Annotated in this window: 38 protein-coding genes and 3 pseudogenes; 20 read left to right on the forward strand and 21 right to left on the reverse strand. The window is 60.3% G+C overall.

Translation table 11 applies throughout. From position 1 onward, the window contains the following. Positions 1-70: 70 nt before the first annotated feature. From ACW9JE_RS07195 to pyk, 5 genes are all read right to left on the reverse strand, one after another. Positions 71-787 carry a TerC family protein gene (locus ACW9JE_RS07195; protein WP_224533021.1) on the reverse strand — a complete coding sequence of 239 codons (717 nt, stop codon included), beginning with the start codon at positions 785-787 and terminating at the stop codon, positions 71-73. A 73-nt stretch (positions 788-860) separates the two neighbouring features. Beyond that, positions 861-2,486, reverse strand: a complete 1,626-nt coding sequence (locus ACW9JE_RS07200; protein ID WP_457432334.1) for an NADP-dependent glyceraldehyde-3-phosphate dehydrogenase — start codon at positions 2,484-2,486, stop codon at positions 861-863. A 75-nt stretch (positions 2,487-2,561) separates the two neighbouring features. Next, positions 2,562-3,359 (reverse strand): triose-phosphate isomerase, encoded by a 798-nt coding sequence (gene tpiA / locus ACW9JE_RS07205; RefSeq protein WP_457432335.1) that lies wholly within the window; start codon positions 3,357-3,359, stop codon positions 2,562-2,564. A 3-nt stretch (positions 3,360-3,362) separates the two neighbouring features. Continuing rightward, the gene (gene eno / locus ACW9JE_RS07210; RefSeq protein WP_457432336.1) at positions 3,363-4,664 is read right to left on the reverse strand and encodes a phosphopyruvate hydratase; all 1,302 of its coding nucleotides are present in this window, start codon (positions 4,662-4,664) and stop codon (positions 3,363-3,365) included. Between the two features lie 74 nt (positions 4,665-4,738). Continuing rightward, positions 4,739-6,187 carry a pyruvate kinase gene (pyk, locus tag ACW9JE_RS07215; RefSeq protein ID WP_224533025.1) on the reverse strand — a complete coding sequence of 483 codons (1,449 nt, stop codon included), beginning with the start codon at positions 6,185-6,187 and terminating at the stop codon, positions 4,739-4,741. Positions 6,188-6,491: 304 nt separating this feature from the next. On the opposite strand from pyk, the pseudogene ACW9JE_RS07220 reads away from it, so the two are divergent. From ACW9JE_RS07220 to otnC, 4 genes and pseudogenes are all read left to right on the forward strand, one after another. After that, positions 6,492-7,253: pseudogene (locus ACW9JE_RS07220) on the forward strand (MCP four helix bundle domain-containing protein); the annotation flags it as partial. Continuing rightward, entirely contained in the window at positions 7,251-8,114 is an 864-nt protein-coding gene (locus ACW9JE_RS07225; RefSeq protein WP_457432351.1) for a methyl-accepting chemotaxis protein, read from the forward strand. The pseudogene ACW9JE_RS07220 and the gene ACW9JE_RS07225, both read left to right, overlap by 3 nt. Positions 8,115-8,263: 149 nt before the next feature. Then, a complete protein-coding gene (locus ACW9JE_RS07230) occupies positions 8,264-9,217 on the forward strand; it encodes a GntR family transcriptional regulator (protein WP_224533027.1) in 954 nt (317 codons plus the stop codon). Continuing rightward, entirely contained in the window at positions 9,214-9,852 is a 639-nt protein-coding gene (otnC, locus tag ACW9JE_RS07235) for a 3-oxo-tetronate 4-phosphate decarboxylase (protein WP_224533028.1), read from the forward strand. The genes ACW9JE_RS07230 and otnC overlap by 4 nt, the downstream gene beginning before the upstream one ends. A gap of 171 nt (positions 9,853-10,023) precedes the next feature. On the opposite strand, the gene ACW9JE_RS07240 is transcribed toward otnC, so the two are convergent. The 5 genes from ACW9JE_RS07240 to ACW9JE_RS07260 form a co-directional block, all read right to left on the reverse strand. Beyond that, positions 10,024-11,064: an AbrB family transcriptional regulator gene (locus tag ACW9JE_RS07240; RefSeq protein WP_224533029.1), complete on the reverse strand. Its 1,041-nt coding sequence runs from the start codon at positions 11,062-11,064 to the stop codon at positions 10,024-10,026. Beyond that, entirely contained in the window at positions 11,061-12,125 is a 1,065-nt protein-coding gene (locus ACW9JE_RS07245; protein WP_224533030.1) for a lactonase family protein, read from the reverse strand. The genes ACW9JE_RS07240 and ACW9JE_RS07245 overlap by 4 nt, the downstream gene beginning before the upstream one ends. A gap of 45 nt (positions 12,126-12,170) precedes the next feature. Next, positions 12,171-13,052 (reverse strand): LysR family transcriptional regulator, encoded by an 882-nt coding sequence (locus tag ACW9JE_RS07250; protein ID WP_224533031.1) that lies wholly within the window; start codon positions 13,050-13,052, stop codon positions 12,171-12,173. Then, positions 13,042-14,310, reverse strand: coding sequence for a 3-oxo-tetronate kinase (gene otnK / locus ACW9JE_RS07255; RefSeq protein WP_457432337.1), 1,269 nt, complete (start codon positions 14,308-14,310; stop codon positions 13,042-13,044). Before otnK ends, ACW9JE_RS07250 begins: the two co-directional genes overlap by 11 nt. Positions 14,311-14,428: 118 nt before the next feature. Beyond that, positions 14,429-15,499 (reverse strand): isocitrate/isopropylmalate dehydrogenase family protein, encoded by a 1,071-nt coding sequence (locus tag ACW9JE_RS07260; protein WP_224533033.1) that lies wholly within the window; start codon positions 15,497-15,499, stop codon positions 14,429-14,431. A 261-nt stretch (positions 15,500-15,760) separates the two neighbouring features. Here ACW9JE_RS07260 and rraA point away from each other — a divergent pair, with 261 nt between their 5' ends. Further along, positions 15,761-16,243, forward strand: coding sequence for a ribonuclease E activity regulator RraA (gene rraA / locus ACW9JE_RS07265; RefSeq protein WP_224533034.1), 483 nt, complete (start codon positions 15,761-15,763; stop codon positions 16,241-16,243). Here rraA and ACW9JE_RS07270 read toward each other — a convergent pair. Further along, positions 16,236-17,174 (reverse strand): GntR family transcriptional regulator, encoded by a 939-nt coding sequence (locus ACW9JE_RS07270; protein ID WP_224533035.1) that lies wholly within the window; start codon positions 17,172-17,174, stop codon positions 16,236-16,238. The two genes, rraA and ACW9JE_RS07270, sit on opposite strands and share 8 nt — an antisense overlap. 175 nt (positions 17,175-17,349) lie before the next feature. Between ACW9JE_RS07270 and ACW9JE_RS07275 the strand changes: the two genes are divergently transcribed. From ACW9JE_RS07275 to ACW9JE_RS07290, 4 genes are all read left to right on the forward strand, one after another. Further along, positions 17,350-18,009: an aspartate/glutamate racemase family protein gene (locus ACW9JE_RS07275; RefSeq protein ID WP_224533036.1), complete on the forward strand. Its 660-nt coding sequence runs from the start codon at positions 17,350-17,352 to the stop codon at positions 18,007-18,009. 29 nt (positions 18,010-18,038) lie between these two features. Beyond that, positions 18,039-18,827, forward strand: coding sequence for a hydroxypyruvate isomerase family protein (locus ACW9JE_RS07280; RefSeq protein ID WP_457432352.1), 789 nt, complete (start codon positions 18,039-18,041; stop codon positions 18,825-18,827). 133 nt (positions 18,828-18,960) lie between these two features. Next, the gene (phbB, locus tag ACW9JE_RS07285) at positions 18,961-19,704 is read left to right on the forward strand and encodes an acetoacetyl-CoA reductase (protein WP_224533038.1); all 744 of its coding nucleotides are present in this window, start codon (positions 18,961-18,963) and stop codon (positions 19,702-19,704) included. Positions 19,705-19,818: 114 nt separating this feature from the next. Next, positions 19,819-21,153: a CitMHS family transporter gene (locus ACW9JE_RS07290; RefSeq protein ID WP_224533039.1), complete on the forward strand. Its 1,335-nt coding sequence runs from the start codon at positions 19,819-19,821 to the stop codon at positions 21,151-21,153. 210 nt (positions 21,154-21,363) lie between these two features. Here ACW9JE_RS07290 and ACW9JE_RS07295 read toward each other — a convergent pair whose 3' ends face one another. After that, positions 21,364-22,053 carry a tRNA (adenine(22)-N(1))-methyltransferase gene (locus tag ACW9JE_RS07295; protein WP_318011737.1) on the reverse strand — a complete coding sequence of 230 codons (690 nt, stop codon included), beginning with the start codon at positions 22,051-22,053 and terminating at the stop codon, positions 21,364-21,366. Between the two features lie 432 nt (positions 22,054-22,485). On the opposite strand from ACW9JE_RS07295, the pseudogene ACW9JE_RS07300 reads away from it, so the two are divergent. The 6 genes and pseudogenes from ACW9JE_RS07300 to ACW9JE_RS07325 form a co-directional block, all read left to right on the forward strand. After that, positions 22,486-22,800 (forward strand): annotated as a pseudogene (locus ACW9JE_RS07300) (PAS domain-containing protein); the annotation flags it as partial. A gap of 276 nt (positions 22,801-23,076) precedes the next feature. Further along, positions 23,077-24,051 (forward strand): annotated as a pseudogene (locus ACW9JE_RS07305) (methyl-accepting chemotaxis protein); the annotation flags it as partial. A gap of 371 nt (positions 24,052-24,422) precedes the next feature. Next, complete coding sequence (locus tag ACW9JE_RS07310) at positions 24,423-25,745, forward strand: DUF1329 domain-containing protein (RefSeq protein ID WP_457432338.1); 1,323 nt, start codon at positions 24,423-24,425, stop codon at positions 25,743-25,745. A gap of 512 nt (positions 25,746-26,257) precedes the next feature. Further along, complete coding sequence (locus tag ACW9JE_RS07315; protein WP_224533043.1) at positions 26,258-27,040, forward strand: creatininase; 783 nt, start codon at positions 26,258-26,260, stop codon at positions 27,038-27,040. Between the two features lie 79 nt (positions 27,041-27,119). Beyond that, positions 27,120-28,514 (forward strand): GABA permease, encoded by a 1,395-nt coding sequence (gene gabP / locus ACW9JE_RS07320; protein ID WP_457432339.1) that lies wholly within the window; start codon positions 27,120-27,122, stop codon positions 28,512-28,514. 272 nt (positions 28,515-28,786) lie between these two features. Then, a complete protein-coding gene (locus ACW9JE_RS07325; protein ID WP_224533045.1) occupies positions 28,787-29,806 on the forward strand; it encodes a GlxA family transcriptional regulator in 1,020 nt (339 codons plus the stop codon). A gap of 127 nt (positions 29,807-29,933) precedes the next feature. Here ACW9JE_RS07325 and ACW9JE_RS07330 read toward each other — a convergent pair whose 3' ends face one another. The 4 genes from ACW9JE_RS07330 to ACW9JE_RS07345 form a co-directional block, all read right to left on the reverse strand. Then, positions 29,934-31,274: an MFS transporter gene (locus ACW9JE_RS07330; protein ID WP_224533046.1), complete on the reverse strand. Its 1,341-nt coding sequence runs from the start codon at positions 31,272-31,274 to the stop codon at positions 29,934-29,936. A 224-nt stretch (positions 31,275-31,498) separates the two neighbouring features. Continuing rightward, on the reverse strand, positions 31,499-32,710 hold the full coding sequence (locus ACW9JE_RS07335) for a M24 family metallopeptidase (protein ID WP_457432340.1): 1,212 nt from the start codon (positions 32,708-32,710) through the stop codon (positions 31,499-31,501). Positions 32,711-33,185: 475 nt separating this feature from the next. After that, the gene (locus ACW9JE_RS07340) at positions 33,186-33,368 is read right to left on the reverse strand and encodes a DUF1289 domain-containing protein (RefSeq protein ID WP_457432341.1); all 183 of its coding nucleotides are present in this window, start codon (positions 33,366-33,368) and stop codon (positions 33,186-33,188) included. Beyond that, positions 33,352-33,738, reverse strand: coding sequence for a hypothetical protein (locus tag ACW9JE_RS07345; RefSeq protein WP_457432342.1), 387 nt, complete (start codon positions 33,736-33,738; stop codon positions 33,352-33,354). Before ACW9JE_RS07345 ends, ACW9JE_RS07340 begins: the two co-directional genes overlap by 17 nt. Positions 33,739-34,038: 300 nt before the next feature. On the opposite strand from ACW9JE_RS07345, the gene ACW9JE_RS07350 reads away from it, so the two are divergent. From ACW9JE_RS07350 to gudD, 5 genes are all read left to right on the forward strand, one after another. Next, entirely contained in the window at positions 34,039-34,200 is a 162-nt protein-coding gene (locus ACW9JE_RS07350) for a DUF2986 domain-containing protein (protein ID WP_224533092.1), read from the forward strand. Positions 34,201-34,301: 101 nt separating this feature from the next. After that, positions 34,302-35,882 (forward strand): aldehyde dehydrogenase (NADP(+)), encoded by a 1,581-nt coding sequence (locus ACW9JE_RS07355; protein WP_457432343.1) that lies wholly within the window; start codon positions 34,302-34,304, stop codon positions 35,880-35,882. A 268-nt stretch (positions 35,883-36,150) separates the two neighbouring features. Next, positions 36,151-37,191, forward strand: coding sequence for a LacI family DNA-binding transcriptional regulator (locus ACW9JE_RS07360; RefSeq protein ID WP_457432344.1), 1,041 nt, complete (start codon positions 36,151-36,153; stop codon positions 37,189-37,191). Between the two features lie 156 nt (positions 37,192-37,347). Beyond that, a complete protein-coding gene (locus ACW9JE_RS07365; protein WP_457432345.1) occupies positions 37,348-38,721 on the forward strand; it encodes an MFS transporter in 1,374 nt (457 codons plus the stop codon). A gap of 4 nt (positions 38,722-38,725) precedes the next feature. Next, a complete protein-coding gene (gene gudD, locus ACW9JE_RS07370; RefSeq protein WP_457432346.1) occupies positions 38,726-40,075 on the forward strand; it encodes a glucarate dehydratase in 1,350 nt (449 codons plus the stop codon). A gap of 215 nt (positions 40,076-40,290) precedes the next feature. Here gudD and ACW9JE_RS07375 read toward each other — a convergent pair whose 3' ends face one another. The 5 genes from ACW9JE_RS07375 to ACW9JE_RS07395 all read right to left on the reverse strand — a co-directional run bounded on the left by ACW9JE_RS07375 (position 40,291) and on the right by ACW9JE_RS07395 (position 46,223). After that, positions 40,291-41,541 carry an OprD family outer membrane porin gene (locus ACW9JE_RS07375; protein WP_457432347.1) on the reverse strand — a complete coding sequence of 417 codons (1,251 nt, stop codon included), beginning with the start codon at positions 41,539-41,541 and terminating at the stop codon, positions 40,291-40,293. A gap of 67 nt (positions 41,542-41,608) precedes the next feature. Further along, positions 41,609-42,607, reverse strand: a complete 999-nt coding sequence (locus tag ACW9JE_RS07380) for a 3-hydroxybutyryl-CoA dehydrogenase (protein WP_457432348.1) — start codon at positions 42,605-42,607, stop codon at positions 41,609-41,611. Beyond that, positions 42,607-43,713 (reverse strand): NAD/NADP octopine/nopaline dehydrogenase family protein, encoded by a 1,107-nt coding sequence (locus ACW9JE_RS07385; RefSeq protein WP_457432349.1) that lies wholly within the window; start codon positions 43,711-43,713, stop codon positions 42,607-42,609. The genes ACW9JE_RS07380 and ACW9JE_RS07385 overlap by 1 nt, the downstream gene beginning before the upstream one ends. Positions 43,714-43,808: 95 nt before the next feature. Beyond that, positions 43,809-44,783 (reverse strand): AraC family transcriptional regulator, encoded by a 975-nt coding sequence (locus ACW9JE_RS07390; RefSeq protein WP_224533057.1) that lies wholly within the window; start codon positions 44,781-44,783, stop codon positions 43,809-43,811. Between the two features lie 84 nt (positions 44,784-44,867). Next, the gene (locus ACW9JE_RS07395; protein WP_457432350.1) at positions 44,868-46,223 is read right to left on the reverse strand and encodes a spinster family MFS transporter; all 1,356 of its coding nucleotides are present in this window, start codon (positions 46,221-46,223) and stop codon (positions 44,868-44,870) included. Positions 46,224-47,035: the final 812 nt, after the last annotated feature.

The following is a 47,035-nucleotide window of genomic DNA, read 5'->3' on the forward strand; positions in this document are numbered from 1 at the left end:
ACATCGATGTTGACTGTACGGGTGCTTTCGCGGGCAAGCCTTGCTCCTACGGGTTTGCGGGGGTGTTCCCTCACGCCGTTCTTGAAGTCCGGCACCGGATGTTCAATGCCTCCACCGCCAGCGAAAACGCCATGGCGAAATACACATACCCCTTGGGCACATGCTGCCCCATCGCATCGGCGATGAGCACCACCCCCACGACGATCAGAAAGGCCAGGGCCAGCATCTTCAGGCTGGGATGTTTATCGATGAAAGAACTGATAGCCCCGGCCGCCAGCATCATGATCAACACCGCCACCACGATGGCCGCGATCATCACCGGCACATGGGAGACCATGCCCACCGCCGTGATCACCGAGTCCAGCGAGAAAACGATATCGATGATCGCGATCTGAACAATGGTGCTCAGAAAGCCGGCGCCCTTTTTGCCGAACTCCGACTCACCCTCCTCCCCGCCTTCCAGCTCCTGGAAAATCTCGCTGCTGCTCTTCCACAACAGGAACAATCCACCGAAGAACAGGATCAGGTCACGGCCGGAAATCCCCTGCCCGAACACCTGAAACAGGTCGGCAGTCAGGCCCATGATCCAGGTGATGGAAAGCAGCAGGAGAATGCGTGTGACCATGGCCAATGCCAGGCCGAAGAAGCGCGTTTTCGGCTGCATGGCCCTGGGCATGCGACTGACCAGAATCGAAATCATGATGATGTTGTCGATACCCAGGACAATCTCCAGCGCTGTCAGGGTGAAAAACGCGATCCAGATTTCCGGATTGAGAAACCATTCCATAACGTCAAAAATTCTCGATTGCTCAAAAAGAGGCATTGCCCAAGGCAATGCCCGTGCGTCGTTATCGCTGCCTCTAGAAGATGTAATCGGTGGTCAGGAAGCTGGATTCACGGTTGTGGATGATGTCGCTGACCAGCGTCTTGTTGCTCTCCTGGAATTTGGTGGCGACCAGCGTGCGAATGGAGAACACTCGCAAGGCATCGTCCACCGACAGCGTGCCCTCGGCGGAGTTTTTACGTCCGTTGAAGGGAAAGCTGTCCGGCCCCCGCTGACACTGCGCATTGATGTTGATCCGTCCGACCTGGTTGGCAAAGGCATCGACCAGCCGTCCGACTTGCGCCGGATTGTTACCGAAGATGCTCAACTGCTGACCGAAATCCGAATCTAGCACGTAGTCGATCACCGTCTGCAGATCCCGGTAGACCACCACCGGCACAACCGGCCCGAACTGTTCTTCGTGGTACACGCGCATGTCGCTGGTGACCGGGTACAGCAAGGCCGGGTAGAAGAAGGTTTCGCAGACTCGGCCGCCACCCGGATTGACCACTTCGGCGCCTTTACTCACAGCATCGCTGACCAGGCCAGTGAGAAACTCCGTCTTGCCCGGCTCCGGCAATGGCGTCAATGCCACGCCGGCCTCCCATGGCATGCCCGGCTTGAGTCCCGCCAGTTTCTGCTGGAACTTGTCGAGGAAGGCACCCACGACGTTTTCATGAACGAAGAGGATTTTCAGTGCGGTGCAACGTTGTCCGTTGAACGACAGCGAGCCGGTCACCGCCTCGGCAACGGCGTTATCCAGATCGACATCCGGCAGGACAATGCCCGGGTTTTTCGCATCCAGCCCCAGCGCAGCACGCAGGCGGTGTGGCTTGGGGTGAAGTTTCTTGAGATCGCTGGCGGCCTTGTTGGTACCGATGAACGCGAAGACATCGATCTTGCCGCTGGCCATCAAGGCACTGACGGTTTCCCGACCGCTGCCGTAAATGATGTTGATGACCCCTGCCGGAAAGCTGTCCCGGAAGGCTTCCAGCAGCGGCCGGATCAGCAGCACCCCGAACTTGGCGGGTTTGAACACCACGGTGTTGCCCATGATCAGCGCCGGGATCAGCGTGGTGAACGTTTCGTTGAGCGGATAGTTGTAAGGCCCCATGCACAGCGTCACGCCCAGCGGCACGCGCCGAATCTGCCCCAGGGTGTCCTGTTCAAGCTCGAAACGGCTGGAACGACGATCCAGTTCCTTCAAGGCATTGATGGTGTCGACAATGTAGTCGCAGGTGCGGTCGAACTCCTTCTCGGAGTCCTTCAGGTTCTTGCCGATCTCCCACATCAGCAACGTCACCACCGCTTCGCGCTGTTCACGCATGCGCTTGAGGAACGCCTCGACGTGACGAATGCGTTCGACCACGCGCAGGGTGGGCCATGCGCCCTGACCGCGATCGTAAGCCTGCACGGCGGCATCCAGTGCGCTCATGGCAGTCGAAGCATCCAGCAACGGCGTGCTGCCCAGAATGACGGTCTCGAGTCCCGACTCCTTCTTCAGGCAAACAGGGCTGCGCACCGGAGCGAGCGGTCCCTCCCACAACCTCAGTTCGCCATTGACCAGATACTCGCGCTGCTCGATGGCCGGCCCCGGACGATAAGCGGCAGGGATCTCGTCAGCACTCGGAAAGAGTGCTTCCAGCGGATTGTTCAAACTCATTTTTCATACCTCAGCGCTAGCACTCGGTGCGGCCTGAATCGGTGACCCAGGCAGCACCTGCACGTTCAAAAGAATTCAGATCGCGATGGATTCGCTCGCAGGCTCGGTTTGAGCGGCCCGGCAAATGGCCGCGAAGGACTGGACATCCAGTGAGGCACCGCCAATCAGGCCGCCGTCGATATCCGGTTGTCCGAACAATTGTTCGGCGTTGTCGGCCTTCACACTGCCGCCGTACAAAATCCGGCATTGGGCAGCGGCTGTCCGGTCCCGGTCCGCCAACCACTGGCGTATGTGGCGATGCACCGCCTGCGCCTGCCCGGGCGTCGCCGTTTCCCCGGTGCCAATGGCCCAGACCGGTTCATAGGCGATGACGCCCCTGGCCAGATCCGTTATGCCGACAACCTTCAGCACAGCATTGAGTTGGGTGGTGACCAGCGCCCGGGTTTCGCCGCGCTGGCGCTGTTCAAGGGTTTCGCCAACGCACAAAACAGGGATCAGTCCGGCATGCAGTGCGGCTGCAAACTTGTTTGCGACGAGCTCGTCGTCCTCCGCGTAAAGGGTGCGCCGCTCCGAGTGACCGACCAACACGAAACGGCAGCCGACATCGTGGAGCATCGAAGCGCTGACTTCACCGGTACAGGCACCCGAGCGTTGCTCACTCAGATTCTGCGCACCAAGGCCAACGTCGGAGTTGTCCAGCAAATCGGCGACAGTTGTCAGGTAGGGAAACGGCGGACAAATCGCTACATCCACGCTTTCAAAGATCGAGATCAGCGGAAGTACGCCACGCAGCAATGAAGCATTGGCGGCGCTGCTGCCGTTCATTTTCCAGTTGCCGATCACCAGGGGTTTTCTGTTCGATTCGATCGGCATGACTCAAGCGCTCCGGTTCAAAAGCGCGGACGCGTTGTAAGGCGCCCGCTCCTGCAAGGCCTCCTCGATGCGCAGCAAGCGATTGTATTTACCGACGCGATCGGAGCGGCTCAGCGAGCCGGTCTTGATTTGTCCCGCACAGGTGGCCACGGCGAGGTCGGCGATCGTGGTGTCCTCGGTCTCGCCCGAGCGATGAGAAATGACGGCGGTGTAACCGGCATCCTGCGCCATGCGGATGGCGTCCAGGGTCTCGCTCAGCGTGCCGATCTGGTTGAACTTGATCAGGATCGAATTACCGATCCCCTTGCGAATGCCCTCGCGCAGAATGCTGGTGTTGGTCACGAACAGATCGTCGCCCACCAACTGCACATGACCGAGCTTTTGAGTCAGCCCTGCCCAGCCGTCCCAGTCACTTTCGTCCATGCCGTCCTCGATGGAGATGATCGGGTACTTGTCGCAGAGCATCGCCAGGTAATCGGCGAAACCTGCCGAGTTGAATGCCTGATCCTCGCCGGCGAGCACATACTGGCCGCCTTCGTAGAACTCGGACGCTGCGCAATCGAGTGCCAGCGTGATGTCCTTGCCCAGTTCGTAACCTGCCCGGCTCACCGCCTCCATGATCACAATCAGGGCTTCTTCATTGGACGCCAGCGAAGGCGCAAATCCACCCTCATCGCCAACCGCCGTGCTCAAGCCCCGTTGCGCCAGCACTTTCTTCAGGCAATGGAACACCTCGGCGCCCATGCGCAGGCCTTCGCGGAACGAAGTCGCACCGACGGGCTGGATCATGAATTCCTGGATATCGATGTTGTTATCGGCATGCTCGCCACCGTTGATGATGTTCATCATCGGCACCGGCATGCTGAATTTGCCCGGCGAGCCATACAACGCCGCCAGGTGCTCGTACAAGGGAATGTTCTGCACCTTGGCCGCAGCCTTGGCGGTCGCCAGGGACACGGCAAGAATCGCGTTGGCGCCCAGTATGCTCTTACTATCGGTGCCATCCAGGGCGATCATGACGTTGTCGATTTCGCGCTGGTTCAAGGCATCCAGTCCGACAAGGCATTCGCGGATCGGGTTGTTCACATTCTCGACCGCGCGCATCACGCCTTTGCCCATGTAGCGCGCGGCATTGTCACGCAATTCGAGCGCTTCACGTGAGCCTGTCGATGCACCAGAGGGAACGCTGGCGGTTGCGCTGATGCCACACGCGAGTGTCACGACAGCTTCGACCGTGGGATTGCCCCGAGAGTCCAGAATTTCCCGAGCGGCGATTTGTTGAATGAAGCTGTTTTTACTAAGCATGGATGGCTCCCTTCGGCTGGTTCTGCGGCGCCTGGTTATCTGTGAAACGGGTTTTGCTCATCAGTCTTGCTCCCTCAGCGAATGGTTTCACCGACGCACACGACACGAAGGGAGTTGGTGCCGCCCTGGGCGTTGGCGTAGTCGCCCTTGGTGATCAGCACGTGATCGCCGGCCTTGACCACGCCTCGTCGGGTCAACTCGGCAACGGCTTTCTCATTCACCTGTTCAGGGATGAAGTCGTCGCTGTCGAACGGAATGGTGGTGACGCCACGAAAAAGCGTGACCCGGTTCTGGGTCGCCCGGTTGCGAGAGAAGGCAAAGATGGGAAGGTGCGAGCGAATGCGCGACATCAGGCGCGGGGTGTCGCCACTCTCAGTCATGCAGATGATGGCTTTGACACCATGCAGATGGTTGGCGGCGTACATGGCCGACATCGCAATGGACTCGTCGATCTTGTGGAACACCTGGTCCACCCGATGCCTGGATCGATGGGATTGCGGGTGTTTCTCCGCGCCGATGATGACCCGGTGCATGGCTTCGACCGTCTCGACCGGATAGGCACCGGCGGCGGTTTCCGCGGAGAGCATCACCGCATCGGTGCCATCGAGCACGGCGTTGGCCACGTCGAACACTTCAGCGCGAGTCGGCATCGATTGAGTGATCATCGACTCCATCATCTGGGTCGCGGTAATCACCAAGCGATTGAGCGTGCGGGCGCGTTCGATAATCAGTTTCTGCACGGCGACCAGCTCCGCGTCGCCAATCTCGACGCCCAGGTCACCCCGGGCAACCATGACCCCTTCGCTGGCTTCGATAATCGCGTCGAGAACGCTCAGGTCATTGACGGTTTCCGCGCGCTCGATCTTGGCGATCAGGCCGGCCTGCCCGCCTGCCTCGTGGAGCATCCGGCGAGCCAGATGCATGTCTGCGGCATCCCGAGGGAACGACACGGCCAGGTAGTCCACCTGCATGTGCGCGGCCGTCCTGATATCGGCGAAATCTTTCTCGGTCAACGCCGATGCCGACAACCCACCGCCTTTGCGATTGATGCCCTTGTTGTTCGAAAGCGGCCCACTGACCAGCACTTCGCAGATCAATCGCGTCGCTTCGACTTGCAGGACCTTCAGCTCGATCCGGCCATCGTCGAGCAACAGAATGTCGTCAGGACGGCTATCGGTGATCAGCGCCTCGTAGTCGATACCGACGCGTTCCACATCCCCGGCGTTCTTGTCCAGCGCAGCGTCGAGAACGAACTGCTGACCTTTTTCGAGGATGATTTTTCCTTCGGCAAAACGCGCGATACGAATCTTCGGACCTTGCAGGTCAGCCAGTATCGCCACAAAGCGACCATGCCTGGCCGCCAGCTCACGCACCAGCCTGGCGCGGGCCATGTGATCTTCAGCCTTGCCATGGGAAAAATTCAGACGCACGACATCCACGCCCGCTTTCACCAGCCCCTCGATGGCTTCGAATGATTCTGTTGCTGGCCCCAACGTGGCCACGATCTTGGTTCTGCGCTGCATGACAGATGATTCCTCGAACAGGGTTTTATTATTGAACGCAAAGGAAATCTGGTTGTTATCGATGGTTATTTACACGCCAATAACCAATTAATGAGATGCAATCGGATTTTACGAATTGAAAACAAAAGCTCAAAAAGTCCTTGCGAAAAGGCTTTAACAAAGGACTCCTGAAAGTTTTCAGGGATAATCGCCTGAAAAAAGCTTGGCACATTAACACACCAAAATGCAATGATATTTTAGTCGACACAACTACTCGCATCCGGCCAGGACCGGATCGCTCGACTCTGCCGAAGGAACATTGCTCATGCTGCCAAGACACTTCTCGATCGCCAGCCGGATGGTTTTCGGCTTCGTCGTCATCGCTGCCCTGAGCATTGCGCTAGGGGTGTTCGCACTGCGCCAGATCGATGAGGTGCAGGACCAGTCGATCCAGATCAAGGACAACTGGCTGCAGCGCGTCCGCGCCCTGGGCGCGGCCAACGCGGCATTGAATCGCTACAGGATGGGTTCGATGCAGCACATCCTTTCGGTCAGCGAAAAAGACATGCAGTCCTACGAAGACAAGACCGCGGGCCGCTTGCAGCAGGTCCGCGAGCAGATGCAAACCTACGCGCAACTGCTGACGAACGATGAAGAAAGAGCTCGTCTGGACGCCTTCAACACCAGTCTTGATGTGTACGCAAACAATCATCTGGAATTGCTCAAGCGATCCCGCCAGGGCGACAAGAGCGGTGCCCGGGAGTTTCTGATGACCATCAGGGATTCGTACGACCGGATGACGAAAAACTTCGACGACCTGATCGACCGCTCGAACCAGGGCGCGGAAGCGGCAGGCAATCAATCGATCGAGGCCTACCAGCGCGCGGTCAGAGGCGTGCTGCTGGTCATCATTGTGGTGGGCATCGGCACGATCCTGGTGGCCTGGCTGCTGACACGCAGCATCACCGCTCCCCTGCATGAAGCGGTGAAGGCAGCGAGAACCATCGCCGACGGAGACTTGAGCAAGCCGATCACCCCATCCGGCAACGACGAGGCCACCCGCCTGCTCGAATCCCTTGAAACCATGCAGAGCAATCTGATCAGGACCCTGGGGCAGATTTCGGGTTCCTCCAGGCAATTGACCCGCGCAACCGCTCAGTTGAACACCGTCACCGAGGCGTCCGGGCAGGACATCCAACAGCAGCATGCCGAAATCGAGCAGGCAGCCACGGCGGTCACCGAGATGACCGCCGCAATCGAGGAAGTGGCGCGCAATGCGCTGTCCACCTCCGAGCTTTCCGTGGCATCCCGGGACATTGCCCTCAAAGGCCAGCAGCGCATGATCCAAACCCTGGGGGCCATAGAAACACTCACCCGGGATGTGCAGCTCAGCTCAAGTCAGATCGAAAGCCTGGCAGAACAGGCGCAGGGCATCGGCAAGGTACTGGACGTGATTCGTACCATCGCCGAGCAAACCAATCTGCTGGCCTTGAACGCGGCCATCGAAGCGGCACGCGCAGGAGACGCAGGCCGGGGTTTTGCCGTCGTAGCCGATGAAGTGCGGGCCCTCGCCCACCGGACCGCGCAGTCGACCAGGGAAATCGAAGACATGATCAGCGGGATCCAGAGCGGAACCGATTGCGCCGTCGCCACCATGCTCAGCAGCAGCGAGAACACGCGCCTCACCCTGTCACTGGCCAACTCCACGCAAAGCGCCTTGGCCGAAATCGTTGCCGCCAACGACGACATCAACCAACGCAATCTGATGATCACGACCGCGACCGAAGAACAGGCCCATGTCGCGCGCTCGGTGGATCGCAATCTGCTGAACATCCGCGACCTTTCGGTACAGTCGGCGACAGGCTCGCAGCAAACCAGCAACGCGTCCTTGTCCCTCGGGCATCTGGCGGTGGAACTGAACACACTGGTGCAGCACTTCAAGCTGTAACCGGTGCAAGTTTTTGCATAATGCCACGTTAAAAAGTAGTCATCGGCGACGAAACCTGTTCGAATCAGGCCATTGCCTCAACCGATTCGACGGCTCGACATCCACCGGACCGCGAGCGTCGCCACTCCATTGAACAAGTGAACACCCATATGGCCTCAAGCGCCCTCGTACAAAGAATTGCCGCCGAAATCCGGCAAAAAATCCAGACCGGCGAACTCTCGCCGGGCAACCACCTGAGCGCCCAGAAAGTCGCCGACGAATTCAGCGTCTCGCGATCGCCGGCGCGCGAGGCCCTGGTACTGCTCTCGGAGCAAAAGGTGCTCGAGCAGTTGCCCAACCGCGGTTTCTTTGTGCTGGAAGCTGTACTGGATCCTTCGCGGATTCTCGATGAAGTGCTTCCCCTGGAAGAGCCCGACGAGTACTACCGGCTCTCCGAGGACTGGCTGAACAACGCGATCCCGGGGGAAGTGACCGAGCAGTTTCTGCGCACCCGCTACAACCTCACCAAGGCCCAGGTCATCGACATCCTCAACCGTGCGGCCAAGGTCGGCTGGGCCGAACCCAAGCCCGGTTATGGCTGGCGCTTTCTCGATGTGGCCAAGACACCGGAGACCCTGGAACAGATCTACAAGGTACGCTCGCTCATCGAACCGGCGGCGTTGCTGGAGCCGACTTACTTGCATGACCTGGCCAAGCTGCAACGCCTGAAAAAGGAACAGCAGGACATGCTCAACGGCGGAATCGACACCCTGCCGGCGGACGTTCTGCTGAAAAACGGCATTCGCTTCCATGAAGAGTTCATCAAGCTCTCCGGCAATCCGCTGTACCACATGATTCTGGTGCAGATGAACAACATGCGCCGGCTGATCGAGTACCGCTCGATGATCGACCGCAAACGCCTGTTCAAACAATGCGCCGAACACATCCGAATGATCGAGCTGGTCGAGCAAGGCAACAACCTTGAAGCCGCTCACCTGATGAAACAGCACCTGAGCGGCTCCTTCGCTCACAAGTCGCCGATTCTCAAACTGCGACCGGAATCCACCGAGGCCTCCCCCTCCATGACAGGCCTCACATCACTTTTAGAGGAAAGCACGCCTTGAGTAGCGAAGAACAACTGCGCGAAGAAATCTGCGTCGTCGGCAAGAGCCTGTATGAACGGGGCTATACGGTCGGCAGCGCCGGCAACATCAGCGCACGCCTGGAAGATGGCTGGCTGATCACGCCCACCGATGCCTGCCTGGGCAGATTGCAACCGCAGGACATTGCGAAAGTCAGCAAGGACGGCACTTGGGTTTCGGGCAGCAAACCGTCGAAAACCCTGGAACTGCATCGTCAGGTGTACGACCGCAATCCGGAAGTCAATGGCGTGGTCCACACCCACTCGACTTCGCTGGTCGCACTGACACTCGCCGGCGTCTGGAGCAAGGACGATATCCTGCCGCCATTGACACCTTACCAGGTCATGAAGGTTGGCCATATTCCGCTGATCGCCTATCAGCGCCCGGGCTCGCCGGACGTCGCCGCCCAAGTGGCCCTGCTGGCCAACAGCGTACGAGGCGTGATGCTGGAACGCCTGGGCCCGGTTGTCTGGGAGACCTCCGTCTCGAAAGCCAGCTTTGCGCTGGAGGAGCTTGAGGAAACGGCCAGGCTCTGGATGATGAGCAACCCCAAGCCGGCGCCGTTGGCTGAAGAAGCCATCGAAGAATTGCGTCGCGTGTTCTCGGTCAAGTGGTGATACGCCCGCCGAGTCCCCGCAAGACCTGTAGCAGCTGGCGCAGCCTGCGTCCGGCTGCGAAGCAGTCGCAAATTCAGGCGCTACTGTCATCAGGCAGTTCCGGTGCACAGGTTTTACGACTGCTGCGCAGCCGGACGCAGGCTGCGCCAGCTGCTACAGGAAGCGCGGTGGTTAACGACTGATGCGTTTCAACCAGAGTTTGTGTACCGGTTCGGCGCAGAGCATGACTACCACCAGGCGCATGATCTGCATCGCCGTGACGATCCCCACGCCAAGGTTCAAAGCTTCGGCCGTCAGATACATCTCAGTACTGCTGCCCGGCATCATGCCCAGGGCCATGGTCATCGGCGGGAATCCGAGCAGCAACCCCATTCCCAATGCCAGCGCCACCGTGCAACCGATCATGGTCAGGGTGAACAGCGCGACGCTGAGCAGAAAGGTCGGGGACGCCCTGAAGAACTGGCGATCGAAGTAACCGCCCAGCGCACAGCCGATCATCAGTTGCCCATAGTGGCTGAGTTCCACAGGCAACGCCGTTTGCAAATCGAAACTGGCGGTGAAGAAACCACAGAACACCATTGGCCCGAACATCCATGGATTGGGCAACTCGCACCGTTTCCAGAGCATGGCCATCAGCGCGCCTCCCAACAACAGGGGTGCCAGCCAGTACCAATCGGCAGGCAAACGGGCGTGGGCCGCCGTCGGCAGCATCTTTTCCATCAGGAAAAACGCGGGCGGCACACACAGCACGATCAACACCAAACGAACGCTATGCGCCGCGGCAATTTGACTGACGTTGGCCTTGTGCCGGATGCCGGACTGGATCATTTCCGAAAAATTTGCCGGCATGAAGGCAAAGAACGCCGTCGTCAGATCCATCCCGCGACGCCTCATGAACTCGATGCCGAGCAGCGCCAGCAGCAGTGTCAGAAAGGCGGCGAAGATCATCATCACGAAATGACCCAGGACCTGCTGGAGAACCACCGGCGTGAAGTGCAGGCCGATGGAAGTGGCGATCATCCACTGCCCGCTCAGGCGACCATTGGGGATTTCCCCTACCCGCCAGCCCAGGCAACGTACGACGATCACCGCCAGCATCGAACCGATGATCCAGGGCAAAGGCCAGTTCAGATAACTGGCAGCCAATGCACCGATAACGCCAATGATTGGCGTCGCCCACCACATACCGAACGAAGTGAAGAACGACTTCATGTTCTGGGTTCCGCAAAAACCATGCACACAGGGCTTCCGGTTTCGATCACCTGCCCCGTCTCGGTCAGCGCTCCGGTGTGCGGATCAACGCTGAAAACAACAATCGAATCACTGTCTTCATTGGCGACGTACATCAGCTTTCCATCGGGTGCCAAGGCAAAAAACCGTGGAGTGCGCCCCTTCGTTGGCGTCGCGCCCAGGAAAGAAAGCCAGCCTGTCTGCTGATCGATGCTGAAGGTCGCGATGGTGTCGCTGCCACGATTGGAGGCATACAGGAATCGCCCTGCCCGATCGACCTCGATCTCTGCGGCCGTGCTGTCACCGGTAAAGGATTCAGGCAGCGCCGAGACGACCTGCTGGGGAACGAGCGCACCGTTGTCGACGCTCAATGTGTAGGTGGTGACGGTCGAGTCCAGCTCATTGACCGAATACACCAACGGCAGCACCGGATGAAACGCCACATGCCGCGGCCCTGCCCCTTTGCGCGTATAGGCGAACGGGCACGGTGCCGGGTGCAACTTGCCCGCCACCGCGTCGAATCGATAAGTAAAAATCCGATCGAGGCCTTTGTCCGGCACAACCACCCAGTTGCCGCTGGGATCGAACGGATTGAAATGCGGTTTCGGGCCTTTCTGCTCGACTCGATGCGGACCAATCGGCCCCTCGGTCAGAACCTTGTCGCACAACTCGCCCAGCTCACCCGACGGGAGTATGGGCAGGACCACCACGGACCCACTGTAATGGTTGCTCACCAACAGGAATCCACCCTCCGGTGAAACTGCCAGATGAGCCGGGTTGTGGCCTTGAGTGCTCTGGCTGTTGAGGTACACCAGCGTGCCGTCGGGATTGACCCTGAATGCGCTGACCTGATCCGTATCGCCGTGGACGCAGTACAGGAAATCCTGTCGTTTGCTCAGCGCCAGGAACGATGGGTTCACCAGACCGTCGACCCGTTGAACGTGAGACATCCGCCCTGTCCGAGCATCGACGCCATAGACATTGATGCCGTCTCCGCGGGCGTTTCTTTCACGAGTGGTACGACAGCCGACGTAAATGAACATGTACTTATCTCAAGGTGTAGGCATCCGCAGCCTGTCTTTCACCTGTCACGAAGTCAGATGGGCGACGAAAGCGCGGGCGGTGGGAGGGAGACTTTCAAAACGCCGTGCGATCACCAGCAACTGACGCCTGGCCCAGGGCTCGGCAAGCGTGATTGCCTGCAATTGAAAGGAACGCAGATAAGGGCGCAACGCGTCGCGCGGCAGAATGCAGACGCCAAGATTGGTCGATACCATCCGGCACATGCACTCGAAACTGGACACACGAATTCGCTGCCGCACCGTCTTGCCCAGCAGGGCTGCCTGCTCGGTCAGCAGCAGATGTACCGAGCTTTCCGCGTGGGGCCCGATGAATTCGTACTGCAGCACTTGCTCGAAACGGGCTTGGGACTGTCCGGCCAGCGGGTGCCGCTCAGGCACGGCGATGACCAGCTCGTCAGCTCGATAACCCAGCGTTTCGAGCCCTAATGAAGGGGTTTGCTCAGCGATCACGCCGACGTCGGCACGCCCGTCGGCGACCGCTCGCACGATCGCCGCGCCGACGCGTTCCTCGATGTCGAAGCGGATATCGGGGTAAGTCGCCAGGAACGTGCCGATGTCCATCGACAGTTGCTGGGCGAGCGCAGAGGTCACGGCGTGCAGGCGTACATGCCCTTTTATCCCGGCCCCGTACTCGCTCAGCTCTTGATCCATCTTCTGCAGGGTTTCGTTCACTTGCTGGGCGTAATGCCGAAGCGACAGCCCGGCGGGCGTCAGCTCCATGCCCCGGGGGTAACGAACGAACAACGGCGAGCCGACTTTCTCTTCCAGCTCGCTGATCCGTTTGCTGACCGCCGACGTGGCCAGGTGACAGAGTTGCGAAGCCTTGGTCAGGTTCCGCTGCTCCGCCACGGCCATGAAAATTTCCAGGCTGAGCAAATCATGGCGCATTGGCCAATGCCTTCTCGAAGAAGTCGACCGTTCCGAAGTTGCCGGACTTCAGCGCCAAGGCTATCGGGTCGTCCCGCAAGCCCAGGGTCCAGGGCACACCCGGATCGATCATGGCGCCGATTCTCAAGGCCTTGACCTTGAGCGCCTTGACCACGGCGCCCGAGGTTTCGCCACCGGCAACCACCAGCTTGCGCACACCCATTTCATACAGGCCCACTGCAACGGCCGACAGCGCATCCTCGACGATCTGGCCCGCGGCTTCGACACCCAGCTTCTGTTGAGCGAGTTTGACCGTCTCCGGCTGGGCACTGCCGTAAATCAAAACCGGCCCTCGTCGAATCAAGTCCTTGGCCCAGGCAAGCGCTTCGGCGACCTGATCATGACCATTGGCCAGGAGCAGAGGATCGAGAGAAAAACTTGGATGAGTCTTCTGCCAGTGCTCGACCTGGCTGTTGGTTGCCACCGAACAGCTACCGGAAACCACCGCGCCCAGCCCCGTGATCACAGGCAAGGTCGAGGCCGTTGCGCAATCCGTCAAAAAGCCTGCGCGACGGAAATTTTCTGGCAGCCCAAGGGCAACCCCCGAACCACCGGTCACCAGCTTGTGATCGGCCACGGCCTGCCCGATCGCGTAGAGATCGGCATCATCGATCGCATCGACAATGGCATAGCCGCGGCCTTGCTCCGAGAGTTCGGCAAAGGCGGTGGAGATAGCCTGTGCGCCCTTGCTGACAACCGAGTGTGCAACCAGGCCAACCGACTTGCCGGTCTGCTGCTGGAGCACCCGGACCAGATTGGCGTCGGTCATGGGTGTCAACGGGTGATTGCGCATCCCGGACTCGCTGAGCAGCTGATCGGCGACGAACAGATGTCCGTTGAAAATCGTGCGTTTGTTTTCCGGAAACGCAGGGCATGCCACAGCAAATGACACACCCAGTGCATCGGCAAGAGCATCGGCTACAGGGCCGATGTTCCCGCGCGGCGTCGAATCGAACGTCGAGCAATATTTGAAGAAGAACTGTTGGCAGTTGGCTGCGCGCAACCACGCCAGCGCTTCCAGCGATTGACTGACCGCTTCGTCGGGACTGATGGTGCGGCTTTTCAGGGCAATGACGACCGCATCGATATCGTCCGGCAGCGGCCCTTGCGGTACGCCGATCACCTGCAGCGTGCGCATCCCGCCTCGCACCAGCGTGCTGGCCAGATCCGTACCGCCGGTGAAATCGTCAGCGATGCAACCCAGTAGTAACTGACTCACTGTTCTCTCCTCGTGCCCTCTTCCTGAGTGAACCCTGGGAAGAACAGGCAAATTCTTGTTGTGTATCGCGCACTCAAACCAGACAGGGGCGGCATGAATCTCATGCCGCCCCGGTCAATCAGCCCAGGATGATCTTGGCCACCGCTTCACCGAACGCCTTGGTGCCGCTGGAGCCGCCCAGATCCGGAGTACGTTGTTTCGGATCCTTCAGCACCACGTCGACCGCCTTGTCCATTTCCAGACCGGCCTTGATCAGCGCCTGGTTGTTGTGGTGTTCACCCATCCACTGCAACAGCATGCCCACGGAGAGAATCATCGATACCGGGTTTGCCTTGTCCTGACCTGCGATGTCCGGAGCGGAACCGTGCTGCGCCTGAGCGCAGCAGTGGCTGTCGCTAGCCATCATGGAGCCCGCCAGACCCAGGCTGCCGGACAGCTCACTGGCCAGGTCACTGATGATGTCGCCGTAGAAGTTGGTGGCGACCAGCACGTCGAAACGCTCAGGGCTGCGCACCAGGTGGGCGGTCGAGGCATCGACCAGCAGGTCGTCCAGCGCGACCTCCGGGAAGTCCTTGGCGACGTCGCGAACGCACTCAAGGAACAGGCCATCGGTCATGTGGAAGCTGTTGGCCTTGTGGATGGCGGTGACTTTCTTGCCACGCTTCATGGCCAACTCGAAGGCACGACGCGCGATACGCTCGCTGCAATGGCGAGTGATTTTACGCGTGGATAAAGCCATATCAGGGGTCGGCATCACTTCGCCCCAGCCGCGGCTCATGTTGCGGTCCGGGTAAAAGCCTTCGGTGGCTTCGCGCATGATGACCAGGTCCATCGTTTTGCCTTCCTTCATGTTCGAAGTCAGGAATGGACGAGTACGGGCAGGACGCACGTTGGCATACAGATCCAGGCCGATACGGAAACCGGCGGAAACGTTGCGACCACCCTTTTCAGGCACTGGATAGTCGGCGTGGGATTGAGTGCCCAGAATGATGCCGTCATAACCCTTGGCTTTTTCCAGCACTTCATCACGCAAGGTGGTGCCATATTTATCGAGGCTCGTGAAGCCGACATCGTCGTAATCGAAGCTCAGGCCCAGATCGAATTTTGTGTTGGCAGCCTTGAGCACCGACATCGACGACTCAACGATTTCCGGACCGATACCATCACCAGGAAGAACCAAAATACGCATCGCTAACCCCTTGCTTATTGTTTGAGCTGAATTGTTCGAAGCCGGCGTGTCAGGAAAACCAGCCCCATTTCTGTACGCTGTAAATACAAAGTACAATATTGGCGAGGCGAAGTCCTTAACCATTTGCTCCCGTTCGTCCTGTGATTTTCCGGAGCAGTGTCGTTTTCGCCTTCGACAGATTGCATTTTATTGCATGAATATTCAGTTTGTGCAACCTTTGCGCTCAACGGTCACCCATCAAACCCTCCTGGAGACAGCTTCATGACAGTCAAAACATCCGATCTGTGCGATCAATACCCGGACACCATCCGCGTGCTAACCCCCCTGTTTCAGGACTTCGGCGGCCGCAACGATTTCGCCGGACGCGCCTTCACCGTCAAATGCTTCGAGGACAATTCCAGGATCAAGGAAATAAGCAGCTTGCCCGGCCAAGGCCGGGTGCTGGTGGTGGACGGAGGTGGCAGTGATCGCTACGCGTTGTTTGGCGATGTGATTGCCGAGGACCTGGTGAAAAACGGCTGGGCGGGCGTGCTGATCTACGGCTACATCCGCGACAAGGCTGCGTTGCGCCAGATGCCGATCGCCATCAAGGCACTGGGCACGTCACCGCGTAAAACGGTCAAACGCAACGAAGGACAGATTGGAATGTCGGTGGAGTTCGCCGGCCACACCATCGCCGACGGCGATCAACTGTATGGCGATGATGACGGTGTGGTGCTTCTGAACGAGCCCCACGCTAACTGACGACCGATACCTCGAGGCTGCGCTGGTACTCCAGCTCATCCTTGGCCTCTTTGTCCGTTTTCTGGCGGCCGACGACATCGAGGTGGTTTCGCAAAAATTCCGCAGCGGCTTCGCGCTGTCCACTTTCGATGAGGTCCAGAAGATGGATGTGCTCCTTGCACTGGTTGATCAACCGGGGGCGGTCGACGTTGGCCTTGTAGGCCATGAATCGACGCAACTGGTTTTGCCTGCGGATCGCCTCGAGGAAAAAGGCATTGCCGGAACAACGAACCACCAGCTCATGAAGCTGTGCGCCTATCTGAAACAGCTGCGATCGCGACAGGGTGAAAATGTCGCCGTCGAGCAATTGCTGCTGGACTTCACGGGCCTTGGCAAACGCGGCCTTATCCACCTCGTAGCCAGGTTCCAGTACGGCAGCCGGCTCGATCGCCATTCGAAAACGGTAGCTTTGGATATGCGCCTTGGAGTCGTGCAAGAAGCTGTTGATCTCCCACCCCTGCCCCGGCTTGCGCTCGATCATCGCCTCATTGGTCAAGCGGTTCAGGACTTTCATGAGCTGCCCCCGGGGCACCTCATATTTGCGCATCAGCTCGGCTTCGAAAAAAGTCGTGGGGATGTCACCGCGCAACACGTCATCGACAACGCGCAGGTAGAAGTCTTCGAACGGATCAATTTCAAGAGGCAGTTTGCGACTGTCGATGCCTCGCGCATCCGCCGTCAGAAAGTAGCCGCGATTGGGCTCTTTTGTCGCCAACCCCAATTCGGCCAGCAACGCAAAACCACGGCGAATCGGCGAACGGGAAACGCCCAGCTCCTTGGCAAAGGACTCCTCGCGCAAAGGGTCACCCGCGCGCATCGATCTGGCCCTGGCCATGTCGATGATCTTGGGAGCCAATTGCTCGGCGAGGTCTTTTTTGATCCTGGGTTTCATTTTGGACTGGGTGCCCGTCAATGGTTGATCAGGAGGCGTTTCTGCTGAATTCATGAGAATCGGGTTTCAGAGGCGGATGAAGAAAAATAACACACCTGCCGCGCATCAACACGTCACTGGATTACCGGGCAATCACCGTACATCAATCCGATCCGCAACCAAGTCAGGAACCGCAATGAAAGCACCACGCATCTATCTCATCCATGCAACACCGGTCGCAATCGCCCCCATCACAGAGGCGTTTACCCGGCTTTGGCCGCAGGCCAGGCTAGCCAATCTGCTGGAGGACTCTCTTTCAGGCGACCTGGCAGAGGCCGGTGAAATCACCGAAGCCTTGAATGAGCGATTCCTGAAGCTTGCAACCTATGCCGCCGACTCTGGCGCCGACGCCATCCTGTTTACCTGCTCGGCATTCGGGGGCGCCATCGATCTGTGCAAACGCTCCCTGACGATACCGGTACTCAAACCCAATGAAGCCATGATCGAAGAGGCCCTTGAGCACACACGCAAGGTGTCCATCCTCGCGACCTTCGAGCCCGCCATCGCCTCGATGACGGAAGAGTTCATGGACCATGCCCGCCAGCTTGGCATCGGGCTTGAACTCGAGACCCGTGTTTGCCCCGGTGCATTCGATGAGCTGCGCCAAGGCAATGCCCAACGTCACGACGCCTTGATCGTAGATTCGGCTCGATTGCCGACGGGCAGTGAACTGCTGTGTTTCGCGCAGTTCTCCATGACCAGCGCTGCGCAACAGGCCAGCCAGGCCAGTGGGCTCAGGGTTTTGACCACGCCCGACAGCGCCGTGCTGAAGCTGCGCCGGCTGCTGAAGGCGTGATGCGGATTGCGCGATTGAAGGAGCACATCATGATCAGGTTGAACGCACACATTGGCTTCCAGTTTACGGAGCTGCCCTTTCTCGAGCGGTTCGCTGCCGCTGCGAAATCAGGGTTTCGAGCGGTCGAGTTTCCATCACCCTACGATTACGAGGCGCTGGAGATCGCCGAGCGCCTCGAAGAACATCAATTGCAGATGGTGCAGTTCGCCGCGCCTGCCGGTTCGACCAAAGGAACGACCGGACTGTGCACCTCACAACAGGATTTTTTGGCTCAGCTGCGCCAGGCCGTTCGTTACGCCAGGGCACTGGGCTGCAGCAAACTCCACCTGATGTCCGGGGCTTCGGTCAGCGAACTCGGGGCGATTGCCGATTACGGTCTGTATCGACGCAATCTGCGGTACGCGGTCGAGTTCTTGTCCGGAGAAGGCATCGAGCCGTTGATTGAAGTCATCAGTTCATCGCAGGTTCCTGGCTACCTGATGAGCCGCTTCGAGCTGGCGCAGCCTCTGCTGGAGACCCATCCCCAGCTGGGGCTGATTCTGGACACCTACCACACCGAGCGTCTGGGCGAGAACTGCCTGCGCAAGCTGAGCCAGTGGTGGCCACGGGTGAGCCATATCCAGGTGGCCGATTTTCCGGGGCGACATGAGCCAGGCACCGGCAGTATCGACTTCAGGAAACTGCTCGCGATCCTTGAGGACAACGATTACCGAGGGTGGGTGGGATGCGAGTATCGCCCTCTTCACTCCACGCAGGAGGGACTCGATGGTCTGTGGCAAACATTGAAACCCGCTGCCCGAGACAATGACCGTTGGTAAGAAAACGTTTCCTTTTGGAGAAATTGTACTGCGTTAACTTGCAAAACAATTTCGACTGGAGTTTATTAAGCGCCAGTAGCCCTTGAAGGTTGCACGCAATGCTCCCCACAAAAAACACAAAAGGAGTTAACGCATGACCAAGAAAATCGCTTTCGTAACTGCTGGTATGGGTAATCTGGGCACAGCAGTTTGCCAGCGACTGGCGCGGGACGGCTTCACCGTGGTTGCGGGATGCGGTCCCGACTCCCCATTGAAGGACACCTGGCTGGCTCAGCAGAAGGAGCTGGGCTTCAACTTCATCGCCTCTGAGGGCAGCGTCGCGGACTGGGATTCCTGCCGCGAAGCGTTCGAGCAGATCAGAAAGAACGTAGGCCCGGTGGATGTCCTGATCAACAATGCCGGCACGGCCCGCAATGTCGTGTTCCATGATATGCAGCCCAGTGATTGGTCCACCGTGATCGACACCAACCTCAACTCGCTGTTCAACGTCACCAAGCAGGTGATCGACGGCATGGTCGAGAGAGGCTGGGGACGGGTGATCAATATCTCTTCGGTCAACGCCCAGCTCGGTCAGGTCGGCCAAGTCAACTATTCCACCGCCAAGTCCGCGATCCGCGGCTTCACCCGCGCCCTGGCACGGGAAGTGGGATCTCGCGGTGTCACCGTCAACACCGTGTCGCCTGGCTACATCGACACAGCCAAGCTGAAGTCGGTTACCACCAACGACGTCATGGACCGCATCATCCAGGATATCCCCACTCGTCGCCTCGGCACCCCGGAGGAAATTGCCTCCATGTGCGCCTGGCTCGCCTCTGACGAGGCCGGATACGCGAACGGTGCCGACTTCTCCCTCAATGGTGGCCTTCACATGAGCTGATCCTCGTGTGAGACTCGGCAGCACCTGCTGGAACAATCAAAACAGCGGGAACCTTGATGCGCTTTGAGCGCAGATCCCATAAAAACAATTGTACTTTACGTCAAGGTGATACAAATGCTCTCAATCCTCGGCTACGGCATGATCGTGACCTTCATGGCGCTGATCATGACCAAGCGGCTGTCACCCTTGGTGGCCATGACCACCGTTCCGATCGTCTTCGCTCTGCTGGCAGGCTTCGGCCCGGACATGGGCGACATGATGATCGAAGGCCTGCGCAAAGTGGCGCCGACTGCGGTCATGGTGATGTTCGCGATCCTCTATTTCGGTGTGATGTTCGATACCGGCCTGTTCGATCCGATCATTCGCAAGTTCATCAAGCTGATCAATGGCGACCCCATGAAAGCCGTGGTGTTTGCCGCACTGCTGGCCGGCCTGGTTTCGCTGGACGGCGATGGATCGACAACCTACATGATCACCGTCACGGCCATGCTGCCGCTGTTCAAACGCCTGAGAATCGATCCGCTGTCGCTCACCTGCGTCGTGATCCTTGCCGCAAGCGTGACCAACCTTTTGCCTTGGGGCGGACCGCTGGCTCGTGCCGCAGCATCGCTGCAGGTCGACACCTCCGAGCTGTTTATCCCGTTGATCCCCGTCATGGTGGTGGCGTTCATCGGCGTTCTGGGCCTGGCCTGGTTCGTCGGCACTCGCGAACGCCAGCGCCTGGGTACGCTGCGCCTGTCGGTAGGTGCCGCGGCCACCGTGTTTGACGATGAGGCTGACGAAGGCCTGCCATCCATGTCGGATGAAAACGCCGAACTGCGTCGACCAAAGCTGTTCTGGCTCAACGCCGGCCTGACCATTACCCTGATGGCGGGATTGGTCACCGAGATTCTCCCTCTGTCCATTCTGTTCATGGTCGCGTTCTCGATTGCCTTGGTCATCAATTACCCGCACATGGACGATCAGCGTCGCCGCATCTCCACCCACGCCCCGACGGCGTTGAACCAGATCGCAATCTTTCTGGCAGCCGGTATCCTGGCCGGCATCCTGTCCGGGACCGGCATGGTCAATGCGATGTCGGCAAGTTTCCTGGCCATGCTGCCGGAAACCTGGGGCCCGTACATGGCGCCGATCACTGCACTGGCGAGCATTCCGGGCACGTTCTTCATGTCCAACGACGCCTTCTACTATGGCGTGCTGCCGGTGTTGGCCAAGGCTGCCGAAGTCTATGGCATTACCCACGCCGAAATCGGCCGGGCTTCGCTGGTGGGCCAACCTGTGCACCTGCTCAGCCCGCTGGTTGCATCGACCTACCTGCTCTGCGGTCTGGCAGGTGTCGAGTTCAGCGACCACCAGAAATACACCATGAAATGGGCCTTTGCGCTGAGCTTCCTGATTCTGGCGGTGTGCCTGGTCCTGGGCTTGTTCCCTCTGGCGGCCGGGGTCTGATGCAAGAGTTCCTCTTTTACATGGGCATTGCCCGATAACGAAAAATCCCGGAAACAGGACTGTCTCCGGGATTTTTTGTTTCTGGGCCCTCCCACATCATCCCTTGACGACCTCTGTAGGAGCGAGCTTGCTCGCGATGCACGCCAGGACACTGCGGGGCGTCAGACCGCCAGCGTTATCGTTGACCACCATCGCGAGCAAGCTCGGCTCCTACAGAATGTGGGTAATCCATTGGATCTGTCGGGCGATGTCCTGCACCGTTTCCTCGGGCACGGCCTGGGCCTTGGTGAAGCTGGTGAGGGTCTTTTGCTTCTGGCGCAGTCGGCGTTGCCATTTGGCCAGAAACGCCGGGGTGCGGGTCTGCAGCTGCAGCGGGCCGAAGTAGAGTTCTTGTGCGGTGTAGGTCACCGGGCCGGTGCGTTCGGCGACGATGATTTCGTAGTCGAAGCGGTTCTCGCGCAGCACTTCTTCGCAGAGGATGCGATAGCCGTTATCCATCAGCCATTGGCGCAACGGCTGCTCGCCACCGTTGGGTTGCAGGACCAGGCGTTCCTGACCACTCAAACGCGCCTTGCCAGTGTCGAGGATGTCGCGGATCGTCTCGCCGCCCATGCCGCACAGGCTGATCGCGGTAATCTCATCGCCTGGCTCGATGGCCGCCAGACCGTTGGCCAGGCGCACAGTGATTTCCTGTTCCAGGCCGTTCTCGCGCACCGTGCGCGTGGCGGCATGGAACGGCGTCAACGCCACCTCCCCCGCGACCGCCATCGAGATGACGCCACGGTGCATCAACGCCACCGGCAGATACCCATGATCCGAGCCGATATCCGCCAGGCGTGCCCCCGCCGGCACATGCGCCGCCACCCGTTCCAGGCGCATGGACAATGTCTGTTCGTTCAACTGCAACCCCTTCCCACCACCAACGTCCGGCGCCCAGGGCCGGATCGGGGGGCGATTCTGTCGGGCATTGCGGTGCATTTCAAATTTATGCGACCGGGGTCACTGATTTGGCGGACAACGCCCCTTCTGTAGGAGCGAGCTTGCTCGCGATGAACGTCAGAACAGCGCGGGGTGTCAGGTTGTCAGCGTCATCGTTGACGACCATCGCGAGCAGGCTCGCTCCCACAATTGAAGCGCGGTAAGCCACTCATCGTCTGCGCCTCTTGCTGTCATGAAATGAAAAGCCCGTGTCGTCCAATGCGCGGTCCACACCGGCAAATTCCACGTAGAACAAAACCCCCAGCCGAATCCGGACCGGGCATATCGGCGTGCCTCGCGTTCCGGTTCACAGGCTGCGCTCATACTAATAATCCGAAGAGGAATCGCGCCCCCATGCGTGTGAATTTGCCAATAACCGAGCATGAAAGACTGTTCCCCGCCGACCAGCGCCTGATCTCCACGACCGATCTGGGTAGCCGCATCACCTACTGCAACGACGCCTTCGTCGCCATCAGCGGTTTCACCTACGACGAGCTCGTCGGCCAGCCCCACAATCTGGTTCGCCACCCCGACATGCCGCCGGGGGTGTTCATCCACATGTGGCACACCATCAAGCAAGGCAAGCCCTGGATGGGGATCGTGAAAAACCGCGCGAAGAACGGTGATTTCTATTGGGTCAGTGCCTACGTCACGCCCATTCATGAAAACGGCCGCCTGAGCGGCTACGAGTCGGTGCGCTCGGTGCCGACCCGTGAGCAGATCCGTCGGGCTTCGGCGCTCTACGCCAGGATGCGTGCCGGCAAGCCGGTCGTTTCGCTGAGCGCGCGGATCCTTCGGCCGCTGCAGCACGGTTGGCCGATTCTGCTGGCCGGCGCGGTTTCATTGCTCGCCGATCAGTGGCTGGCGAGAACGGCGGCCCAGGGTGTGATGCTGACGAGCCTGGGGATCGCCTGGTTCTTGATCAACGCCCGCCATCGCAAGGCCATCGAGCACACCCTCGCCGAACACCCAAAAGCCTTTTCCGATCCGCTGGTGGCGCTCACCTTCAGCGACAACCACGGCCCCCAGGGCCGGCTGGACATGGCCATGTTCAGCGAAGAGGCCCGCCTGCAGACGGCGTTGTCGCGGCTGTTCGATGCCGGGGTCAATGTGAAAGCCAAGGCGGCGCAATCGTCCGAACTGTCCGGTTCGCAGGCCCAGTCGCTGGACCGCCAGCGCAGCGAGACCGACCAGTCCGCCGCCGCCATTTCGCAGATGGCGGCGACCAATCAGCAGGTCACGCAGAACGTCCTCAGTACCGCCCACGCCGCCTCCGAAGCCGACCAGCTGACCCGCGAAGGCAAGGAACTGGCCCAGCAAAGCCTGCACGCCATGCAAACCATGAACGAGGCCGTCAACGAGATCGGTCAGGCGGTCAATACTCTGGCCAGCGAGACGCAATCGATCGCCAGCGTGCTGGATGTCATCACCGCCATCGCCGAACAGACCAACCTGCTGGCACTCAATGCGGCGATCGAAGCGGCGCGGGCCGGCGAACAGGGTCGGGGTTTTGCCGTGGTGGCGGACGAGGTGCGCTCCCTGGCCCAACGCACCCGCACCTCCACCGAGCAGATCCACGGCATCATCACGTCGTTGCATGTGGGTGCCGACCGCGCCGTGTCGACGGCCAGCCGCGGTGAGCAGATTTCCCGGGAAAGCATGCAGCGTGTGGAGGCAGTGCAGTCGGCGCTGGTGGGCATCAGCCAGGCCGTCAGCCGGATTACCGACATGAGCCAGCAGATGGCCTCGGCCTCGGAAGAACAAAGCCACGTGACCGAGGACATCAATCAGCAGATCACCCGCATCGCCCAGCTCTGTGAGCACAGTGCCGGGCAGGCCGAGCAAGGGGCGGCGATCAGTCGGGATCTGGAAGCGATGGCCGATTACCTGCACAGCCTGGCGGAGCGCTTCAACCGATAGACGCCGCATTCGGGGGAACGGAACGGTAAACAGAGATGTCAGCTGTTTAGACATCTCTGTATTTCCACGCCTGTTTCACATCCCAACTGAATGGAGCGGTGAAGTCATGAACAACATCATTTACCTCGTCGGTGCCGTTGTGATCGTGCTGTTTATCCTGTCGTTCATCGGCATGGTCTGACTCCGGCCGCCAACACCCCCGCCTCGGGCTTGTCATCAAAAGCCAACTGACTGTCGTCAAATGAAAAGCGCCCCCTCCTTGGGGGCTTTTTAATGTCAGCAACAAAAAACCTCCGGCGCTCGATCGCCGTACGCGACTGCTCCACTTCAGTCACGAGTTGCCAGGTACGCCCGGCAGGAGAAATAACAAGATGACATTCGTGAAAAGTCTGCTGGCAGCCCTGCCCCTGGTAGTGCTCGGCTGTAATGCCCATGCCGTTGTATCGAGTCAGGAAGCCGCCCGATTGGGCACCAGCCTGACCCTGGTCGGCGCCGAAAAGGCCCGCAACGCCGACGGCTCGATTCCCCCTTACAACGGTGGCCTGACCACCGCTCCCGCCGGCTTCAAGACCGGCGACAGCATGCGTCCCGACCCGTTTGCCAACGAAAAGCCGCTGCTGGTGATCAACGGCAGGAACGTCGATCAGTACAAAGGCCTGCTGACCGCCACCACCGTGGAGTTGGCCAAGCGCTACCCCGGTTACCGCATCGACGTCTATCCGACCCACCGCACTGCATCGCTGCCACAGACGGTGCTTAACAACAGCCGCCGCAATGCCACCGCCGCCAAGTCTTTGGACGGTGGCGCCGCCATCGACAACGTGCTGCCCGGCGTGCCCTTCCCGATCCCGCAGTCCGGCGCCGAGGCGATGTGGAATTTCCTGCTGCGCTATCAGGGCGTGAACATCCACTCCAAGTACGATTCCTGGAACGTCGACGCGGCGGGCGTGCCGAGCCTGGCGGTCAGCGGCGAGGCGTTCGTTTCCTTTCCGATCTACGAAAACCTGTCCAAGCCGTTCAACAACTCCGACATCTATCACCAGCTGAAGCTGTCCTACACCGGCCCTGCGCGTCGGGCCGGCGAGTCGATCATGCTGAAGAACGCCAGCAACCCGGTGCAGTACCCGGGCCGTGCCTGGCAGTACTTGCCGGGTCAGCGCCGGGTCAAACAGATCTCGATCCTGGCCTACGACACCCCCAACCCCGGCACCGCCCGCGCGCTGGAGCTGTACGACTGGACCCTGGTGGGCAAGCGCGAAATGATCGTGCCCTACAACACCTACAAACTGACCTACGTGCACGACGCCAAGTCGCTGACCACGCCAAACTTCATCTCCCCGGACTTCGTGCGCTGGGAAAAACACCGGGTCTATGTGGTGGAAGGCAACCTCAAGCCAGGCGCCAAACACATCTACCAAAAGCGCCGCTTCTACCTGGATGAAGACACCTGGGCCGCCCTGGCCTCCGACCAATACGACACCAGCGGCCAACTCTACCGCGGCTCCTTCGCCTTCTTCAGCCAGAGCTATGACCAGCAAGTGCCCGACGCCACCCCGTTCATGACCTACGACCTGTCTCGGGGCACCTACAACATCAACGGCGTGGTCGGGCCGCACGGCGGGATTCGCTATATCCAGCCGCTGTCGACCGCGCAGTGGGTGCCGGAGGCGATGGCGGGGACTGGGATTCGATAACACCGCGATATGCCTGCCCCACCTGACCTGTGGGAGCGAGCCTGCTCGCGATGGGCTCAAAAACAGCGCGGGGCATCAGGTTTCCTGCGTCATCGTTGACGACCATCGCGAGCAGGCTCGCTCCCACAATTGGATTGGGTACATCCTCAAGAATCGGGTTGGCTGTGAGGCCGCCTTCGCGAGCAAGCCCGCTCCCACAATTGATTGCAGCAGACCTCCATCAGACACTTTTGCGCGCCCTCGACTCTGACTTTTCCAGATCCGACTTTTCACCCCTCTTGCCCAAAAGCGGCATCCACATACTTGGATCCACCTTCATAAATGCCAAATTAGAGGGTGTTCTGTCATTTACAGGTCGGATTTGGACAAGTTGCCCTCCTCGTGATCTGGTCGAATCGCCCTCATCGCCAACTTCGATTGCGCAATCGAAAGGCTCGGTCAGACAACGGCGAACGACTGCAACCACCAGTCGACAATCGCCAATAGGTCAACCCATTTCAGAGGGTGCGTAAATGAACAACAGTGTCGTTATTGGAGAACTCACGTGGCCGGAATACGCGCAGAAGGTCGCGACCGGCTGCCCCATCTTTCTGCCTGTGGGTGCCCTTGAGCAGCATGGTCATCACATGTGCATGGAGGTCGATGTGCTGTTGCCCAGCGCGGTGTGCAAGGCAGTCGCACGCAATGTCGGCGGTCTGGTGCTGCCCGCGCTCAACTACGGCTACAAATCACAGCAGAAATCCGGTGGCGGCAACCACTTTCCCGGCACCACCAGCCTCGATGGCGCCACATTGACCCATACCGTGCAGGACATCATCCGAGAGCTTGCTCGCCATGGCGCACGCAAGCTGGTGATGATGAACGGTCACTATGAAAACTCGATGTTCATCGTCGAGGGCATCGACCTTGCCCTGCGAGAACTGCGCTACGGTGGCATCGACGACTTCAAGGTGGTGGTGCTGTCCTATTGGGACTTCGTCAACGACCCGGCCGTGATTGAAAAGCTGTACCCCGAGGGTTTCCTCGGTTGGGACATCGAACATGGCGGCGTTTTCGAAACGTCGCTGATGCTGGCCTTGCATCCGGACAAGGTCGACCTGAGTCGCGCTGTCGATCACCCACCCGCCACTTTCCCGCCCTATGACGTTTTCCCGATCATCCCGGAGCGCACCCCCGCCTGCGGAACGCTGTCATCGCCCAAAGGCTCCAGCCGCGAGAAAGGTGAGCTGATTCTTGAAGTGTGTGTCTCGGGCATCAGTGCCGCGGTACGGGAAGCTTTCGATCTGAAGACATAACGAGCGCACGGACGTGCCGAAACAAGCGATTCACTGTTAACGCTTCACCCTCCCAAATACAATAAAAAGGGTAAGTCTCATGTCCAACAGCTCAAATCTCTCCCCAGGCCTCAAGCAGCGCCACGTCACCATGCTGTCCATTGCCGGAGCCATTGGCGCCGGCCTGTTCATCGGATCGGGACACGCCATCGCCTCGGCGGGACCTGCCGCCATCCTGGCGTACATTTTGTCCGGCACCCTGGTGGTGCTGGTCATGCGCATGCTGGGCGAGATGGCGGTAGCCTCGCCCGATACGGGTTCGTTTTCGACCTACGCCGAACGGGCGATGGGACGCGGCGCCGGTTTCACCATCGGCTGGCTGTACTGGTGGTTCTGGGTGCTGGTGATTCCGATTGAAGCCATCGCCGCTGCTGCCATCCTCAATGCCTGGTTCCCCTCGATTCAAACCTGGGAATTTGCGATAGCGGTGACCGGCCTGTTGACGTTGACCAACCTGTTCAGTGTCGCCCGCTACGGAGAATTCGAGTTCTGGTTCGCCATGCTCAAAGTCATCGCGGTACTGGCTTTTATCGTCCTTGGCGGACTTGCATTGGCAGGTGCATTGCCGGACAGGACGGTCAGCGGTGTCGCTCAATTGAGCAGTCAGTTCGGCGGTTTCATGCCCAACGGCATGACCGCCGTGGTCGGTGCAATGCTCACCACCGTATTCAGCTTCATGGGCACGGAAATCGTCACCATTGCCGCGGCCGAATCGCGCAACCCCTCAAAACAGATCACCCGCGCCACCAACTCGGTGGTCTGGCGCATGGGCATTTTCTACATCGTGTCGGTGTTCCTGATCATCTCCATCGTTCCATGGAATGACCCCATGCTCGTGCAGGTCGGCTCCTATCAGCGGGCGCTTGAGCTGATGAACATTCCCCACGCGAAACTGATCGTCGACATCGTCGTGCTGATCGCCGTCGCCAGTTGCCTGAACTCGGCCATCTACACCGCGTCACGCATGGTCTACTCGCTGAGCAAGCGCGGCGATGGCCCGCGGGTCCTGCAGAAAACATCGTCTTCAGGGGTGCCGTTCATTGCGGTCCTGGCCAGTACCGCAGTCGGTTTCCTGACCACGGCACTCAATTATTTCGCGCCTGACGAAGTGTTCTCCTTCCTGCTCGCCACCTCCGGTGCGGTTGCCTTGCTGGTCTACCTGGTCATTGCCGTTTCGCAACTGGTACTGCGCAAGAAAATGAATGCCTCAGGTCAGCCGATCGCCTTCAAAATGTGGTTCTACCCTTGGCTCAGCTACCTGGTCATTGCCGCCATCCTAAGCATTCTGGCGGTCATGCTGATCCTGCCCGGGCACCGCATGGAAGTGATCGCGACGGGAGCGCTGACCCTGTCCATCGTGTGTATCGGCGCCATCTTCAATGCCGGGAAGAAGACCGTGCCTAACGTTGAAATGAGCCCGGCGGAGAACGCCTGAGGTTTAATCACCCACGATAAAACATTCCCTGTTCACCTCTTTGCGGCCGCTCTCCTCCACGAGCAGGCCGCTTTTTTTCGTTGAGGGCTCCATGCTCGATCACACTCACACCCGACATGCCTGTTCGTCCCGTCAGAGCCTGCTGGTCGGGCGCCGGGTGTAAGATTCCACCGACCCTGCAACAGGGCCGACAACCATAAAAACAAGATGAGGGTGACCCTGTCGGCCGACTGCCGAAGGGCACCTCACCGATGCAGTCGAGGAGCGGCAAAATGGCGAAACTCCAAGTGGCGAAACCCGCTGCAGGACGTTCGGCAAATGAACAAACGCCGGTGAAAACCATAGGCTTTCTGATCATCCCCAACTTCACCACCATCGGCTTCGCCTCTGCCGTGGAAACCTTGCGCATGGCCAATCTGGCCGCCCGCAAGACGCTGTACCGCACCGTCATCATCGCGTCCAGTCTGGACCCGGTCACGGCCAGCAATGGCATGCGCGTGCTGCCCGATCACACCATCGCCGACGCCCCAAGACTCGATGTGCTGTTCGTCGTGGGGTCGAACCCGATCGTCTCCGATCACAGCAGCCGTCCGCTGCTCAATTGGCTACGCAAGCTGGCGCATGACCAGGTGCCGCTGGGCGGGATCTGCACGGGCAGTCACCTGCTGGCGCGGGCCGACCTGCTCAAGGGCTATCGCTGCACGATTCACTGGGAAGATATCGAGGCGCTGAAGGAGCGTTTCCCGGGGATCATCATTTCCAACCAGCTGTTCGAGCTCGACCGCGATCGCTACACCTGCTCCGGTGGCGTGGCCTCCATGGACATGACCCTGCAATTGATTGCCCGCAACCAGCCTGATGGTCGTGACATCGCGGCCCATACGGCGGAGTTGCTGTTGTGTGATCGGGTACGGGGGGCACAGGAACAACAGCGTGTGCCATTGCGGCAGAAGCTCGGTACCTCGCAGCCCAAGCTCAGTCAGATGGTGGCGATCATGGAAGCCAATCTCGAGGAGCCGGTGGGGCTCGAGGAACTGGCGCGGTTGAACGAGGTGTCGGTGCGGCAACTGGAGCGCCTGTTTCACAAGCATTTGCAGCGCACGCCGAGTCAGTACTACCTGGAGTTGCGCCTGTCACGGGCGCGGCAATTGCTGCTGCGCAGCGAATCGCAGGTCCGGGACATCGCCCTCGCCTGCGGCTTCGTTTCGCCGGCGCATTTTTCCAAATGCTATAGCCGGTTTTTTGGGGTATCGCCGATGGGTGAGCGCAGGCAGGTGGCGGCGGTGCATTGATTGGGTGGATGGTTTGGCCCCATCGCGAGCAGGCTCGCTCCCACATTTGATCCTGATGAACACCGAACGTGTGTTCAATGAAGATCCCCTGTGGGAGCGAGCCTGCTCGCGATAGCATTCCGGTCAATCAGTCCTGCAACGCCTTATGCGCCGTCTCCCGACTCGCCAGCATCGCAATCAACGCCACCGCCGCAGCCGCCAGCAGGTACCAGGCCGGAGCCATTTTGTTGCCGGTCAGTTGAATCAGCCAAGTGGCGATAAAGGGTGCGGTGCCACCGAACACGGCGTTGGCGATGTTGAAGCTGAAGGCAAACCCGCTGAAGCGCACGCGCGTCGGGAATATCTCGGCGAGGAAGCACGGCAAGGTGCCGTCGTTCATCGCCAGGATCGCGCCGAAGGCAATCTGGATCATCAGGATCACCATCAACGGCTGATGATCCAGCATTCCGAACAGCGGGAAGGTCAGCACCAGGAACAATACCGACGCAGTCAGCAACATGGTCTTGCGCCCGAACCTGTCCGACAGCTTGCCCATCAAGAAAATCAGCCCGATGTAGGTCGCCAGCGACACCGTCGAGGCGAGGAACGAATCACTCTCGCTCATGCCCATTTCGGTGGACAGGTAGGTCGGCATGTAGCTGAGCAACAGGTAAAAAGCCACCGCGTTCAGGCAGGTAGCGCCGATCCCGATCATCACGCTGCGCCGATGCACGGTTAGCAGTTCACGCACCGGCGCGTGGGTCGCGCACTCCTTGGCTTCGAGGCGCTTTTCCATCTCCAGGAACTTCGGCGTGTCTTGCAGGCTCATGCGGATATAGCGCCCCACCAGCCCGAATGGCGCCGCCAGCAGAAAGGGCAAGCGCCAGCCCCAACTGTGCAGGTCCTCGACACTGATCCAGGCATGCAGACCCGCGACGAACACCGCACCGAACAGCAGGCCGGCCGCTGTGCTTGCCGGAACAATGCTGGTGTACAAACCGCGCTTGCCCTCGGGCGCGTACTCGGCGAGAAAGGCGGATGCCCCGGCGTATTCGCCCGATGCGGAGAAGCCCTGGAACAGGCGAATCAGCAACAGCAAGGCCGGTGCCCACAGACCGATTTGGTTGTAGGTCGGCAGGATGCCGATGCAAAAGGTCGAGACCGACATGATCAGAATCGACCAGGACAACGCGCTGCGGCGCCCGTACTTGTCGCCGAAGTGCCCCCAGACCAGGCCTCCCAGCGGACGCACGATAAACGACAGCGCGAACACGGCGAAGGTCGCCAGCAGCGCGGTGGTCTTGTCGGTTTGCGGGAAAAACGTCAGTGCGATCACCGTTGCCAGATAACCGTAGGCCGCGTAGTCGAACCATTCGACGAAGTTGCCCATGAAACTGGCGCTGGCGGCGCGGCGCAGGGCCTTGCGCTCGGCGGTCTGTTCAAGCTCTCGGGCCATGGCTGGCGTCAGGCTTGCGCTTGGAGTGCTCATAGGGCACCTCCGTGAGTAGAGGTGCGGTGGGCGGGATGAAAGGCAGGGACACAGAACATGACAGAAACCCCCTATTGTTGTACTTGGCAGGGTCAAGGGTCAGTAGATGCTGCGCGCATTTCGCGTGCATGCGTTGGTTTTTCCGGTAAAACCCGGCCGCGGTGACGGCCGGTGCCTCTCGCCAAAAAGCAACGCCGCACAGGTTCACTGTGCGGCGCGGGCGATTACTTGCGGATGATGTTGTGTTCAGGGCCATACGGGAATTTGGTGATGTTCTCCCCGCCCTGTTCGTTGACGATCAGGATGTCGTGTTCACGATACCCGCCGGCACCTGGAAGGCCTTCAGGCAGCATGATCATCGGTTCGATCGACACCACCATTCCTGGCTCCAGCACGGTGTCGATGTCTTCGCGCAACTCAAGCCCCGCTTCGCGACCGTAGTAGTGGCTCAGCGTGCCGAAGGAATGGCCGTAGCCGAAGGTGCGGTATTGCAGCAGATCGTGCTCCAGGAAGATCTCGTTCAGTTGCTGCGCGATGTCGCAGCAGCGCATGCCCGGCTTGATAAGCTTCAGGCCGGCCTCGTGCACCTTGACGTTGACTTCCCACAGGCGCAGATGCTCGTCGGAGCAATGGTCGAGGAACAAGGTACGTTCCAGCGCGGTGTAGTAACCGGCGATCATCGGGAAACAGTTGAGGCTGAGGATGTCGCCCTTGTTGACCTTGCGCGAGGTCACCGGGTTATGCGCGCCATCGGTATTGATGCCGGACTGGAACCAGGTCCAGGTATCCATCAATTCGGAATCGGGGAAGGTGCGGGCAATTTCGCGCACCATTGCCTGGGTGGCGTGCAGCGCGACTTCGTACTCCGGAACCTGATCACGCAGCGCTTCGACGATGGCGGCACCACCGATGTCCGCAACGCGCGCGCCGTGACGGATGATCGCGTGTTCTTCGGCGGACTTGATCATGCGCATGCGCATGCACGGTGAGGCGATATCCACCAGCTCCGCCTGCGGATAGCGGCTGGCCAGTTTGTCGCGATTGAGCAGGTTCAGATGGTCGAACTCGATGCCGATGCGACCGGCCTTTGGCAATGCCTGCTGGATCGCGACGAAGTAGTTGTCACGCTGCCAGTCGGTGTAAACGATGTTGTCGGTGCCGACGGTACGGCGCCATGGCTGGCCACCGTCGATATTGGCGCTGATGGTCACGGCGCTGTCCTGGGTCACGACCAGCGCGTACGGACGCCCGAAGGAGCAGAACAGGAAATCGCTGTAATAGTTGATGTTGTGATACGAGGTGAAGACGGCTGCGTCGATATTGTTCTGCGCCAGATAAGCCCGCAATTTGGCCTGGCGGTTGGCGTATTCCTGAGCGGAAAACGTCGGGCTGACTTTTTCACCGTTCTTGATCTTGATGGTTTTCGGCATTTGCATGTCATTTATCCTTGTCATTGATCGAGCGACAGAGGGCGCCAATCTGGCGAGCCGCTGAAGATCATTCGAACAGATGCAAGGGGCGGTTTTTTGCGCGAATCCGACCCGTAGTTGGCCAGATCCGCTGCGGGTGCGGGCACCTGCGAAATCTGCGAACGACACAAAACCACTGTGGGAGCGTGGCTTGCCCGCGATGGTCGTCAACGATGACGCTGACTGCCTGGATGCACGCGTTGCCTGAACATTCATCGCGAGCAGGCTCGCTCCCACAATGGGATTGGGTACATTCTCAAGAATCAGGTCGGTTGGGAGGCCGTCTTCGCGGGCAAGCACGCTCCCACAGGTTTTTGCGTCGTGTGCAGAACCGGTGAACTACCAAAATCCTGTAGGAGCGAGCATGCTCGCGATGGTCATCAACGATAACGCTGGAAACCTGATACCCCGCGGTGTTCCAGAGCCCATCCGATTACAGGTGTCAGCCGCGTTTCTTTCTGATGCTTTTCATCCGCGCCGTCGCCCTCTGCACGGTCGCCATCTTCTCCGGCCGTTTCATGCCTCGCCATTTGCGGATTTCTTCGCGGGTGCGGCCGCAGCTCACGCACATTTCGCTGTTGAGCTGACACAGCGAAACGCAGGGGTTTTCAATGTCTTTTGCCATGCTTGCCGCCCGAGGGTTTGCGTGAGTTCAGCCGCGCCGTCCAATCGCCGCCATGTTGGGCGGCGCAGCGCTCTTCGGAGTCGAATTCGACGTGGGCGGCGATGTCGGTGACGGTGATGCCGATGTCCTCGAGGGCGGCCTGGGTGAGTTCGTGCATCCTCGCCTTGGCCTGGCCGGCGACAGCGGTCTTCAGGTCGCTCTCGCCCTGGAACACCCAGGTGACGATGAGGCTGTCGGGAAAACGCTGGTAATCCACCCGATGGGTCAGCCACTCGAAACCGACGATTTCGCTCTTGGCCAGCTCGCAGGCCCAGGTCAGTGCGCGGGACAGTTCTCGTTCCATGGCGGAGTGTTTGGGTTTAGTGCTCATGCGGTCCGGTATTCCACTATCAGGTGCGTGACTTCGTGGGCAGGCTTCAACACCGTGCGCACATTTTCGGTAGACATCGCCAGCAACGAGGACGTCCATTACTTCAAACTGACAACCGCCCCTCACTGTAGGAGCGAGCTTGCTCGCGATGGTATCAAGAACATCGCGGGGTATCAGGCTGCCAGCGTCATCGTTGACGACCATCGCGAGCAAGCTCGCTCCTACAGGTCCGTGTTTGCAGAGACAGGCCGAAAACCTCGATCTGATATCATTCAAAAAGTTACAGACCGAGAAGCCCAAATGAACCGCCGCAAAAAAATCAAGCAGTTGCTCGAAGCCCACGCCAAGAAGGCCAATGCCAAGCTGGCACCGAAGAATAAACCCAAATACATCAGCAAAGCCGACCGCCTGAAGCTGGCGGCCGAGGTTGCTGACGACTCGGTGACTTCCTCGGAGAGCTGATCGGACCGATTCCCTGTGGTTATCGAATAATCAAAACATCTCATTAGGCGTAATCGCTTCAATTGGCTATACATCTACGCTCTGACGAACAGGAGACGAAGATGTCGATTGAACACCGCTTGAATTACATTGGCGGCCGCACCAGCGGTGAAGGCGACGTCCTGCTGCACAGCCTCGACGCAACGACCGGAGAGGCACTGCCCTACGCTTTTTACCAGGCTACCGAGGCGGAAGTGAACGCTGCCGCACTGGCCGCCGAATCCGCCTTTGTGACCTATCGCCATTTCCTGCCGGAGCAGCGCGCAGCGTTCCTCGACGCGATTGCCGGCGAGCTCGATGCGCTGGGTGAAGACTTCATTGCCAACGTGTGCCGCGAGACCGCCTTGCCGCAAGGTCGCATCATCGGTGAGCGTGCCCGCACCAGCGGCCAGTTGCGCTTGTTCGCCCAGGTGCTGCGTCGCGGCGACTTCCTCGGCGCGCGAATTGACACGGCTTTGCCGGAGCGCACCCCGCTGCCGCGTCCTGACCTGCGCCAGTATCGCGTCGGCGTCGGCCCGGTCGCCGTCTTCGGCGCCAGCAACTTCCCGCTGGCCTTCTCCACCGCTGGCGGCGATACCGCATCGGCGCTGGCCGCCGGTTGCCCGGTGGTCTTCAAGGCCCACAGCGGCCACATGGTGACCGCTGACTTCGTGGCCTCGGCCATCCTGCGCGCCGCCGAGAAAACCGGCATGCCCGCCGGCGTATTCAACCTGATCCACGGCAACGGCGTCGGCGCCGGGCTGGTCAAGCATCCGGCCATCCAGGCCGTGGGTTTCACCGGTTCGCTGCACGGCGGTCGCGCCCTGTGCGACATGGCCGCGGCGCGCCCGCAGCCGATCCCGGTCTTCGCCGAAATGAGCAGCATCAACCCGGTGGTCATGCTGCCCGAAGCACTCAAGACCCGTTCGGACGACATCGCCAGCCAGTTGGCCGCCTCGGTGGTTCAGGGTTGCGGCCAGTTCTGCACCAACCCGGGCCTGGTGATCGGCATTCGTTCCCCCGAGTTCGAACGCTTCCTGACTGCGCTGGCCGCGCGCATGGCCGATCAGGCGTCCCAGACCATGCTCAACGCCGGCACCTTGAAGTCCTACACCAAAGGCGTTGAACGTCTGCATGCCCACGATGGCATCAGCCATCTGGCCGGCCAGCCACAACAAGGCAACCAGGCCGCGCCGCAGCTGTTCAAGGCCGACGCGCGACTGTTGCTGACTGGCGATCCGCTGCTGCAAGAGGAAGTGTTTGGTCCAACCACCGTAGTGGTCGAAGTGGCCGACGCGGCTGAACTGCAACAGGTACTGGCCAGCCTGCACGGTCAGCTCACCGCGACCCTGATTGCCGAACCTGCCGATCTGCAAGCCTTCGCCGCACTGGTTCCGCTGCTGGAACGCAAAGCCGGTCGCCTGCTGCTCAACGGCTACCCGACCGGTGTGGAAGTCAGCGATGCGATGGTCCATGGCGGGCCGTATCCTGCGACTTCCGATGCCCGTGGCACGTCGGTCGGCACCCTGGCCATCGATCGGTTCCTACGCCCGGTGTGCTACCAGAACTACCCGGATGCGCTGCTGCCGCCAGCGTTGAAAAACGCTAACCCGCTGGCCATCGCACGGCTGGTGGACGGTGTGACCACCCGCGATCCGCTATAAAGGTCGGCTGCTACAGGTTCGTGAACACCGCGATCCTGTAGCAGCTGCCGAAGGCTGCGTCCGACTGCTAAGCAGTCGCAAAACCTGAGTACGAGATCAACCTGACACACCGCGATGGCTGATTTCACGGCTGCTGCGCACCCGGACGCAGCCTTCGGCAGCTGTTACAGGTTTTGCGGTGGTTTGACTGACTGGGCTTACCTCATGGAACCACACTGAAAAGACCGTTAACATTTCGCCTGTCTTTCTCAGTCCCGCCAGGTGCCATGTGGCCAAAAAATCGAAACGCGAAATTGCCCTGACCACCGGCAATTGCAACTCTCCCCTCACGGTGGCTGACGTGGCCGTGAAGGCAGGCGTTTCGCCGATCACCGTTTCCCGCGCTCTGAACCGCCCCGAACTGGTGAGCGATACGACCAGGGAGCACGTACTGGAAGTGGTGCGCGAGATGGGTTACGTGCCCAATCTGCTGGCCGGCAGCCTGGCCTCCAGCAAAAGCCGGCTGGTGGCGATTCTGCTGCCGACCATTGCCAACTCGATTTTCGCCGGCGCCGTGCAAGCCATCATGGATCGGCTGACCGAGGCCGGTTATCAGTCGTTGCTCGGTCCCACCGGCTACTCACCGGAAAAGGAAGAAGCCCTGCTCGAAGCCATTCTCGGCCGGCGTCCGGACGGCATCGTGCTGACCGGCACCCTGCACACCGAAGCCAGTCGCAGCCGGCTGGCGTCGGCGGGCATTCCGGTGGTAGAAGCCTGGGACTTGAGTGAAACGGCGCTGGACATGCAGGTGGGCTTTTCCCACGAGAAAGTCGGCGAGGTGGTCGCCGATCACTTCTTTGCCAAGGGGTATCGTCGATTCTCCGTGGTCTCGGTGGACGACCCGCGCGCCATTCGCCGCTGCGACAGCCTGATCGCGCGCCTGAAGACCTACGGACTGGATCAGGTCCCCGTTGAAATCCTCCCGCTGCCGGCGACCTGGGAAGTCGGCCGTGAAGGTTTGAAACGCCTCCAGCAACGGGAAACACCACCGGAGCTGATCTTCTGCAGCTCCGACACCCTGGCCTTCGGCGTACTCGCTGAAGCCGCCCTTCAAGGGCTGCGGGTTCCCCAGGACATCGCCGTACTCGGATTCGGCGACATCACCAATGCGAAATTTGCCCACCCCGCGCTGTCTACCGTCAGTGTCAATGCCGCGAGCATGGGGCGAGAAATCGCCGAAGCCCTGCTCAAAAGATTTTCCGGCACCGCCGATTTGTCTGTAAGCCAGATGGATACAGGCTTCGAGCTGATCGAACGCGCCAGCACCTGATCGCGGTTTTCGAAAAGTCGCCAAACGGCGCTTGAATGATAGCGCTATCTGTTTATGATAGCGCTATCGTTGTACGACAACCTACAACGACACACGACGGCTCGCGTCGTCCTGACAGATCTACCCGCACAAAAATAATTCGTGGGAGCGTCAAACATGCAACAACCCAAGAAAACCCGCGTCCGCTATTTGATCCTGCTCATGCTGTTCCTGGTGACGACGATCAACTATGCCGACCGCGCCACCATCTCCATCGCCGGCTCCAGCATCCAGAAAGACCTGGGCCTGGACGCTGTGACCCTCGGTTACATCTTCTCCGCTTTCGGCTGGGCCTACGTTCTGGGGCAGATTCCGGGTGGCTGGCTGCTCGATCGTTTCGGCTCGAAAAAGGTCTACGCCGGGAGCATTTTCACCTGGTCGTTCTTCACCCTCTTGCAGGGTTACATTGGCGAATTCGGCATCTCCACCGCCGTGGTACTGCTGTTCCTTCTGCGCTTCACGGTAGGTCTGGCCGAAGCGCCTTCGTTCCCGGGCAATGCGCGGATCGTCGCCTCGTGGTTCCCGACCAAGGAACGCGGCACGGCCTCGGCGATCTTCAACTCCGCGCAGTATTTCGCCACCGCGCTGTTCGCGCCGCTGATGGGCTGGATCGTCTACACCTTCGGCTGGCAGCACGTGTTCATCGTGATGGGCGCTTTGGGCATCGTGTTCTCGATGATCTGGATGAAGACCATCTACAGCCCCAAGGATCACCCGCGCGTCAACGCCGCTGAGGTCCAGTACATCGCTGAAAACGGCGGCCTGGTCGATCTGGATGACAAGAGCAAGAAGAAGGACGGTGGCCCGAAATGGGATTACATCCGTCAACTGCTGACCAACCGCATGATGGCCGGCATCTACCTGGGCCAGTTCTGTATCAACGCCCTCACCTACTTCTTCCTGACCTGGTTTCCGGTCTATCTGGTGCAGGAACGGGGCATGACCATTCTCAAGGCCGGCATCATCGCCTCCTTGCCGGCGATCTGCGGGTTCCTCGGTGGCGTGCTCGGCGGCGTGTTGTCGGACATGCTGTTGCGCCGCGGCCACTCCCTGAGCGTGGCGCGCAAGACGCCGATCGTGTGCGGCATGATGCTGTCGGTGAGCATGATCATCTGCAACTACGTCGACGCCGACTGGATGGTGGTGTGCTTCATGGCCCTGGCGTTCTTCGGCAAAGGCATCGGTGCGCTGGGCTGGGCCGTGGTGTCGGATACCTCGCCGAAACAGATCGCCGGTCTCTCCGGTGGCCTGTTCAACACCTTCGGCAACCTGTCCTCGATCTCTACCCCGATCGTGATCGGCTACATCATCGCCGCCACCGGCTCTTTCAAGATGGCGCTGGTTTTCGTCGGCGCCAACGCCCTTCTGGCCGCGATCAGCTACCTGTTCATCGTTGGCGACATCAAGCGCATCGAACTCAAGGGCGTGTCCGCAGAACCGGATCACGCCGTGCAAGCAGGCACATTACCCACCACTGCAGGAAAGGTATGAATCCATGGAAACTCTGATCCAACGCCACACTGGTGCCCCTGTCATTACCGAACTGAAAGTGGTTCCGGTTGCCGGTCACGACAGCATGCTGCTCAACCTGAGCGGCGCCCACAGCCCGTTTTTCACCCGTAACGTGCTGATCCTCAAGGACAGCGCCGGTCACACCGGTGTCGGTGAAGTGCCGGGCGGCGAAGGCATCCGCAAGACCCTGGAAGACGCCCGCGACCTGCTCATCGGCCAGTCCATCGGCAACTATCAAAGCCTGCTGAACACCGTGCGCAGCACCTTCGCCGATCGCGATGTCGGCGGCCGCGGCCTGCAGACCTTCGACCTGCGCATCACCATTCATGCGGTGACCGCCGTGGAATCGGCCCTGCTCGACCTGCTGGGCCAGCACCTGGACGTGCCGGTGGCAGCCCTGCTCGGCCAGGGCCAGCAGCGCGATGCCGTGGAGATGCTCGGCTACCTGTTCTACGTCGGTGACCGCAAGAAAACCGACCTGGCCTATCGCTCGGAACCGGACGCCGACAACGCCTGGTTCCGCCTGCGCAACGAAGAGGCACTGACACCGGAGACGGTGGTGGCGCTGGCCGAGGCGGCCTACGATCGTTACGGTTTCAAGGACTTCAAACTCAAGGGTGGCGTGCTGCGCGGCGAGCAGGAGATCGAGGCGGTCACCGCCTTGTCGGAGCGCTTCCCGGATGCGCGCATCACCCTCGATCCGAACGGTGCCTGGTCGCTGAAGGAAGCCGTGGCGCTGTGCCGTGATCAGCACAACGTGCTGGCTTACGCGGAAGATCCTTGCGGTGCGGAAAACGGCTACTCCGGTCGCGAAGTCATGGCCGAGTTCCGTCGCGCCACCGGCCTGCGCACGGCCACCAACATGATCGCCACCGACTGGCGCCAGATGGGCCATGCGATCCAGTCGCAGTCGGTCGACATTCCGCTGGCCGATCCGCACTTCTGGACCATGCAGGGCTCGGTGCGCGTGGCGCAGATGTGCGACGACTGGGGCCTGACCTGGGGCTCGCACTCCAATAACCACTTCGACATTTCCCTGGCGATGTTCACCCACGTGGCCGCCGCCGCACCGGGCACCATCACTGCCATCGACACCCACTGGATATGGCAGGACGGCCAGCGCCTGACCAAAGAGCCGCTGCAGATCAAGGGCGGGATGGTCGAGGTGCCGAAGAAACCGGGGCTGGGGGTGGAGCTGGATTGGGATGACTTGATGAAGGCGCATGAGCTCTACAAGGGCATGGGCCTGGGCGCGCGGGATGACGCAACGGCGATGCGGTATCTGGTGCCGGGTTGGGAGTTCAACAACAAGCGGCCGTGTATGGTTCGTTGATTGTGTGGGCCTGCTTCCTTTGATTCGGGATGCAGGCCAGTACGGCTAGGCACATAACCTGTGGCGAGGGGGCTTGTCGAATCGTCGCACCGCCCCGTTGGACTGCGCAGCAGTCCCATCTTTTGGGGCCGCTTCGCGACTCAACGGGGGCAAGCCCCCTCGCCACAATGATCTCATTTCCACAAGGTCAGGCAGTGTCCGCGCCTGCGCGCCCCTTACCAGAACTTCCAGGTATAGGTCGTCGCAAACCGATACTCGTTGTAGTCATACCCATACTTCTGCTTCACATCGATATTACGCAGATCAAACGCCAACCCTTGCAACGCCCCGCTCTGCACCACATAGCTCAGGGTCAGGTTGCGCTCGCTCTCCTGGTTGTCGCTCAAATTCCCCCCGCGATCCCAGTGGGTGCCCTTGGTGTAGCGGCTGTAGAACTTCAGCCCAGGCACGCCCAACCCTGCGAAGTCATAGCCGTAACGCGCTGACCAGGATCTTTCATCCGGGCGAATGAAAGCCAGTGACGACCAGTTCACCAGGTAAGGCTGCGGGATGTAGCCGTTCATGGTCGGGAAGATGCTGTCACCGAGCATGCGCTGGTAACTGACGCCGAACATGTGCGCGCCCTTGAGCAGTGTGAACAACGCGCCATAGGCACGGTTATCGATTTCACCGGCCACCGCATTGCCGTCTTCGTTGTTGTTGAAGTAGCGCAGGTCGCTCTTGAGCTTGTACCCACCACCCAAGTCAGCCATGTGCATCAGGCCGAAATAGTGCTGCTGGTAAATGTCGTGCAGCACCCCGTAGAAGTAGCTGGCCTGCAGGTTCTTGGTAATGTCGTAGGTGGCCCCGCCAAAGTCCAGGCCGTCACTGTCGAGATTGTCGGTGGTGCCCCACTTGTAGAGTTTCTCGTGATTGGACGATTCACGGGTGACCGCAGACCAGAAGCGCCCGCCAGTCAGGGTCAGGCCATCGACCTCTTTGGACTCGACCACCGCGCCCTGGTAGATGGTGTCCAGTTGGCGGCTGGTATCATCGAACGCCACCGGCAATTGCGGGCGCATGTCGCCGACCTTCAGCTCGGTCTTGCTGTAGCGCATCTTCAGAGTCGCGCCGGCGCGGCTGTAGTCGTCGGCGGTCTGCTGCTTGCTGACGCTGTAGGGCAACGAACCGTCATTGCCCGACGAGTCCAGGCGCACGGCGTATTGCGCATCCACATCCAGGCCGATGGCCAGGGCCGTGTCGGTGTAGCCGGAGGTGAACTGCGCATCGAAACCCTGGGACCAGCTGTGCACTTCGGACACCGGCGCATTGGTATTGGTGTAGTTGCGATGCAGGTAGAAGTTGCGGGTGTCGATCTTGAAATGACTGTCATCGATCACATCGGCATGCGCCGTCAACGTCGAACAGGTCAAACCCAATACGCTGGCGATACCCAGCCCACGGCAAAGCCGGTTTCCATGAACCATCTCACATCTCCACGTTTGTATGTGCCAGGGCACTGTGCTTATAGGAGGTCAATAAAAGGAGTCGCGATCAGGGGCGTTTCAAGGCCCCCTCGAACGCGGGCGTCAGGCCGGACAGCTCGAGTTTGCGCACGAAGTCGCCGAGGCGCTGCTGCTTGTAGGCGTCCACGTCCTGGCCCCGGTAATCGTAAAAACCCTGGCCATCGCGCAAGCCGTTTCGGCCGTTCTGCATGTTGTCGCTGATCACCTGCGGCGACTCGAAACGCGGCGCCAGCGCGCCACTCAGATAACGCGAGGCGTAGTACAGAATGTCGCCGCCGCCCCAGTCGATGAATTCGAGCAGGCCCAGCACCGAGAACCGCAGGCCGAAACCGACGCGCACGGCGGTGTCGATATCCTCGGCACTGGCCACGCCCTCCTCGACCATCCGCGCCGCCTCGTTCATCGCCAGCGCCTGGATGCGCGGAACGATGTAGCCGGCCACCGGATTGCACACCACCGGCACCTTCCCGATCTGCTTGAGCAGTTGCAGCAGGCGCTCCACCACTTGCGGGCAAGTCGCTTCGCTGCGGCTGACTTCCACCAGCGGCATCAGGTACGCGGGATTAAGCCAGTGGGCGTTCACGAAACGCTTGGGCTCGCTGACCATTTCCGCCAGCTCGGTGACCAGGAAGGTCGAGGTCGTCGAGGCGATGATGGCCGATGCCGGGACGTGCTCGCTGACCCAGGCGAAGGTCTCCTGTTTGACCGCGATGACTTCCGGAACCGCTTCGAACACCAGCTCGCATTCGCGCAAGGTCGCCGTGGCGGCGGATCGGGATTGCAGTGTCAAACGGGCTAACGCGATGTCGGCCTGCTCCGGCAACAGCATGCCCAGACGCACCAGCATCTGCAGTTCGCTGCGAACATTGCCGCGCACGCGCTCGAAATAGTCGCGCCGCTCTTGTTCGGCGCGTTCCTTGATGTCGATCAGGGTGACGGGCAGGCCCGCGTGGATGAAGGCCAGGGCAATGCCCTCGCCCATCCGCCCGGCGCCGACCACGCTGACGTTAGGCAGCGCGGCGCTCATCAATTGAAACCCCGGGTCAGCAGCTCGGTCATCTGCACTCGGCTCAACCCGGCCAAGCCAAGGTTTTCCAGGGTGCGGCCTTCGGCGTAAAGGTCGCGGGCGGCAACCGCCGAGGCAATGCTCAGCAAGCCCTGCGCCACCGGTGTCGGCACACCGGCCCAACGCCCAACGGACACCAGGAAGGACAGGCCCAGACGGGTGTCCTCGAGCATGTAGCGGTGTTTCTGCAGGTCGATGTCTTCGCGCCAGTCGCCGCTGTCGGTCAGCTTGCCGTGGGCGCCGCGTCCGTACATCCACTCCTCGCCTTCGGTGGTGTTGTAGTGATCGGCCAGCGGAAAATGCGGTGCGCCGTAGGTCAGGGCTTCACGCACGGCCATGCGTTCGGCATCGAGTTGGTTGGTCACGCGGCGGATCGATGGCTGGGTGCCTTCGTGATGAATGTCCCAGGTCTCGAAATGCTCCAGGGGACCGGCGTTCATCATGATCAGCGGCGGGTGAATGATGGGGCCGGCGTTCATCAGCGCACCGCTCAGGGCGTCTTCGATCGGCTCGACACTTGGATAGGCCTCGCGCAGCACCGAAAAGGCATGCTCGGACAGGTTGCTGGGGAACACGCCGGTCGGCAGGCGGGTCGCGTAGCCGCTGATCACCAGATTGCTGGCGCCGTGTTTGCGCACCAGGTACGGCAGCGTGCCGGTTTCGGCGAAGGCGACACTGCTCCGATTACCCGCATCGGCCATAGCCTTGGCAAACACGTAGCTGCCGAAAGTGCCCGGCGGCAGGAACACCACCTGACCGTCGTGCAGGTGCGGCGCGACCTGCCTGGCCAGATCTTCGTGGGAGGTCGAGGGCAGCGGGATGATCACCAGCTGCGCGTCGCCCAGGGCTTCGGCCAGATCGTCGGTCAGCGACAGCGCATCGCCTGGTTTGCCAACGGACAGCTGGCGTGTGCCACGGTAGTCCTTGATGGTCAGGCTGCCGATGTTCAGCAGCGCCTTGAGCGCTGCACTGTCACGACGCCACAGGCGGGTCGCGTGCCCCTTTTCAGCCATTTCTGCGGCAGCGGCGTAGCAGCCGTGACCACCACCCAGCACGGTAATCTTCATGGGAAAGCTCCTCTTGTCAGTGGCTCGATCCTATCGAGCCCTCCCCCCAACGACTCTCCCGATTGCGCAATCGACTCACCGATTGCGCACATGCCTCAATGCTTCTGTCGGCGCAGGGTGTCCGACGGCAGGCAGCCATAACGCTGCCGGTAAGCGCTGGAGAAATGCCCGAAGCTGTTGATCCCGTGACGCAGCAGAATGTCGGTGACGGTTTCGCCGGCCCTGCCCTGCTTCAAGGATTCATGGATCACGGCCAGGCGGCGGTCGCGGATGTAATTGAGCGGCGCCTGCTGGAGGAACTGGTTGAAGCCGTTCTGCAGGGTGCGCACCGAAACGCCGCACAGTTCGCTCAGGGTGGTCAGGCTGATGGGTTCATCGAGGTGCGCCTCGATGTAGTCCCGGGCCTTCTTCACGTGGTGCGGCAGCGCCACGCGGGTGTCGTTCAACAGGTCCGCAGAGTAGTTGTGCGGCAACTGGGTGAGCAGCAATTGCATCAGGTATTCGGACAGGTTGCCGGCCAGAAGCGAGCCGTCGACGCCACTACCGTACAGCCGGCAGATGTAGTCCAGAGTGTGGTAGAGACTGACGGCGCCGGCGCCCTGATGATCGACACTGACATCGAAGATCACCGACTGCTGCAGGCTGCGGTCGAGCAGGCGTTGCAGCTGGGTTTCCAGGGCGTCACGGTCGATGCGCAGGATCAGGTTGCGGCATTCGCCGTCGGTGACGATGCGGCTTTGCGCGAACGGCGAGGATACGCTCAGGCACCCGGTCTGCATCGCCGCGCTGCGCTGCCCGTGGGCCACTTCGCAATTGCCGCGCAGGGTGATGCGAAACAGGTACTGGTGGGTGATGTCGCCGATGGTGACTTCCACCGGCGCGCCATAGCTCAGGTCGAGCAGCGCCGCGTCGCCGAAGAACACGCCGTTGAGCCGGGTGTGCATGGGCTCGTCGCACAGCACGTTGAAGCTGTGCGGACACAGGTAATGGCTGACCTTGTCCTTGATCTCGCGGTAATCGGCCGAGCTCAGCAGGCTGTGCCGTTCCAGCAGGTGTACGTCATTGAGCATCGAGGGTTCTCCTGATCAGGCGCGCCTCGGCCCCGCCCCGTTCAGACAGGGCGAGGCCGAGACGCGGATCATGGGCAACGTGGATCAGGCCTGGGTCGGATACTCCCGGGCATGGCTTTCACGGAAGCAGCGGCAGCCGCGCCACAGCAGGAGCACGGTCAAAGCCGAGGCACCGACAATCACCAGCGACATCGACGAGCCCACAGCGGCAGGCGAGCCGAAGTAGCGGTCGGTCAGCAGCGCCACCAGTGTGGTGCCCAACCCCAGGCCCAGCAGATTGCTGATCAGCAGGAACACCGCCGAAACCTGGGCGCGCACCTGATTCGGGGCGAGGATCTGCATGGCGGCGGTCGAGGCCGGCATCGGGAACGAGGCGAAGAACATCGCCGGCACCAGCAGCGCCACGGACAGCCAGAGTTGATCGACCTGCGAGAACAATACGGCCGGCACCGCCATGCCGAGGGCGCCGATCACCCCGGTGCGCATCGCGGCATCCGAATGACCGCGCTTGGCCAGAAGATCAGTGAGCCAGCCACCGAACAGCACGCCGGTGGTGTTGGCGAGCAACAGCACCGTGCCGAGCATGTAGCCCGCTTCGACCGGCGTCAGGCCGAACTTGCGGATATACAGCGCGGGGCTCCAGCTCATGAGGCAGAACAGCACCATGGCGTAGAACGAAAAGCCCAGGTAATGGCAGGTGAAGGTGGCGCGGTGACGACCCAGGAAGCGGAAACCATCGCTCAACGCGACTTTCTTCGGCCGGCCCTGTTCATCCACCTGCAAGCCTTTGCGCGCAGGTTCGCGCACCGTCAGCCAGATCAGAATGCCGACCAGGATGCCCGGCAAACCAACAATGAAGAACGCCAGCTGCCAGGCTTTCATGGCGCCGAGAAAGGCGACTTCGAAGGTGCTCATGTCCTTGAGCAGCGCGATCACATAGCCGCCCACCAGAAAGGCCAGGCCACCGCCGACGAACGAGCCGATCGAGTAGATGCCCACGGCACGGCCGAGCTTCTCCTTGGGGAACATGTCGCTGAACATCGAATACGCCGACGGCGACAGCGCCGCTTCACCGACACCCACACCGATGCGGGCGAGGAACATGTGCAGGAAGTTCTTGCTCAACCCGCAAGCCGCCGTCGCCAGACTCCAGAACACCACCCCGACGGCAATGATCTTCGGCCGGGAAAAACGGTCGGCCAGGTAGGCAATGGGCATGCCCATGAAGGCGTAGAACAGGGAAAACGCCAGCCCGTGAAGCAGGCTGAACTGGGTGTCGCTGATCTGCAAATCGGCTTTGATCGGCTCGATCATCAGCGCGAGGATCTGCCGGTCCACGAACGAAAAGATGTAGGCCACCATGCACAGGCCCACCACATACCATTCGTAGATGTAGGTTTTCTTCTTCTGCAGGACCGCGTTATCGACCTGGATATTCACTGGTGTTTGCTCCTCTTGGAATCCGTTCGTATGCGTGACCGGGCCACCGGTCATGCACGCTGTGTGCCGGGGGATGGAGGGCAGATTTCAGGAGGGACGGAGGGCTTGGACATTGTCGGTTCTCTTGTTGTTATGGTTTGACTGCAAGGCGTACGGGATGAAGCAGACCACAGCGACGATGCGCATCGCTGCAGCTAAGGTAAGTCAGTGGATGCCGGGGGGGTATCAAGATGAACAGCCGGTGGTGCAAGTAAATCTCCCATTCGTACTGGGGATTTCTTTAGTTGGCGGGGCGCACGGAATGCAATCCCTGTAGCAGCTGCCGAAGGCTGCGTCCGGCTGCGAAGCAGCCGTAAACCCAGACGCCCCGGTATGTCAGATATATCCGGTGTACAGGTTTTGCGACTGCTGCGCAGCCGGACGCAGGCTTCGCCAGCTGCTATCGGACCTGCGGATGTGCACGAAACTGGCGAGCAACCTCAACCACTGTGGGAGCGGGCTTGCCCGCGAAGAGGCTGGCACATCCAACATCAATGGCGAATGACACAGAACCTTCGCGAGCAGGCTCGCTCCCACAATGGGTTTGGTGGCTGGCCGCAAAATCTGTGGCCATACCGAAACCACTGTAGGAGCGAGCTTGCTCGCGATGGAAGCCTGGACACCGCGGGGTGTCAGGTGCCCAACATCATCGTTGACGACCATCGCGAGCGTGCTCGCTCCTACAGGGTATGGGTTATCACTAAGACCGGTGGTGTATCTGCGGCCTTATCAATGCCGTCGATGTTCACAATCACTTCAATGAAGTTCTCTTA

The organism is Pseudomonas sp. SDO55104_S430 (genome assembly GCF_054070595.1).

Bases quoted from the DNA above. Each gene is read 5' to 3' on its own strand.
- ACW9JE_RS07195 (WP_224533021.1), bottom strand. From the start codon at position 787: ATGGAATGGTTTCTCAATCCGGAAATCTGGATCGCGTTTTTCACCCTG.
- ACW9JE_RS07200 (WP_457432334.1), bottom strand. From the start codon at position 2,486: ATGAGTTTGAACAATCCGCTGGAAGCACTCTTTCCGAGTGCTGACGAG.
- tpiA (WP_457432335.1), bottom strand. From the start codon at position 3,359: ATGCCGATCGAATCGAACAGAAAACCCCTGGTGATCGGCAACTGGAAA.
- eno (WP_457432336.1), bottom strand. From the start codon at position 4,664: ATGCTTAGTAAAAACAGCTTCATTCAACAAATCGCCGCTCGGGAAATT.
- pyk (WP_224533025.1), bottom strand. From the start codon at position 6,187: ATGCAGCGCAGAACCAAGATCGTGGCCACGTTGGGGCCAGCAACAGAA.
- ACW9JE_RS07225 (WP_457432351.1), top strand. From the start codon at position 7,251: ATGCAGAGCAATCTGATCAGGACCCTGGGGCAGATTTCGGGTTCCTCC.
- ACW9JE_RS07230 (WP_224533027.1), top strand. From the start codon at position 8,264: ATGGCCTCAAGCGCCCTCGTACAAAGAATTGCCGCCGAAATCCGGCAA.
- ACW9JE_RS07240 (WP_224533029.1), bottom strand. From the start codon at position 11,064: ATGAAGTCGTTCTTCACTTCGTTCGGTATGTGGTGGGCGACGCCAATC.
- ACW9JE_RS07245 (WP_224533030.1), bottom strand. From the start codon at position 12,125: ATGTTCATTTACGTCGGCTGTCGTACCACTCGTGAAAGAAACGCCCGC.
- ACW9JE_RS07250 (WP_224533031.1), bottom strand. From the start codon at position 13,052: ATGCGCCATGATTTGCTCAGCCTGGAAATTTTCATGGCCGTGGCGGAG.
- ACW9JE_RS07260 (WP_224533033.1), bottom strand. From the start codon at position 15,499: ATGCGTATTTTGGTTCTTCCTGGTGATGGTATCGGTCCGGAAATCGTT.
- rraA (WP_224533034.1), top strand. From the start codon at position 15,761: ATGACAGTCAAAACATCCGATCTGTGCGATCAATACCCGGACACCATC.
- ACW9JE_RS07270 (WP_224533035.1), bottom strand. From the start codon at position 17,174: ATGAAACCCAGGATCAAAAAAGACCTCGCCGAGCAATTGGCTCCCAAG.
- ACW9JE_RS07275 (WP_224533036.1), top strand. From the start codon at position 17,350: ATGAAAGCACCACGCATCTATCTCATCCATGCAACACCGGTCGCAATC.
- ACW9JE_RS07280 (WP_457432352.1), top strand. From the start codon at position 18,039: ATGATCAGGTTGAACGCACACATTGGCTTCCAGTTTACGGAGCTGCCC.
- phbB (WP_224533038.1), top strand. From the start codon at position 18,961: ATGACCAAGAAAATCGCTTTCGTAACTGCTGGTATGGGTAATCTGGGC.
- ACW9JE_RS07290 (WP_224533039.1), top strand. From the start codon at position 19,819: ATGCTCTCAATCCTCGGCTACGGCATGATCGTGACCTTCATGGCGCTG.
- ACW9JE_RS07310 (WP_457432338.1), top strand. From the start codon at position 24,423: ATGACATTCGTGAAAAGTCTGCTGGCAGCCCTGCCCCTGGTAGTGCTC.
- ACW9JE_RS07315 (WP_224533043.1), top strand. From the start codon at position 26,258: ATGAACAACAGTGTCGTTATTGGAGAACTCACGTGGCCGGAATACGCG.
- gabP (WP_457432339.1), top strand. From the start codon at position 27,120: ATGTCCAACAGCTCAAATCTCTCCCCAGGCCTCAAGCAGCGCCACGTC.
- ACW9JE_RS07325 (WP_224533045.1), top strand. From the start codon at position 28,787: ATGGCGAAACTCCAAGTGGCGAAACCCGCTGCAGGACGTTCGGCAAAT.
- ACW9JE_RS07330 (WP_224533046.1), bottom strand. From the start codon at position 31,274: ATGAGCACTCCAAGCGCAAGCCTGACGCCAGCCATGGCCCGAGAGCTT.
- ACW9JE_RS07335 (WP_457432340.1), bottom strand. From the start codon at position 32,710: ATGCAAATGCCGAAAACCATCAAGATCAAGAACGGTGAAAAAGTCAGC.
- ACW9JE_RS07340 (WP_457432341.1), bottom strand. From the start codon at position 33,368: ATGGCAAAAGACATTGAAAACCCCTGCGTTTCGCTGTGTCAGCTCAAC.
- ACW9JE_RS07345 (WP_457432342.1), bottom strand. From the start codon at position 33,738: ATGAGCACTAAACCCAAACACTCCGCCATGGAACGAGAACTGTCCCGC.
- ACW9JE_RS07350 (WP_224533092.1), top strand. From the start codon at position 34,039: ATGAACCGCCGCAAAAAAATCAAGCAGTTGCTCGAAGCCCACGCCAAG.
- ACW9JE_RS07355 (WP_457432343.1), top strand. From the start codon at position 34,302: ATGTCGATTGAACACCGCTTGAATTACATTGGCGGCCGCACCAGCGGT.
- ACW9JE_RS07365 (WP_457432345.1), top strand. From the start codon at position 37,348: ATGCAACAACCCAAGAAAACCCGCGTCCGCTATTTGATCCTGCTCATG.
- gudD (WP_457432346.1), top strand. From the start codon at position 38,726: ATGGAAACTCTGATCCAACGCCACACTGGTGCCCCTGTCATTACCGAA.
- ACW9JE_RS07375 (WP_457432347.1), bottom strand. From the start codon at position 41,541: ATGGTTCATGGAAACCGGCTTTGCCGTGGGCTGGGTATCGCCAGCGTA.
- ACW9JE_RS07380 (WP_457432348.1), bottom strand. From the start codon at position 42,607: ATGAGCGCCGCGCTGCCTAACGTCAGCGTGGTCGGCGCCGGGCGGATG.
- ACW9JE_RS07385 (WP_457432349.1), bottom strand. From the start codon at position 43,713: ATGAAGATTACCGTGCTGGGTGGTGGTCACGGCTGCTACGCCGCTGCC.
- ACW9JE_RS07390 (WP_224533057.1), bottom strand. From the start codon at position 44,783: ATGCTCAATGACGTACACCTGCTGGAACGGCACAGCCTGCTGAGCTCG.